Source organism: Candidatus Leptovillus gracilis (genome assembly GCA_016716065.1).
GTDB lineage: Bacteria > Chloroflexota > Anaerolineae > Promineifilales > Promineifilaceae > Leptovillus > Leptovillus gracilis.
The window spans coordinates 57,311-114,981 of sequence record JADJXA010000007.1 but is presented as its reverse complement, the minus strand read 5'-3'; the positions used below and the strand labels follow the sequence as shown (position 1 = coordinate 114,981).

At 57.4% G+C, this 57,671-nt stretch carries 48 protein-coding genes (2 of these 48 running past the window's edge); 23 read left to right on the top strand and 25 right to left on the bottom strand.

The window, feature by feature from the left end; genetic code table 11:
• Together efp and IPM39_18335 are read right to left on the bottom strand one after the other, a co-directional pair.
• Positions 1–54 carry the 5' portion of an elongation factor P gene (efp, locus tag IPM39_18340; GenBank protein ID MBK8988000.1) on the bottom strand. 504 nt of this gene lie to the left of the window's left edge, so the window shows 54 of its 558 coding nt (coding positions 1–54); the start codon lies at positions 52–54; its stop codon lies off the left edge, out of view.
• Positions 55–134: 80 nt separating this feature from the next.
• On the bottom strand, positions 135–299 hold the full coding sequence (locus IPM39_18335; GenBank protein ID MBK8987999.1) for a hypothetical protein: 165 nt from the start codon (positions 297–299) through the stop codon (positions 135–137).
• A gap of 104 nt (positions 300–403) precedes the next feature.
• Between IPM39_18335 and IPM39_18330 the strand changes: the two genes are divergently transcribed.
• The 4 genes from IPM39_18330 to IPM39_18315 all read left to right on the top strand — a co-directional run bounded on the left by IPM39_18330 (position 404) and on the right by IPM39_18315 (position 3,028).
• A complete protein-coding gene (locus IPM39_18330) occupies positions 404–790 on the top strand; it encodes a RidA family protein (GenBank protein MBK8987998.1) in 387 nt (128 codons plus the stop codon).
• A 9-nt stretch (positions 791–799) separates the two neighbouring features.
• Entirely contained in the window at positions 800–1,492 is a 693-nt protein-coding gene (locus tag IPM39_18325; protein ID MBK8987997.1) for a response regulator transcription factor, read from the top strand.
• A gap of 66 nt (positions 1,493–1,558) precedes the next feature.
• On the top strand, positions 1,559–2,155 hold the full coding sequence (locus tag IPM39_18320) for a hypothetical protein (protein MBK8987996.1): 597 nt from the start codon (positions 1,559–1,561) through the stop codon (positions 2,153–2,155).
• The gene (locus IPM39_18315) at positions 2,156–3,028 is read left to right on the top strand and encodes a HAMP domain-containing protein (protein ID MBK8987995.1); all 873 of its coding nucleotides are present in this window, start codon (positions 2,156–2,158) and stop codon (positions 3,026–3,028) included.
• A 3-nt stretch (positions 3,029–3,031) separates the two neighbouring features.
• Here the strand turns inward: IPM39_18315 and IPM39_18310 are convergent, their stop codons facing one another.
• The 3 genes from IPM39_18310 to IPM39_18300 form a co-directional block, all read right to left on the bottom strand.
• Positions 3,032–3,688: a CoA pyrophosphatase gene (locus tag IPM39_18310; GenBank protein MBK8987994.1), complete on the bottom strand. Its 657-nt coding sequence runs from the start codon at positions 3,686–3,688 to the stop codon at positions 3,032–3,034.
• 177 nt (positions 3,689–3,865) lie between these two features.
• Complete coding sequence (locus IPM39_18305) at positions 3,866–4,636, bottom strand: response regulator transcription factor (protein MBK8987993.1); 771 nt, start codon at positions 4,634–4,636, stop codon at positions 3,866–3,868.
• Between the two features lie 69 nt (positions 4,637–4,705).
• On the bottom strand, positions 4,706–5,419 hold the full coding sequence (locus tag IPM39_18300; protein MBK8987992.1) for a response regulator transcription factor: 714 nt from the start codon (positions 5,417–5,419) through the stop codon (positions 4,706–4,708).
• A 431-nt stretch (positions 5,420–5,850) separates the two neighbouring features.
• Between IPM39_18300 and IPM39_18295 the strand changes: the two genes are divergently transcribed.
• The 3 genes from IPM39_18295 to IPM39_18285 all read left to right on the top strand — a co-directional run bounded on the left by IPM39_18295 (position 5,851) and on the right by IPM39_18285 (position 10,450).
• A complete protein-coding gene (locus IPM39_18295) occupies positions 5,851–8,244 on the top strand; it encodes a DNA internalization-related competence protein ComEC/Rec2 (GenBank protein MBK8987991.1) in 2,394 nt (797 codons plus the stop codon).
• Between the two features lie 52 nt (positions 8,245–8,296).
• Complete coding sequence (locus IPM39_18290; protein MBK8987990.1) at positions 8,297–9,484, top strand: AMP-binding protein; 1,188 nt, start codon at positions 8,297–8,299, stop codon at positions 9,482–9,484.
• A gap of 321 nt (positions 9,485–9,805) precedes the next feature.
• On the top strand, positions 9,806–10,450 hold the full coding sequence (locus tag IPM39_18285) for a CBS domain-containing protein (protein ID MBK8987989.1): 645 nt from the start codon (positions 9,806–9,808) through the stop codon (positions 10,448–10,450).
• Between the two features lie 89 nt (positions 10,451–10,539).
• Here the strand turns inward: IPM39_18285 and IPM39_18280 are convergent, their stop codons facing one another.
• From IPM39_18280 to IPM39_18270, 3 genes are read right to left on the bottom strand one after another with little or no spacing between them, the layout of a single operon-like run.
• Complete coding sequence (locus IPM39_18280) at positions 10,540–11,676, bottom strand: PD40 domain-containing protein (protein ID MBK8987988.1); 1,137 nt, start codon at positions 11,674–11,676, stop codon at positions 10,540–10,542.
• A gap of 17 nt (positions 11,677–11,693) precedes the next feature.
• Positions 11,694–12,428, bottom strand: coding sequence for a TIGR03943 family protein (locus tag IPM39_18275; GenBank protein MBK8987987.1), 735 nt, complete (start codon positions 12,426–12,428; stop codon positions 11,694–11,696).
• A 17-nt stretch (positions 12,429–12,445) separates the two neighbouring features.
• Positions 12,446–13,519 (bottom strand): permease, encoded by a 1,074-nt coding sequence (locus IPM39_18270; protein ID MBK8987986.1) that lies wholly within the window; start codon positions 13,517–13,519, stop codon positions 12,446–12,448.
• A gap of 214 nt (positions 13,520–13,733) precedes the next feature.
• Here IPM39_18270 and IPM39_18265 point away from each other — a divergent pair, with 214 nt between their 5' ends.
• The gene (locus tag IPM39_18265) at positions 13,734–14,000 is read left to right on the top strand and encodes a hypothetical protein (GenBank protein ID MBK8987985.1); all 267 of its coding nucleotides are present in this window, start codon (positions 13,734–13,736) and stop codon (positions 13,998–14,000) included.
• Between the two features lie 373 nt (positions 14,001–14,373).
• On the top strand, positions 14,374–15,504 hold the full coding sequence (locus IPM39_18260) for a site-2 protease family protein (GenBank protein MBK8987984.1): 1,131 nt from the start codon (positions 14,374–14,376) through the stop codon (positions 15,502–15,504).
• A gap of 151 nt (positions 15,505–15,655) precedes the next feature.
• On the opposite strand, the gene IPM39_18255 is transcribed toward IPM39_18260, so the two are convergent.
• Complete coding sequence (locus tag IPM39_18255) at positions 15,656–17,383, bottom strand: dynamin family protein (GenBank protein ID MBK8987983.1); 1,728 nt, start codon at positions 17,381–17,383, stop codon at positions 15,656–15,658.
• Between the two features lie 156 nt (positions 17,384–17,539).
• Here IPM39_18255 and IPM39_18250 point away from each other — a divergent pair, with 156 nt between their 5' ends.
• On the top strand, positions 17,540–18,322 hold the full coding sequence (locus IPM39_18250; GenBank protein ID MBK8987982.1) for a hypothetical protein: 783 nt from the start codon (positions 17,540–17,542) through the stop codon (positions 18,320–18,322).
• A 54-nt stretch (positions 18,323–18,376) separates the two neighbouring features.
• On the opposite strand, the gene uvrB is transcribed toward IPM39_18250, so the two are convergent.
• Both uvrB and mtaB read right to left on the bottom strand, forming a co-directional pair.
• Positions 18,377–20,452, bottom strand: a complete 2,076-nt coding sequence (gene uvrB, locus IPM39_18245; protein ID MBK8987981.1) for an excinuclease ABC subunit UvrB — start codon at positions 20,450–20,452, stop codon at positions 18,377–18,379.
• A gap of 124 nt (positions 20,453–20,576) precedes the next feature.
• Positions 20,577–21,869: a tRNA (N(6)-L-threonylcarbamoyladenosine(37)-C(2))-methylthiotransferase MtaB gene (gene mtaB, locus IPM39_18240; protein ID MBK8987980.1), complete on the bottom strand. Its 1,293-nt coding sequence runs from the start codon at positions 21,867–21,869 to the stop codon at positions 20,577–20,579.
• 443 nt (positions 21,870–22,312) lie between these two features.
• On the opposite strand from mtaB, the gene IPM39_18235 reads away from it, so the two are divergent.
• The gene (locus tag IPM39_18235; GenBank protein MBK8987979.1) at positions 22,313–23,038 is read left to right on the top strand and encodes an LppX_LprAFG lipoprotein; all 726 of its coding nucleotides are present in this window, start codon (positions 22,313–22,315) and stop codon (positions 23,036–23,038) included.
• Positions 23,039–23,086: 48 nt separating this feature from the next.
• On the opposite strand, the gene IPM39_18230 is transcribed toward IPM39_18235, so the two are convergent.
• The 8 genes from IPM39_18230 to IPM39_18195 all read right to left on the bottom strand — a co-directional run bounded on the left by IPM39_18230 (position 23,087) and on the right by IPM39_18195 (position 33,286).
• Entirely contained in the window at positions 23,087–24,187 is a 1,101-nt protein-coding gene (locus IPM39_18230; protein ID MBK8987978.1) for a hypothetical protein, read from the bottom strand.
• 39 nt (positions 24,188–24,226) lie between these two features.
• The gene (der, locus tag IPM39_18225; GenBank protein ID MBK8987977.1) at positions 24,227–25,594 is read right to left on the bottom strand and encodes a ribosome biogenesis GTPase Der; all 1,368 of its coding nucleotides are present in this window, start codon (positions 25,592–25,594) and stop codon (positions 24,227–24,229) included.
• Complete coding sequence (locus IPM39_18220; protein ID MBK8987976.1) at positions 25,576–26,967, bottom strand: hypothetical protein; 1,392 nt, start codon at positions 26,965–26,967, stop codon at positions 25,576–25,578. Before IPM39_18220 ends, der begins: the two co-directional genes overlap by 19 nt.
• On the bottom strand, positions 26,964–27,878 hold the full coding sequence (locus IPM39_18215) for a TIGR00159 family protein (protein MBK8987975.1): 915 nt from the start codon (positions 27,876–27,878) through the stop codon (positions 26,964–26,966). The genes IPM39_18220 and IPM39_18215 overlap by 4 nt, the downstream gene beginning before the upstream one ends.
• The gene (locus IPM39_18210; GenBank protein ID MBK8987974.1) at positions 27,841–28,377 is read right to left on the bottom strand and encodes a hypothetical protein; all 537 of its coding nucleotides are present in this window, start codon (positions 28,375–28,377) and stop codon (positions 27,841–27,843) included. The genes IPM39_18215 and IPM39_18210 overlap by 38 nt, the downstream gene beginning before the upstream one ends.
• 119 nt (positions 28,378–28,496) lie before the next feature.
• Positions 28,497–29,366 carry an EamA family transporter gene (locus IPM39_18205; GenBank protein MBK8987973.1) on the bottom strand — a complete coding sequence of 290 codons (870 nt, stop codon included), beginning with the start codon at positions 29,364–29,366 and terminating at the stop codon, positions 28,497–28,499.
• 65 nt (positions 29,367–29,431) lie between these two features.
• The gene (locus IPM39_18200; protein MBK8987972.1) at positions 29,432–30,265 is read right to left on the bottom strand and encodes an alpha/beta hydrolase; all 834 of its coding nucleotides are present in this window, start codon (positions 30,263–30,265) and stop codon (positions 29,432–29,434) included.
• Between the two features lie 372 nt (positions 30,266–30,637).
• Positions 30,638–33,286, bottom strand: coding sequence for a sodium-translocating pyrophosphatase (locus tag IPM39_18195; protein MBK8987971.1), 2,649 nt, complete (start codon positions 33,284–33,286; stop codon positions 30,638–30,640).
• Between the two features lie 284 nt (positions 33,287–33,570).
• On the opposite strand from IPM39_18195, the gene IPM39_18190 reads away from it, so the two are divergent.
• On the top strand, positions 33,571–35,406 hold the full coding sequence (locus tag IPM39_18190; protein ID MBK8987970.1) for an ABC transporter ATP-binding protein: 1,836 nt from the start codon (positions 33,571–33,573) through the stop codon (positions 35,404–35,406).
• A gap of 99 nt (positions 35,407–35,505) precedes the next feature.
• Positions 35,506–35,784 carry a hypothetical protein gene (locus tag IPM39_18185; protein ID MBK8987969.1) on the top strand — a complete coding sequence of 93 codons (279 nt, stop codon included), beginning with the start codon at positions 35,506–35,508 and terminating at the stop codon, positions 35,782–35,784.
• Between the two features lie 625 nt (positions 35,785–36,409).
• Here IPM39_18185 and dnaA read toward each other — a convergent pair.
• The gene (dnaA, locus tag IPM39_18180; protein MBK8987968.1) at positions 36,410–37,819 is read right to left on the bottom strand and encodes a chromosomal replication initiator protein DnaA; all 1,410 of its coding nucleotides are present in this window, start codon (positions 37,817–37,819) and stop codon (positions 36,410–36,412) included.
• 765 nt (positions 37,820–38,584) lie between these two features.
• Here dnaA and IPM39_18175 point away from each other — a divergent pair.
• Positions 38,585–38,848 carry a stage V sporulation protein S gene (locus tag IPM39_18175; GenBank protein ID MBK8987967.1) on the top strand — a complete coding sequence of 88 codons (264 nt, stop codon included), beginning with the start codon at positions 38,585–38,587 and terminating at the stop codon, positions 38,846–38,848.
• A 127-nt stretch (positions 38,849–38,975) separates the two neighbouring features.
• Positions 38,976–41,252 (top strand): FG-GAP repeat protein, encoded by a 2,277-nt coding sequence (locus tag IPM39_18170; protein MBK8987966.1) that lies wholly within the window; start codon positions 38,976–38,978, stop codon positions 41,250–41,252.
• A 49-nt stretch (positions 41,253–41,301) separates the two neighbouring features.
• Here IPM39_18170 and IPM39_18165 read toward each other — a convergent pair whose 3' ends face one another.
• On the bottom strand, positions 41,302–44,808 hold the full coding sequence (locus IPM39_18165; GenBank protein MBK8987965.1) for a tetratricopeptide repeat protein: 3,507 nt from the start codon (positions 44,806–44,808) through the stop codon (positions 41,302–41,304).
• 197 nt (positions 44,809–45,005) lie between these two features.
• Between IPM39_18165 and IPM39_18160 the strand changes: the two genes are divergently transcribed.
• Positions 45,006–45,725: a glucose-1-phosphate thymidylyltransferase gene (locus tag IPM39_18160; GenBank protein MBK8987964.1), complete on the top strand. Its 720-nt coding sequence runs from the start codon at positions 45,006–45,008 to the stop codon at positions 45,723–45,725.
• Between the two features lie 208 nt (positions 45,726–45,933).
• Here IPM39_18160 and IPM39_18155 read toward each other — a convergent pair whose 3' ends face one another.
• Positions 45,934–47,103 carry a hypothetical protein gene (locus IPM39_18155; protein MBK8987963.1) on the bottom strand — a complete coding sequence of 390 codons (1,170 nt, stop codon included), beginning with the start codon at positions 47,101–47,103 and terminating at the stop codon, positions 45,934–45,936.
• 64 nt (positions 47,104–47,167) lie between these two features.
• On the opposite strand from IPM39_18155, the gene IPM39_18150 reads away from it, so the two are divergent.
• Together IPM39_18150 and IPM39_18145 are read left to right on the top strand one after the other, a co-directional pair.
• Entirely contained in the window at positions 47,168–49,423 is a 2,256-nt protein-coding gene (locus IPM39_18150; GenBank protein MBK8987962.1) for a glycosyltransferase family 39 protein, read from the top strand.
• Positions 49,416–51,887 (top strand): glycosyltransferase family 39 protein, encoded by a 2,472-nt coding sequence (locus IPM39_18145; GenBank protein ID MBK8987961.1) that lies wholly within the window; start codon positions 49,416–49,418, stop codon positions 51,885–51,887. Before IPM39_18150 ends, IPM39_18145 begins: the two co-directional genes overlap by 8 nt.
• 114 nt (positions 51,888–52,001) lie before the next feature.
• Here IPM39_18145 and IPM39_18140 read toward each other — a convergent pair whose 3' ends face one another.
• Complete coding sequence (locus IPM39_18140) at positions 52,002–52,166, bottom strand: hypothetical protein (GenBank protein MBK8987960.1); 165 nt, start codon at positions 52,164–52,166, stop codon at positions 52,002–52,004.
• Entirely contained in the window at positions 52,118–52,948 is an 831-nt protein-coding gene (locus IPM39_18135; protein MBK8987959.1) for an HD domain-containing protein, read from the bottom strand. Before IPM39_18135 ends, IPM39_18140 begins: the two co-directional genes overlap by 49 nt.
• A 126-nt stretch (positions 52,949–53,074) precedes the next feature.
• Here IPM39_18135 and IPM39_18130 point away from each other — a divergent pair, with 126 nt between their 5' ends.
• Together IPM39_18130 and IPM39_18125 are read left to right on the top strand one after the other, a co-directional pair.
• Positions 53,075–53,659 carry a UbiX family flavin prenyltransferase gene (locus IPM39_18130; GenBank protein ID MBK8987958.1) on the top strand — a complete coding sequence of 195 codons (585 nt, stop codon included), beginning with the start codon at positions 53,075–53,077 and terminating at the stop codon, positions 53,657–53,659.
• Positions 53,660–53,705: 46 nt separating this feature from the next.
• Complete coding sequence (locus IPM39_18125) at positions 53,706–54,101, top strand: pyridoxamine 5'-phosphate oxidase family protein (protein ID MBK8987957.1); 396 nt, start codon at positions 53,706–53,708, stop codon at positions 54,099–54,101.
• Between the two features lie 8 nt (positions 54,102–54,109).
• Here the strand turns inward: IPM39_18125 and IPM39_18120 are convergent, their stop codons facing one another.
• A complete protein-coding gene (locus IPM39_18120) occupies positions 54,110–55,291 on the bottom strand; it encodes an NYN domain-containing protein (GenBank protein ID MBK8987956.1) in 1,182 nt (393 codons plus the stop codon).
• Positions 55,292–55,468: 177 nt separating this feature from the next.
• On the opposite strand from IPM39_18120, the gene IPM39_18115 reads away from it, so the two are divergent.
• The 3 genes in view from IPM39_18115 to IPM39_18105 are tightly spaced (at most 10 nt apart) and all read left to right on the top strand, a layout consistent with a single transcriptional unit that may run on beyond the window.
• Entirely contained in the window at positions 55,469–56,161 is a 693-nt protein-coding gene (locus tag IPM39_18115; protein MBK8987955.1) for a hypothetical protein, read from the top strand.
• A gap of 10 nt (positions 56,162–56,171) precedes the next feature.
• Positions 56,172–57,068, top strand: coding sequence for a class I SAM-dependent methyltransferase (locus IPM39_18110; GenBank protein MBK8987954.1), 897 nt, complete (start codon positions 56,172–56,174; stop codon positions 57,066–57,068).
• 2 nt (positions 57,069–57,070) lie between these two features.
• A protein-coding gene (locus IPM39_18105; protein ID MBK8987953.1) for a Ppx/GppA family phosphatase crosses the window boundary here: on the top strand, positions 57,071–57,671 show its 5' end (the start). Its footprint extends 968 nt past the window's final position; only the first 601 of its 1,569 coding nucleotides appear in the window; the start codon lies at positions 57,071–57,073; the stop codon falls past the right edge of the window.

The following is a 57,671-nucleotide window of genomic DNA, read 5'->3' as shown; positions in this document are numbered from 1 at the left end:
ATTATCGTTGAGGGTGAAAGAGACCCCACGACGTAGTTGATTGACATCAATCATTTCGAAGCTCCTGTTAACAAATATAAATTATGGAAAAACTTGGGCTGATGCCCTGACCGGCAGGGACGCTGACCTGTGGTTTAAACGAAGGGATCGCGCCGCGCGCGACGATTCCACCACAAAACGGCCGCCGACGACCCCGCCAACAGAAACACCCCGGCAATGAACCACAACAATTCATTCAAAGGCGTTACGCTGGTCAGGGAAAAATTGCCTAACTCAATGACAAGCGGCCAACCATTCATGGCTCCAGTTTATCATATTTTGCAGCCATGTTAAAATAGGCTGATTGTAGGAGTTTAGGCGTGACGATTGACGATTAACGATTGGCTGGAAGGAGAACATAGTTATGGGCAAAGAAATAATTCACACCGATCAGGCGCCGGCGGCGTTGGGTCCTTATTCGCAGGCGGTGAAGGTGGGCAATGTGATTTTTACGGCCGGGCAGGTGGGCCTGGACCCGGCGACCGGCAAGTTGGTTGAAAACGACATCACGGTTCAGACGGAGCGGGTGCTGCAAAATCTGACGGCCGTTCTCGCCGCCGCCGGCGCCACCCTGGACGACGTGGTGAAATGCACTGTCTTTTTGCAAGACATGGGCGAATTTGCGGCGATGAACGCGGTGTACGGCCGTTACTTCACCCACCGCCACCCGGCCCGCTCGGCCGTGCAGGTGGCGGCGCTGCCGTTGGGGGCGCGCGTCGAAATCGAAGCCATTGCCCTGCTGCCCGGTTAGAGGCGCTTGATGAGCAAAGAGACGATTCTGGTGGTGGACGACGAGGCCAACATCCGCGACCTGGCGCGGCTGTATTTGCAGAAAGATGGCTACCGCGTGGACACCGTGAATAACGGCCGTGACGCCCTGGCCTACATCAAACAAACACCGCCTTCTCTGGTGGTGCTGGACCTGATGCTGCCAGAAGTAGACGGCTGGGAAGTGTGCCGCCGGGTACGCGCCGAAAGCACGCTGCCCATCCTGATGCTCACTGCCCGCGACGACGACATAGACAAAATTGTCGGCCTGGAGATGGGGGCGGACGATTACCTGACCAAGCCATTCAATCCACGGGAACTGGTGGCCCGCGTGCGCGCCATCCTGCGGCGGACCACTTCAGCCACAGACCCAACGGCCGGTAAAACACGCCAGGCCGGTAATGTCATTGTAGACCCATCCAGCCATCTGGTCACAGTGGGCGGCCGGCGGATTGACCTGCGCACCAAAGAGTTTGACCTGCTCGTCACCCTGATGGACCATTTGAACATGGTACTGTCGCGGGATCAGTTGTTGGATCTGGTGTGGGGTTATGAATTTTACGGCCGTACCCGCACCGTAGACGTCCACATCGCCAATCTGCGGGAAAAATTAACCGGCAGCAGCCTGACCATCGAGACGGTTTGGGGCAAAGGATATAAGCTGATCATAGTTGATAGTGGGTAGTGGATAGTTGATAGGTGTAAGCTAATCACCCAACTACCAACTACCAACTACCAACTACCAATTCCCATGTTTAACACTCTGCGCAGTCGTCTGCTGCTTTCTTATGTTGGCGTCATTGCCATGGCCCTGGTGGTGATTACGATGTCGCTGTTGTTTTTTGCCACGCGGCCGGGTGTGCGCTATCTGGCGGCCATGCAAAATCTGGCGGCCGTCAGCACCAGCAATCGTCAGGAGCTGCTGCGGCTGTTGGAAATGGGGGCAGCGACGCCAGCTTATGAACAATTGTTGCAGAAAACGGCCGTCGCCAACAACGTGCGCGTCCTCATCGCCGACATGACCTCCAAGCAAATCTTGTTCGACAGCGCCACTGAAGGGAGTTGGCAGGGGGACACCATCGAGGGGGTGCAAAATTTGCGCAGCCTGCTGCCCAATGTCGCCAGCAACGCCATCACCGGCATCTTTGAACATACCGACAGCACACGCTGGCTGGTGTATTCGCAGCCCATTTCCAGCCTCGGTTTCGGCCGTTTGCAAATCTTTTACGCCGCGCCAGAACCAACCACATTGGCCTTTTTTCGCCAATCATTTTTGCGGCCGATTGGCGTGGGCGCGGGGGTGGCCTTGCTGTTGGCAATTTTGTTGGCCGCCGCCATTGCCAATTGAGTGACACGGCCGTTGCGCACCATGGCCACCGCCGCCGAAGGCATCGCCCGCGGCGATTATGACCAACAGTTGTCGCTGCAAGGCCCAGACGAAGTGCAGCGGCTGGCGGCCAGTTTTAACAGCATGACCAGCCAGGTGAAAATGTCGCAGCAGGCGCAGCGCGACTTTGTCAGCAATGTTTCCCACGACCTCAAGACGCCGCTGACGGCGATTCGCGGCTGGAGCCAATCGCTGTTGGATGGCACGGCCGTTACCGACGCCGAGCGCCAGCAGGCAGCGGCCATCATCCACAACGAGACGGAACGGATGCAGCGTCTGGTGAGCCAACTACTGGACCTGGCGCGCATCGAATCCGGCCAGTTAAAATTGGCGCTGGAGCCGGTGGATTTGCGACAAGTATTGGCCGAGGTGCAAGACAACCTGGCCTGGCGCGCCCAGGAGCAGGGAATCTACCTGACCGATGAGTTGCAATCCACACCGCCGATTGGCGGCGATTATGATCGCCTGATGCAGTTGTTTACCAACCTGGTGGACAACGCGCTGGCCCACACGCCGGCCGGCGGGCGGGTGCATGTGAGCCTGAAACCGCATGGGGAAACGGCCGTAGACGTGTTGGTGCAAGATACCGGTTCCGGCATCGCCGCCGAGGATTTGCCGCGCATTTTTGAACGGTTTTATCAGGTGGATAAGTCGCGGGCACGGGGAAACGGCCGTCGCGGTTCTGGCCTGGGTTTAGCAATTGTGCGGGAATTGGTGGAAGCCCATCAGGGAACCATTCGGCCTTACAGCCAGGTGGGGCAGGGAACCGCCTTTTTGGTGCGGCTGCCCGTATACCAGGAAACGCCAACCAACAACGCCAACGCCATTACCTGACCGTTACGCGCGCCCGTTCTCCGCCCAGCCCACAAATCGCAGCCTCTCGACAAATTCGCTGAGCATAATGGCGGTGGCCCCCCACACTTTATGCCCCTGCACGGCAAAGTAAGGCACTTCCACCTGATGCCCACGAAAATCCCACGGTTCACGAACGGCCGTTGCCGGGTCCAACAACGTGGCTAAAGGAACTTCGATGATTTCTGCCACCTCCGTTGTCGCCGGCCGGAATGTTGGCCGCTGCGCCAACGTATACCAGGCAATAAACGGGTGAACCATGAAGCCGGAAGGGGGAATATAAATGGGGGTTAGCTGACCGATGGGAGTAACGGCCGTGCCGTCCACGCCAATTTCCTCTTCTGTTTCACGCAGGGCGGCGGCCAGCAGCGTTTCCGCCGCTTCCTGCTGGCCGCCGGGAAAGGAAATTTGCCCCGCGTGCGACGACAAATCATCCCGCCGCCGGGTTAACACCAGGTGCATCGCCTCGTCGCGCCAATACAGCAGCAGCAAAACCGCGCCGATCCGCGCCTGGCTCAAATCATCCGGCGGGCGTCGGCCGGCGCCGCCAAATGGCATCATTTTCTCCTGAGCAGCCAGCGTATCAAACTCCTCTAAGCCGAGCGCCTGGCGAATGTCATCTAGTTGACGCATTGGGTTCATAAAGCAATCATCCGTTATACCTGACAAGATGACAAAGTGACATCTGACAAGGTGACAAAAACGTCAGATTATGACATGGCGAGAATAACCAGCAGCGGTGTTATTGTTCGCTGTCAGTGTGGCGCGATGGGTCGGCATCATTGTCACAAACCCAGGTCTTTTCACCCCTTCACCCCATCACCCCGTCATCTCTTCGCCTGTCTGGATGCCCTGATTGTCAGCCACCGGGACCAGCAGCTTGCCATGAAACACATACCCTGTACCCCGTTCAGACACAATGTAACGTGGCCGGGAGGTGTCGGCCGCGTCTTCGATTTTGCGGCGCAGGCGGTGCATGTGGACATGCAGACGGTCCTCATAGGCCGGTTCCAGCGGCCACAGACGGCGCAGGATGTATTCGGTGGTGACGGTATGCCCGGCCTGGCGCATGAGAATGTATAACAATTTGGTCTCAGTCGGCGTCAGGGCTGTCGGCGCGTCGTAAATCAGCGCCCGGCGCTGCGGAAAATCCACCGTGAGCCGTTCGTCCACATGGGTCAGGGCGTCCAGATGAAAGGAAAGCCCGCCCAGACGGGACAACACGCGCCGGACGCGGGCTACCAATTCGCCGGGATTAAACGGTTTGATGATGTAATCTTCGGCGTATTTTTCCAGCCCTTCAATGACCGTTTCTTCTTCATTAACGGCCGTCAACAATATCACCGGCAAATCGCAAAACTGGTGAACCATGTGGCAGAACTCAAACCCACTCATGCCGGGCGGCATGTGGATATCTACAATTGCCAGATGCGGCAAACCCTGGGTGTGCATCAGCTTCAACGCCTCTTCGCCCGACGAGGTTGTAACAGCCTTAAACTCAGCATTTTCCAGCGCAAATTGCACAATGCGCTGGGTATATTGGTTGTCGTCAACAACAAGAATGACAGGTTTTTGCTCTAAGGTATCCATGTCTATGTGTCATGCCTCGGCAGATCTTTTGCCCATATCAGGCATCGGTTGATGGCGTCAGCGCCGGCGTTAATCGCTGAGCCAGAAAGTGTAACCAATGCCCCGCTGTGAGCGGATATAATGTGGTTTGGTAGGGTCTACTTCAATTTTGCTGCGCAGCCGATGAACGTATACGCGCAGCCGTTCTTCATGGCCCGATTCATGCGGCCACAGGCGTCGCAGTAAATAATTGCTGCTGACTGCTTTGCCAGCCGAACGCAAGAGAATGTACAGCAGCTTTGTTTCCGTAGGTGTCAACGTTGCCGGACGGCCGTTCACAATCACCTGACAGCCCACCAAATCAACGGTCAGCCGCTCATCCACCCGCGTCATGGGATCCAAAGGGTAGGCAAAGTGACCAATGCGCCGCAAAACCCGGCGGGCGCGGGCGATGAGTTCGCCCGGCAAGAAGGGTTTGGTCAGATAATCTTCCGCGCAGCGGTCAATCGCCTGGGCCTTCGTCTCCTCGTCTTCAATCCCCGTCAGCATCATGATTGGCACGTCGCTGAAAGTGTGGACCGTTTCACAAAATTCCAGGCCATCCATGCCAAACGGCATGTTGATGTCTACGACAGCCAGATGTGGCAGCCCATGCCGCTTCATCCAGCCCAGCGCATCTTCGCCCGAAGTGACGGCCGCAACCCGAAAACCGCCTCTGTTCAAGGACTCTTCTATCATTTCCAGCACAAACACGTCATCGTCAATTACCAGGATGCGGAAAGTTTTGGGATCAAATTCATTCATAAGCTGTCTTTATCGGCTAGAATTTAGGCTACGCTGCCTCATCTTACCAAACCTTGCTCTTGCCGGAACATCATCGCGCCGATGAGCGCTTGTTTTATGCCATTTGGCCTGGCAGCCAGCGACATTGCATCTGACAATGATGGTTCAAGCCGCAGGCAAGTATGTTGCTGTTATTGGCGGTTTTGCGTAGGTGTTGAATATGAATTGTAACAAAGCGTTGATACTCTCTCAACTTTATCACAATCCGGTCAACATTTCCCATTCCGTCTCTTTTTGACCAGCAATTTGCTCTTTTTGCTTTGCAGTTCGCCGAAATATTTTATACTTACGGCCGTCACCAGAAACACTCTGTAGTCGTACCTGTTAGCAGCTTGGTAAAAGTTTGGTTCTAACGCTGCTCGCCAATCCGTTGGAACCACCCCAAACCGATTATGACGATTGTTGTGGGCACAATTGCCTGGATGACCGGCATCTGGCTGGCCTCGTTGATGGGCTGGTCGTTGGCTGTCTGGTTGGCTGCGGCCGTTCTCGCCCTGGCTGCCGCTTTGTTTACCCGGCGCTGGGGCCAGCCGGCGCTGCTCTTGGCCGCGCTGGCGGCGCTGGCTTTGGGCGGTGCGCGTTACAGTCTGGCCGTGCCAGACATCAACGCCGGCCACATCGCCTATTACAACGATCTGGCTGCGGACGTGGGCGTGGTGGGCGTGGTGGTGCGCGAGCCAGACGTGCGCGACCGGTACACCAATTTGCAAATCGCCGCCGAACGCATCACCCTGGCCGATGGCGCAACCTATCCGGTGACGGGGCGCGTATTGGTACGCGCCAACCGTTTTCCAGAGGTCCCGTACGGGGTGCAGGTGGCGGTGAACGGCCGTCTACAAACCCCACCCGAAGACGAAAACTTCAGCTACAAAGATTATCTGGCCCGGCAGGGTGTTTACAGCAGCATCTCCCAGGGTCGCGTCAGGGTTCTCGGCGAAGGGGCCGGCCAACCGGCGCTGCACGCCATTCTATCCCTCAAACAGAAAGCCCAGAACGCCATCAACCGCCTGATCCCCGACCCCGAAGCGGCGCTGTTGAGCGGCATTTTGCTGGGCAACGACAACGGCATCCCGCCCGACCTGGCCGAAGATTTCCGCGTGACCGGCATGACCCACATCATCGCCATTTCCGGGTTCAACATTGCCCTGCTGATCGCCATTCTCATCAGCCTGGTGGACCCTTTTTTGCCGCGCAAAACGGCCGTTCTCGTCGCCGTCGTGGGGGTTATCCTCTACACCATCCTGGTGGGCGCGGAGGCCTCCGTAGTGCGGGCGGCCATCATGGGGTCGCTCTTTCTGTTCACCAGCCGTTGGCTCGGCCGGCGCAACTTCGCCTATGCCTCCCTCTTTTTCGCCGGTTTCCTGATGACATTGTTTCGGCCGCTGACGCTGTGGGACGTCGGCTTCCAGCTCAGTTTCACCGCCACTCTGGGACTGATGCTGTACGCCGACCCCTTCACCACCTGGACCCGCCGCCAACTTTACCACGTCGCTGACCGCCCGGTGAGCAATCAGGCGATGGGCATTCTGTCCGAGGCCGTGCTGCTGACCGTCGCCGCCCAAATTCTGACCCTGCCGCTGATGATCGGCTATTTTCGCCAGTTGTCGCTCATCAGCCTGCTGGCGAACGCTTTTGTGCTGCCCATTCAGCCCGGCGTGATGCTGTGGGGCGGCGCGGCGACGCTGGTGGGCATGGTCTGGGCGCCGTTAGGCCAACCGCTGGCCTGGGTGGCCTGGCTCTTTCTGACGGCGACAATTCGTCTGGTGCGGGCGTTTGCCGCTGTGCCCTTTGCCGCCGTGCCGCTGCACGTGCCCCTGACCGGTATATTGCTGATGTATGCCGTGATCGGGGCGGTCACCTGGTTTGTTAAAGCGACGCCGGAAAGGCGCACGGCCGTAAGCGACTTTTTGCGCCAAAATATTTCCCAACGTTTGGCGCTGGGCGGCAGCCTGGTTGTTCTGCTGTTGGTGGGCAGTTGGTGGGCGTCGCAGCCAGACGGCCGTTTGCACGTCGCCTTTTTAGATGTCGGCCAGGGCGACGCCATCTTCATTCAGACGCCCACCGGGCGACAAATTCTGGTGGATGGTGGCAATTTCCCCAGCGTCCTCACCGACCGGCTGGGCCGCCACATGCCCTTTTGGGACCGGGATATTGATATTCTGATCGCCACCCACCCCGACGCGGACCACGTGACTGGTCTGACCGCGCTGTTTGACCGGTATCAGGTGGGGCGGGTTATCACCAACGGGCAGGGGCTGGGCGAATCGGCCATCTACGACGCCGTTTTGCAGGCGGCAGCGGCGCAGGGGACGCCGGTGCATCGCGCCCTGGCGGGCGAAGTGATTGAAATTGGCGATGGCGTGCGGCTGGAGGTGCTGCATCCGGGAGCCGTGTTAACCGGCGACCGGAACGAAAACTCGGTGGTGCTGCGGCTGGTGTATGGCGATTTTTCCGCGCTGTTAACCGGCGATGCCGATGAGGCGTCCGAAGCGGTGATGTTGGCGAACGGCCGTTCCCTTGCCAGCCTGGTTCTCAAGGCCGGTCATCACGGCTCCCAAACCTCCAGTTCACCCCCTTTTCTGCAAGCTGTACAACCACAGGTGCTGATCATTTCCAGTGGGGCAGACAATAAATTCGGCCATCCCCACCCAGAGGTGCTAGAATGGGCGCAGAAATTGGGCACGGCCGTGCTGCGCACCGATGAATTGGGCACAATAGAAGTGAGTACCGACGGACAACAGATGTGGTGGCAGGCCGGTCCCAAAAACGGCAGCGCAGGTCGCTGACACCGGTTTGCGGGGTTAAAGTTTTGGAGGAAGTGTTAAATTGAGGATTCCCATGAACAATTTAGACCAACAACTGAACGAAACAATCACCTATCTTTACGACAACGCGCCAGGTTTTCAGAAACGGCTGCAAGCGGCCGGTCTGACCCCCCATGATTTGCAAGGCGTGGACGATCTGGCGCGGCTGCCCGTGCTGCGCAAAGACGATCTCATCGCCTTGCAGCAGGCTGATCCCCCTTTTGGCGGACTGCTGGCCGTGCCCATCAGCGAACTGCGTTACGTCTTTCAGTCGCCCGGTCCTATCAACGAACCTGGCGCCCAGCAGCGGGATTCCGGGCGATGGGCCGGGGCGCTGGCGGCCGCCGGTTTCCAGCGCGGCGACGTGGTGCTAAACGCTTTTAGTTACCACCTCACTCCGGCCGGCGCTTCATTCGACGACAGCCTGACGAGCATGGGCTGTGTGGTCATCCCCGGCGGCATCGGCGCGCAGGAGCAGCAAATTCAGGCCCTGGCCGCCTTTGGCGCGGTGGGTTACGTGGGGCTGCCCAGCTACCTGAAGGCGCTGCTGGATAAAGCGGTCGAATCAGGCGTCGAATTACCGTTGTGCAAAGCCTTTGTGCTGGCCGAACCGCTGCCGCCTTCGCTGCGCCAGGAGCTAAACGCGCGCGGCGTGGCTGTCTACCAGGGGTATGGCACGGCCGAATGCGGCAATTTGGGCTACGACGTGGCTGGCTACGCCGGCTGGCGCATCCCCGACCAGACCATCGTGCAAATTTGTGACATCAACAGCGGCCAACCGCTGCCTCATGGCCAAACAGGCGAAGTGGTCGTGACGCTGCTCAATCGCCACTACGCCGTCGTGCGTTTTGGCGTCGGCGATTTGTCGGCCATCCTCCCCGAATCGGCAGTGGATGGCGGCGGTCTGCGGCTGATGGGCTGGTTGGGGCGCGTCGGCGCGGCGACGAAGGTGCGTGGCATGTTCCTGCATCCAACGCAGTTAGCAAACATGATGGCTCGCTTCCCGGAAGTGGCGGCTTATCAAGCCGTTATCAGCCGCGTCGAGCATAAGGACCATCTGGCGCTGCTCGTGGTGACCATGCCAGATACCAACAGCGCCGAATTGGCGGAACGGCTGCAAAACACAGCCCGCGAAGCGATCAAGTTCCGTCTGGATGTGGACGTGGTAGCCGATCTGCCGCCCGACGCGCCGCCCATTCGGGATGAGCGAACCTGGGAATAGACGGTGGATTGGGTTAAACACCCTCTCAATGCACCCATGAAGCCCCTCTGGGATTTCACCACGGAGGCGCGGAGGCTTGTCCTGAGCGCCGTCGAAGGAACACAGGGTTCTTACAGGGTCAATCTCTGCGCCCTCCGTGTCTCTTTAGTCACTACTAGCCGCAAAGCGCGCAACGGTTTTGGGTTCTCTTTGCGTTCTTCGCGTTCTTTACAGAGGAACTGGCAAAAGGATTCAAATTGCCGCTTACGGTGTACGATTCGCCAGGCTTGCACTATAATGTGCCCATCTGAATCGTCGCTTTGAAAACAGAAGGAGTTTCCCATGCTTGTCAAAAATAGAATGTCTCAGCCTGTCATTACCGTGGAACCGGATTTGCCTATCATGGATGCCCTGAACCTGATGCGGTCTAAAAGTATTCGCCGTATGCCGGTGGTAGATAAGCAGGGCAAACTCATCGGGATTGTTTCCAATAAAGACCTGCTCAACGCCAGCCCATCGAGCGCAACTTCATTGAGCGTGTGGGAAATCAACTATCTCGTCGGCAAGATCAAAATCAAAGATGTGATGACAAAAGCCGTCCTCACCATCTCTGAGAACACGCCCATTGAAGAAGCGGCGCGTCTAATGGTGGACAATAAAGTCGGCGGACTGCCGGTGATGCGCGGGGATCAGCTTGTGGGTGTGATTACAGAATCGGACTTATTTAAGGTTTTGCTGGAGTTGATGGGGGCGCGGGAAACGGCCGTGCGCCTGACAGCCATCGTACCCGACGTGTTGGGTGAACTGGACAAACTAACCCACGCCATCGCCGAAGCCGGCGGCAGCTTCCTCTCTTTTGGTCAATTCAATGGCGAAGAGGACGACAACCGGATCGTAACCTTCAAGGTATCCGGCCTGGACGAAGCGCAAGCACGTGAACTCATTGCCCCGCTGGTCATCGAAATCAGTGATATTCGCACAATCTAAGAAACGAGATTTGAATAATTGGCACGTTTAGATTGGACAAATCTCAGAAGATTTGTCCAATCTTCCGTCAATCGCCCATGTCAACCATCTCAGGGCAGCCATCTGGGCTGGATGCCTGGTGAAGCTACTTCTCGCAGTTCGCCAGAAGCCACGTCTACCAACCACAATTTGGGTTCTGCCCCTGGTTCGGCCAGGTAATAGCCCTGCATCACAATGGCGGCGCCGTCTGGCGACCATGCCGGTTGGCCGTAATGGACCTCGCTGTTGGCGGTGACGGCCGTTGCCCCACTACCATCGGCCCGCATCAACCACAACTGTTTGCCCATCGGCGCGCGCGGCTTTTTGCGGCCGAAGGCAATCCATTCGCCATTCGGTGAAAAAACCGGCAGGCCGTCGTTGGTGTCCATTTCCACGCCGCTTAAGTTGGTAAGGTCCGCGTCGGCCAGATTGGCGCTGAACAGGTGGACATTAAAGCGCTCGTCCATGATCAACATTTCACTCACCAGCAAGCTGGCGCTGTCTGGACTCCAGGCGGCCGGTTCACCCGTCTTGCTGGGGATGATGAGGCTGTCGCCGGTTTCCAGGTTGTAGGCTTGAATCTCCTGATTGATGGGAGCGATGTAGCTGAGCCAACGGCCGTCGGGCGAAAAACGCGCGCCCAGACCCAACCATTGACTGTCCTGAAAGACGGCTAACGTTGCGCCTGTTTCGCTGTCCAGCCACCACAGACGGGGTGGTCCGGGCGGCGCGCCAGGCGCGGGAATGGTGCGCTGCTCATACACCAGACGACGGCCGTCTGGCGACCAGACGGCCTGGGTGCAGGCGGCTTCCGGGCAGGCCAGCAGTTGGCGACGGTTACGGCCAAATTCATCCATGATCCATAAATCGGCGCCGTTATTGGCGTTGCTGGCGCTGTAGACAATGCGCGTGCCATCGGGCGAGATGGCGTAATCCAACACGCCGCGCGGTTCGCTGGTCAGGGCGGCGCGGCCGCTGCCATCTGGGTGAACCACGTAAAGCTGATTGGCGTCGTTGGCCCCGGCCCAGCCGATGTAGAGGATGCGCGGCGTTGTGGAATTGGCGAAAGTAGGCAGAGCGTTACGGCCGTTCCACCAGGCGAGAACGGCCGTCAGCAGCAGCGCCGCGCCAATCGTTGCCCACACGGCCAAGTCAAAACGGCTAAATCGGCGCGTTGCCGGAGTTAAAGCAGCAGAATCAGAGACCATGATTGATAGGTAACAGCTTACAGATAGAGATAGGGCTGCGCTGGTGGGTCTGTAGGCACGATGCTGTCGGCGACGAGGATGGGGATTTGACGGCCGTCAAAAACGCCAACCGCAAAATGGCCGGTCACTTCAACCCACTGGTCGGCGGGGATTGCGGCGGCGTCCGGCCACTGCACAATCAGGCCGATAGGCGCGGCGTCGGCGACGCAGCAGCTTACAGTGAAGCGGGCCACCATGAAGGTATCGTCGGCAAAACGTGGGTCGCGGTAGACAAAGCCGATGATGTGGGCCTCCTGGCCGTTAAAAGCGGCCGGATCGCTCTGGCGCTGAAAATCGCTCAACCAATCGAGTATATTTTTTTCGCCGGCTGTCAGCCCCAATGCGCTGCCCGGCTGCGGTGGCGCAACCGAAGTCAGCGACCCCATCGTGCCCACGTTAATTTCCCGGTTGCCAATGGCCGCTGCGCCTAACGGCCGTGGCGGAACCAGCCAGCCCAACAGCAGCGGTAAGGACACAATCAACAAACCCGCCCACGTCAACACGCCATGATCATGGTCGTGGGCATGGGCATGGGCATGCTGGCCGGAAACAAGATAATAACTGGCCGCCACCAGCAAAAATCCCCCGGCCGCCAGCCAGGTCAGCAGCACAAAACGTTGATTGATGTAATACAACACCGTGCCATCCATTACGCGCATAAACAAAAACGCGCCCAGCAACAGCAAAATGCTTGTTTTAAGAAATCGGTCCATAGCTAAAAATCCTTGCGTTAGCCGGTGAGCAAATTAATGGCTACGCCCATAAGCAAACTCAGGGCCATCGGCAGAAAAATCAGATAAAGAACCGCGCGCTTGCGGAAGACCCCCAGGAACATGAGTGAACTTTTGATGTCTACCATGGGGCCAAATACCAGGAAAGACAGGATAGAGCCGGTGGTGAAGGTGTTGACGAAGGAAAGGGCCAGGAAGGCGTCCACGGTGGAGCAGATGGAGAGGACAAAGGCCAGCACCATCATGACGACCACGGAGATGACCGGGCCGCTGCCCAGGGCCAGCAGGGTAGATTGGGGAACCAGGGTTTGCATGGCCGCGGCCATCATAGAGCCGACAATGAGGTAGCGCACCATATCCATGAAGTCATCGCCGCCGACAGCCAGCGCTTGCCAGAAACGGCCGTGTCCCTTCCCGCCCTGTTCGCCAGATTCCACGTCACACACTTCACCGTCAGCGTGATGATGGTGATGGTCATCATCGTGGTCAAGAGTGGCCGGCAGCAGCACCTCTTGCGGCGCGGCCAGGGTAAACAGCAGTCCGGCAGCAAAGGCGATGAGTACACTGAACACCACCCTGCCAATCAACACCGGCCCCCAACCAAAAGCGGCATAAGTGCTGAGGATGACGATGGGGTTGACCACCGGCGCGGCCAGCAAAAAAGCCACGCCCACAGACAGCGGCAGCCCCTTTTGGTACAAGCGCCGAGTCACCGGCACGACGCCGCACTCGCACACTGGAAAGGCAAAACCCATGAGTGCGCCGGTCAGGGCGGCGGCGGCGGCGCGACGCGGAACCAGGCGGGTGAGCATGTCGCGGTCAATAAAAATTTCAATCAGGCCAGAGACGATGGACCCGGCCAGCAAAAAGGGCACCGCTTCAATGAAAATGCCCAGAAAGATGGTGGTAAACGTCTGAAAACGGTCATAGATGGGGCCAGTGGTGAAGCGCGTCAGGCCGATGACCACCGCGGTCAGAACCAGCAGCGCCACGAGGAGGCGGGTTTGTGAGCGTTTGGCGGGAACGGCCGTTTTTGTTTCCAGCCCGCCTGGTTCTGTCGTTTCTAGTTTCATCACCCTGGCAGTGTATAAGCGTCTGGCGTCAGCGTCAAGCCGCCGCAAAACCAGGCTGTGCAAGCCTCATAGACCACTCACCGACCGGGCCATTTATGAAGATTTGCGATGAAAAGGACATACGCGCCGTAAACTGATATACTATGTTGCGTTTATCCGTGAACAATCGTACCTGTTTATCTCGGCAAGTTTACCTATGACCGAAGGAAAAATTATGACTCTACACCCTCAAGGCAAAGCTGGCGTTCGTATTAGTCAGGCAAAATACGACGTGCTGCGCGCCGCCATTTTATCCGCTCTTACCGATGAAGGGGAGATTGCTTTTGGCGACCTGCCAACGGCCGTTGAAGCGCGTCTGCCCACTCCCTTCGATGGTTCGATTAACTGGTACGTCACCACCGTGAAGCTAGACCTGGAAGCCCGCAACGAAATCGAACGCATTCCCGACCGCAACCCACAGCATTTGCGGCTGGTGGGGTGACAGCCAGGTCTGTTTAAACAGAAAAGCCCCCAAATGGGGGCTTTCGCTGTGGAAGAGGAGAAGAAGAGGGAGGAGAAAAGGTTTTGTTTGTTGCTCATAGCATACGATAGACCGTCAGCGGGCACTGTATCCACCTATACACCCCATCTGTCTACTGCCTGGCAAAGCCCACGAGGGTCTCATAGTGAGCTTATGTGCCGCTAACGCGGTTCAAAGACACATCCATTACGCTGTTACTATTGAAATGAAATACATCGGGCTGCGTCATGGGCCGTCGTTTTTCCAGGCGGCAAACGCATGGCACAGCACATTTGGTGCAGTTGGCGCTGGTTCACCGACCAGTGGCAGCACACCGGTCAATAGGAAAAACACAATGGGACGTTCGTTGAAACTATTTTCTGTGCGTGGGATTGACATTCGTCTGCACTTCACATTCCCTCTAATTTTACTCTGGGCGGCGCTGCAATTTGGGTTGGCAGGCGGCGGCGGCGAAAGCGCTTTATTTGGCGTCATTGTCATCTCGCTGCTGTTTGTGTTGGTAACGCTGCATGAGTTGGGTCATAGTTTTGCAGCGCTGTATTACGGCGTGCCGGTGAAGCAGATTGTGCTGTCACCCATTGGCGGCGTGGCCCAATTGCAAGAAATGCCGGAAAAGCCCGTTCAGGAATTTGTCATTGCCGCGGCCGGTCCGGCGGTGAATCTGGTGGTGGCGCTGCTGATGGCCCTATTTATCCCGGTTTTGGGATTGGATCGGGCGGATTTTGTGGCGGCGCTGACGTTGAACGCGGGATTAACGGCAACGGCCGTATTCGCCTACCTCTTCGTCTATAACATCTTCCTGGCCCTGTTTAATCTCATCCCCGCCTTTCCGCTAGATGGTGGGCGCATCTTTCGTTCCTTGCTGGCGATGAAGTTGGACTACATCCAGGCTACCAACATCGCCGTCGGCGTGGGGCGGGCGACGGCCGTGATGCTGGGGATTTATGCCCTGTTCAACGGCGGCATCTTCCTCATTTTTATTGCCGTGTTTATTTACTCGGTGGGTGGGCAGGAGGCGGCGTTCGTGCGCACGCGCCACACGCTGCGCGGCTACGCCGTGCGCGACGCCTATTCGCCCCAGGCTTACACGTTGACGCCTTACACCACTTTGCAGCAGGCCGTTAATCTGATGATGGTAAGCGGGCAGGGCAATTTTCCGGTGGTGGATGGAGATAATGAAACATTGGCCGGATTTGTAACCCAGCAAGACCTGGGCCAGGCCATGCAAACGCGGGGCGGCCACGCCTGGGCCAATATGATCATGCGGCGCGTGGCTCCGGTGGCGTTGGGGACGCCGCTGTTAGACGTACAAAAACGACTGGAAACAGAGCAGTTGGGGGCGCTGCCGGTGGTGGATAACGGCCGTTACCTCGGCATCATCGGCCAGTGGCAAATCCGCCACTTCTTCACCCTGATCAGCCACAAATCCAACACCCACCCGCCGACCATCATTCAATCCGTCTGAAGAAAGGGGCTGTGTCGGGAATCAAGATCAGTGTTTACTGTTCAGTAATCAGTGTTCAGTGTGGACTAATCCCGGCAGATCCTCACTGAACACTAAACAACTGAACACTGAACACTGAACACTGGATACTGGATACTGAACACTGAATCCCTTACCCCATCTCTTGCTTCAACTGGCTTTGCAGGCCAACGATATGGGCTTCCAGGCTGGCTAACTGGTCGTGCTGCCTGGTAATTTTGTCTGTTTCGGCGCGGACGAAGCGGGCAAAGGGGGCCACAGTATCTTCGATGCGCTGCGTGCTGCGGCGCATTTCGCGTTCAAACTGCTCTGTCAGGCTGCCAACGAGCTTCTGGCGCAGTTCACTCAACTTGACTTCCAGTTCTTGTTTGCCTTTGCGCCGCCGCGCCGGCAAAATCAACAAGCCCAAGGCGGCGGCAATCACCGCCGCCGAAATGCCCGTCACGTCCAGCCAGACAACGTGGGCGGCGACGGCAATGGCGACGCCGATGCCCACGCCGACGCCTGCCAGACCGGTATTGACAACGGCCGTGCGCGCCGCTTCGGCCATGTCGGCCGCTTCACGCTCTTCATCGTAGGTTTCCACCGCCAGCCGGGTTGTCTTGCCGATGGAATCTATGAGGTGCTGGCGGTTGTAGGCCAGCGTGCCTTCACGGGGACCGGTCTGGCCGACAATGCGATCGCTTTGACCGTCTTTGCGTTTGGCTAAATGGTCGGCGACGGCCGTCCACTGGCGTAAATCCTGCTCTACCAGCCAATCAATCAATTCAGTCACACGGGCATCTATTTGACCCGGCACATCGGCCACCACCACTTCCTCGAATGCCGATTCCACCCGCTTGCTGCGGATCAGGTCTGGGATGCGGCCAAAACGCATCATCTCATCAAAAAATTCGTTGCCGCGCTTTTCCATAGCGAGCAAAATATTGTCAATTTCGCCCAAACGGGACTTAAAATTGCGCTGCATGTCCTCGTTGTAATAGAGCATTTGGCCGTCAATATCGGTCAGCAGATCGCGGTCTTCTTGCAGCGAGGCCAGGTCGGTTTCGGCGTCGGTGAGCTGTTTTCTGACCAGTTTGTGGGCCACGCCCAGCGGGTTGAGGAGTTTGAGGCGGAAACGGCCGTCATCGTCCAACGTCTCGCGGATATACGCTTCCAACGCTTCAAAGCCGCTGGGGGCCCAAAATTGGGGCTGGCCCGATTTGGCTTTTTGCGCCTGTTTGGCCGACACGGCAAACACCGCCTGCACTTCGCCCACCAGTTTATTGGCCGCGTCGGTGACAAAGGTGATCACCTGCGCCTTTTCCGCCGGGTCGTCGAGGATGTCTATTTTGTTCACCACCAGGATGACTTTTTTGCCCCAGGCGCGAATCTGCGCCAGGAAATTGCGCTCGCTTTCGGTGAAGGGGCGGTCAGCGGAGGTGATGAAGAGGACGAGGTCGCTGCGGGGGATAAATTCGGCCGTCAGCGCCTCGTGTTCACGCAGGATGGCGTTGGTTCCCGGCGTGTCTACAATGACAATTTCACGCAGGATGTCTACCGGGGCTGTTTGTTCCCACAGGCCAGAGGTTAACGGCCGTTTGCCCACCGCCTCGCCATATTTCAGCAAATAAATCTGGCTGGTGGTCGGCGTCACCCCTTCCGGCAGCAAATTTTGCCCCAGCAGGGCATTGATAAAGGCCGATTTGCCGGCGTTGAACTCGCCGGCGATCACCAGCAAGAACAAATCATCTAATTGGCGAATGGATTCGATGAGGGCGGCGCGGTCTTCTTTGGAGACGGCCGTTTGCCCCAATGTATCGCGCAGTTCGCCCAATACGTCCCGCGTGCGCCTCAGCAGCGCTTCCTGTTCCTGGCTCAAGATAGTATCCATAGTTGGGCAAAGTATAACATGGGCAACCGGCGGGGCAACTGGCTGAGCAATTGCCGCTTTTTGCGTCTGGCTGCATTTCAGAGATAATGATCCTTGTCTGTGCAATATTTCACAAAATGATTTGGTTTGAGGGAGGAAATCCACATGAAAAGCAGAAGTTTTGACACAATATGGTGGGTTGTGCTGGTGCTTGTTTTAGCTGCTTGCGGCCCTGGCGCAGCCGATCTGGCGCTGACGGTGGAAAGCCAGGTGGCCGCGGCCGTGCAGTCTACACAAGCGGCCTTGCCCACGCCGACGGCGCAAAGCACGTTTACGCCTTATCCAACTTATACGCCCCAGGCGACGTTTACCCCTTATCCCACACTAACGCCCTATCCTACGCAAACGCCGCTGCCAACGTACACGGCCGTCCCCACAGAAACGGCCGTGCCCACCGCTGAACCCACGGCAACGGCCGTGTCTTCGGCCACTCTCCCCACAAACCCGGCGGCGCCAACGGCCGTTAACAATACCACCTCCGACCGTGAACGGCTGGCGAACAGCATCGCCGCAGTCTTGAGACATATTGATTCATTTACGTATGAACTCCAGCCCCGGTGTACAAGCGTTTCGGCGTCTGGCAGTTGCCAGGCTGATTTCAAGGCCAACTGCGGCTCGCTGGTAAATGCTTATGATGGGGTTATCAACGGCCGTCCGCCCGGTTTCGCGCCGACCGATCCGCAGCTGCAGGGCATGTACGCCAGCTTTGGCGCAGAAATAGACAAATTTGCCGCCACAAACCAGGGTTGGGCCGATGGCTGCCGCGAAGCATTGGCCGCCGGACAAACGCAAAAAGAGGTGCCCCACCCGCAATTCGCTTTACTAATACCTACCATTACTGAAATAATCAACGCACTCAATCAATTGGCAAGCCAACTAAGCCAATAGAAAAAGCTCCCATACGCGCAGCGATGCGACATTCTCATTATCCACGAACATCTGCTAATCTCCCGGTTCGTAGGCAATGCCCGCCTCGTCCAGCAGGCGCATTCGCTCCCAGGCGGGTATGTCGTCATCGCCACCCGCCTCCTTCAGGGCCATGATCTGCCGCAGTTCCATAACCTGGTCGCGCAGCACGGCCGCTTTCTCAAACTCCAGGTTCTGCGCCGCCTGCTTCATCTGCTTCTCCAAGTCAATCACCATATGCGCCAGTTCCGCTTTGGGCAGCTCACGCACCGTCGTGTACTTGCCCTTGCCCTCGGCCAGGGCCATCTCCCGCTCCTGAGCGATGTCGTCAGTCAGGTCGCGCACCGCTTTCATGATGCTGCGCGGCTCGATGCCGTGCGCTTCGTTGTAGGCGCGCTGCACCGCCCGCCGCTCGTTGGTGGTGTTGAGCGCTTTCTGCATCGAGTCAGTCACACGGTCGGCGTACATGATCACACGGCCGTCCACGTGGCGCGCTGCCCGGCCAATGGTTTGTGTCAGCGACGTTTCCGAGCGCAAGAAGCCTTCTTTGTCGGCGTCCAGAATGGCGACCAGTGACACTTCCGGCAAATCCAACCCCTCGCGCAGCAGGTTGATGCCCACCACCACGTCATAGACACCCATGCGCAAGTCGCGCAAAATTTCGGTGCGTTCGATGGTGTGGACTTCAGAGTGCAGATAATGGACCTTGACGCCCATTTCCAAGAGGTAATCGCTGAGGTCTTCGGCCATGCGTTTGGTGAGGGTTGTAACCAGGACACGCTGACCAACGGCCGTGCGCTTTTTGATCTCGCCCAACAAATCGTCTACCTGCCCTTTCACCGGCCGCACCTCCACTTCCGGGTCTAAAACGCCCGTCGGCCGAATAACCTGATGCACCACGCTGCCAGAATGTTCAATTTCAAAGGCCGATGGCGTGGCGCTGGTGAAGATGGCCTGATTCACACGCTGTTCAAATTCGGCAAAGTTCAGCGGGCGGTTGTCCAGCGCGCTGGGCAGACGGAAACCATAATCTACCAATGTTTGTTTGCGGCTGCGGTCGCCCGCATACATGCCACGCACCTGTGGCAGCGTCATGTGGCTCTCGTCTACCACCAGGAGGTAGTCGGCCGGGAAATAATCCAGCAGGGACCAGGGCGGGTCGCCTTCACCGCGCTGGTCCATGTGGCGGCTGTAGTTTTCGATGCCGGAGGTGTAGCCCACTTCGCGCAGCATTTCCAGGTCGTACATGGTACGCTGTTCGATGCGCTGCGCTTCCAGCAGCATGTTATGCTCTTTGAAGAAGGCAATCCGCTCGCCCAGCTCCTTTTCTATGTCGTTAATGCCATCGGCCAACTTATCTTCATCGGTGACAAACTGGCGCGCCGGGAAAATCTGGATATTGGTCAGATCGCGCAGCACTTCGCCTGTGAGCTGTTCGAACTCGGTCAGACGCTCCACCTCATCGCCCCAAAATTCAACGGTGAAGGCTGTTTCGGCGTAAGCGGGGAATATTTGCAGCGTGTCGCCGAGCACGCGGAATGTGCCGCGCCGCAGTTCCAGGTCGTTGCGGTCGTATTGGATGTCTACCAGGCGGCGCAAGATGGTGTCGCGCCGGTACTGCTTGCCTCGTTCGATCTCGACGGTCACTTTGCCCCACGCCTGCGGGTTGCCAATGCCATAAATGCAGGAGACCGAGGCGACGATGATCACGTCTTCGCGGCTGAGGAGGTTGGCGGTGGCTAACAGGCGCAGCCGGTCTATTTCGTCGTTGATTTGCGTCTCCTTTTCGATGTAGAGGTCGTGGCGAGGGACGTAGGCTTCGGGTTGGTAATAATCGTAATAGCTGACGAAGTAGCTGACGGCGTTTGTGGGGAAGAATTCGCGGAATTCGCTGTAAAGCTGGGCGGCCAGGGTTTTGTTGTGGGCCAGGACCAGGGTGGCCTTCTGGGTTTGCTGAATGACATTGGCGATGGTGAAGGTTTTGCCGGTTCCGGTAGCGCCGAGCAAAGTCTGGTATTTGTGGCCGGCCTTGACGCTTTCGACCAGTTTTTCGATGGCGGCCGGTTGGTCGCCGGTAGGTTGAAAATCGGAAACAAGTTCAAATTTGGGCATGGAAACCTCGAAAATAGGACGCGGATTAACGCGGATGCACAGGGCTATTTAGCTGATTTTAATAGAACGTCAGTTCGCTATTTTAGCATAAATGTGGGGGATGGGAAACGGCCGTTAACCCAAATTATTCCAATTCAATCACCCCGGTCAGACCATCGGCTTGCGCTTCGGTCAGGCGGGTGGGGGTGACGCGGTTGAACAGATCGGCCGGGCCGTAGGCGTGAACGCGCATGTAGTTGTCGGTGTAGCCCACCCAGCGCAGCCCGGCGTTGTCGGCGCCAACGGCCGTTTCCCACAACACAGCGCGGGTATCACCCTGAAAGCGCTGGTGAAAAGCCAGACTCATCTCGTGTCCCAGGTCAATCAGGCGGCGGGCGCGTTCTTTTTTGATAGGACCGGGAACCTGACCCGACATTGCAGCGGCGGCCGTGCCGGGGCGCTGGCTGTAGGTGAAGACGTGCAGCCGCGAGAAGCCGATGGCGCGGGTATAGGCCAGACTTTCGTCAAAGTCTGCATCCGTCTCGCCGGGGAAGCCGACGATGAGATCGGTGCTAAGGTTAAGGTCGGGGATATGGGCGCGGGCGGTATCGGCCAGGTGGCCGAAGGCGGACTGACTGGTGCGGCGGGCCATGCGGCGCAGGGTTTTGTCGCTGCCAGCTTGCAGCGGCATGTGCAGGTGGGGCAGCAGACGAGGATTGTCCCATAGGGTGAAAAAGTCGGCGGGGATGTCCCAGGGTTCCAGCGAAGAGAGGCGCAGGCGAGGGATGTCGGTATGCTGCAAAATGGCGCGGACCAGTTCGCCCAGGCCGGTCTGGCTGCCGAAGTCGTGGCCGTAGCTGCCCAGATGGACGCCGGTGAGTACCGCTTCCTGGTAACCAACAGCGGCCAACGCCTGAATTTCGGCCACCACGTCACCCAGGTGGCGGCTTTGCCCGGCGCCGCGGGCGATGGTGGTGACGCAGAAGGTGCATTTGTTGTTGCAGCCATCCTGGACTTTGATGAAGGCGCGGGTATTGCCGGTGGTCCCGGCCAAAAATTCGCGCAGCACCGGCTCCTGGTCGAAGACGGGCAAATCCAGGCGCGCCTGCGGGTCTAGCAGGGTGACGAGTTGGGCTTTGTCCTGGTTGGCGACGATGCGCCCAGCGCCCTGGACGCGCCCCAATTCGGCCGGGGCAATGGTGGCGTAGCAGCCGGTGAGGATGATTTCGGCCGTGTCGTTTTGGCGGTGGATGCGGCGGGTGAGGGTACGGCCGTCGCGGGCGGCTTCGGCGGTGACGGCGCAGGTGTTGATGATGACTTTGTCGGCAACGGCCGTGTCGTCCACAATCTCATGCCCGGCGGCCAAGAGTTGGCGGGCCATCGTCTCGATCTCACTTTGGTTCAGACGGCAGCCGATGCTTTGTAGATATACTTTCATGGTCCGGCCATTTTAGCGCAGGGTGCAGCGTGGCGCACATCCGATGATACAATTGGCTAGATTGGACAAATCTCAGAAGATTTGTCCAATCTTCCGTAAAGGTCACGGTTTGGGCAAAGTCATTCCTTCGACAGACTCAGGACATGTCTGAGCGGAGTCTTCGGCCCTGAGCGAAGTCGAATGGGGAAGAATCCCTATTTGTCGGCAGCAAGGGGATTCTTCCTCGAAGACTCGTCAGAATGACAGTGTTTCTAACCAGATCGTGACCATTACAGTTTGTCCAATCTTCCGTACTGCGCAAGAAGTTGGTTCGTAAGGTACTGAACACTGGCGAAATCTGAATTTCAGTCGAGCGTAGAGGCGTTGCAATGCAGCGTCTCTACCAGAGGTGGAAACAAAAATCGCCAGACTCCAGTAAGGTATTCATGTGGAGGAAACAGAACATGAAACATACAGTTAGCCGAATAGCGTGGTTGTTGATTTTCGTTGGGCTTGTGGCGTCTGCCTGTCAGGAACCGCCGCCTTCGCCAACACCGACGCCCACGCCGCAAGACATCATCCAGCAGGCGGTGGCGCGGCTGACGGGCACAGCAGGCTTTCACTTTAACGTGGCGCTGAGCGGTGCGCCGGCGTATCTGGACCCCACCGGGAGCATTGCGTTCCGCACGGCCGTTGGCGATTTCGCCGCGCCAGACAAAGCACAGGCGGCCGTGCGCGCCGCCGCCTTTGGGCTGATCACCGACATCAACGTCATCAGCATTGGCCCCGACCAGTGGCAAACCAACCTGCTCAGCGGAAAATGGGAACAACTGCCGCCGAATTGGGGCTTTAACCCTGGCGCATTGTTTGATTCTGAGGGGCTGCCGACGATTTTGACGGCCGTGTTAACCAACGCCGCCTTCACCGGACGGGAAAAACTGGAAGGGGGACCAGACCAGGAGTTATACGTTATTACCGGGCAGGTGGATGGCGAACGGCTGGCGGCCATCAGCGGCGGCCTGATTGGGCCGCAGGCGGTGAACGTGACGCTGTGGATCGCCCCGGACAGTTACGAGATCATCCGCATCGTCGTCACCGAACCGGAACCGGGCAGCGAAGCGGGTTCGAGCGTGTGGCAGCTTGATTTTTCTAATTACGACCAGGAGTTGGCGATTGAACCACCGCTGTGAAGATGACAAGGTGAAGGGGTGACAAGGGAGTCTCTTGCCGTCACCATGTCACCCCGCCAGGCGTTTGATGATGTAGATGCGCCCCCACTGGGCGCCAACTTTGACGGAATAGCCGGTCTGGATTTCCAGGCCGGGGCGTTCGCGCAGGCTGCTTTTAACCAGGTCATATTCGCGGCTGAGGATGATGGCACGGCCGTCGGGCTTTAGCACGCGGCCAATTTCCTGGAATACGGCCGTATACAGCCGTTTCATCTCCCGTTCATTCCCCACCTGGGCGGCGTCAGGCAAAATGGTGGCTGCTTTGCCCACACTGCCCGTTTCCAGAGCCAGCCCATCTTCCGCCCAGGGCTGCAACGCGATGTTCTCCGGTAGTTGCCCTTTGCGGCGGGTGACCAGATTCTCGGCGGCGAGGGCCAGTTGTTCGGCGGACGGGTCTGCGCCCAGCAAACGGCCGTACCGCCCCAACAGACGCCGGGTATAGAGGAGACGGCCGTTGCCACACAAAGGGTCCAGGAACACGTCTTCGGCTTCCGGTTCAGTCAGGATAACCAGGGCGGCGGCCAGAGACGGCCGTATCACTTCCCCCCCCTTCTGCTGCAAAATTCGCGCCTTTCGCGCCGGCTTATCCGTGATGTTAAAGCCACACAGCAAATGCGACCCCAACAAATCTACGCCCAACTCCACCTGCGCGCCCTCTGTCACTGGCGTCCAGCGCGGGTAGCGCGTTTGCATCCCCTGCAAAACCGCCTTTTGCAGCTCCTTCAGCGGATATTCGTGCTGGCCGAATTTGCGGCTGACCACCCGGTAAGCCGGTGGGCGGCTGAACTGGCGGAAGCGCATCAATTGATTCCCGGCTCGTCCCAGACTCTCGGCTTTGGTCACCATCTCCCGAATCTGCGTCAGATCACGCTTGCCGCGAGACAGCTTGGGCACAGCCAACCCCAGCAGAAACACATCTTCCACCGCCTCCAACTGCTGCACGTCGGCCATGTCACCGGCATAGTCAAAGATGACAATGCCATTTTGCTCTTTGGCAAATAGATACTCGCCAAATTTCGCCCCCGGCAAACGCCACCGAATCTCCAACCAGGCTATTTCTTCTGCGCCCGGTACCGTTTGGGCGTAATAACTCACTGTTTGATTGCTCACAAGTTACCTTTTCAATCGTCAATCGTCAATCGCCAATCATCATTTGCCAAAGCGGTCTTCGCTGCGTGCGCGGTAGATCAGGCGCAGCGGCGTGCCTTCAAAGGGATACAGTTCGCGCAGGCGGTTTTCCAGATAGCGCTCATAACTAAAATGCACCCACTCCGGCTTGTTGACAAACAAAATAATGGTGGGCGGGGCCACGCTGGCCTGCGTCGTATAGAAAAACTTCACCCGCCGGCCACCGCTGCTGGGCGGCGGATGTTGGGTGGTTACTTCCCGCATCCACCGGTTTAAATCGGCCGTAGGGATGCGTTGATGGCGCATCTCGTGCACTTCCAACACTTTAGGCAAAATCTTGTTCACCCGCTGCCCGGTTTTGGCCGAAATATAGATGACCGGCGCGTAAGGGATAAACTTCAACTCTTCGCGCAGCACTTTTTCAAATTCGTAGATGGTATAGGCGTCTTTATCCAGGGCGTCCCATTTATTCACCAAAATGATCACGCCGTTCATTTCTTCCTTCAACATACCGGCAATATGGGTATCCTGAGAAGTGATGCCCGCTTCGGCGTCTATGAGCAGCAGGGCCACGTCGGCCCGTTTCAGCGCTTTGATGGAGCGCAGGACGCTGTATTTTTCTACGCCGGGTTCAATTTTGCCGCGCCGCCGGATGCCGGCCGTATCTATCAGGGTAAATGGCTGTCCCTGCCAGGTGAGATGGCTGTCTATGGCATCGCGGGTGGTGCCGGGAATAGGGCTGACAATGGACCGCTCTTCGCCGATCAACTTGTTTAACAAGGTAGATTTACCGGCATTGGGTTTGCCGAGGATGGCGATTTTGATGCTGTCGTCGTCCTCGTCTTCCTCTTCCAATTGGTTGGGCAGCGCGGCGACGATGGCGTCTAACAGATCGCCGGTCCCGGCGCCGTGCAGGGCCGACACGGCAAACACTTCGCCCAGGGCCAGTTCGTAGAATTCGTAGGCGTCATCCCACAGTTTGCTGGACTCTAGTTTGTTGGCGGCGATGATGATCGGCTTTTTCGATTGGCGCAGGATGTCGGCCACTTCGCGGTCGGCGGCGGTGATGCCGCTCTGGCCATCTACAACCTGGACAATCACATCGGCGTCTTGGATGGCAACGGCCGCTTGTTGGCGGATGAGGGGCAAGAATTGTTCAGAATCTTCGGAAAGGGGTTCCGTGTTCCAACCGTCGGTCACTTCAATGCCGCCGGTATCTATGACGGTGAAGTTGATGCCGGTCCATTCGGCATCGGCATAGAGCCGGTCGCGGGTGGTGCCGGGCACTTCAGAAACGACGGCCAGACGACGACCGACGATACGATTAAAGAGGGTAGACTTGCCCGCGTTGGGGCGGCCAACCAGGGCAACTAATGATTTATCAGGCATAGGTTTTCTTCTTTTGGCAGCAGGCAGAAATGGGGCACGGCCGTTGCCGACCAGACCAGACCACGCGCCGGGTATTGGGTAGATGGGGATAAGAGAGACGGCCGTATCGTCCTGGACGTTGACGGGGTAGGTTTGAAGCTGTTGGTCTGGGTATCGGTGATGTTAGCTGTAATGCTGACCGTGACGAGTGGCGGCTGCACCGACCGCAGTTCAATCCCGCGTTCTGGCAGGTCAACGTCTGGCTCCAGATTATATGTACCGGCCGTCAAACCAAAAACGTCAACAGTCACCCGAACCTCGTCTTCGGACAGAGAGTCTAACACCGGAAGAGGTCCAAACAAAACGACTCGCACCTGGTCTGGTTTTAACGCGGCCGTCAAGTCACGGCTCAACCCTATCACTTCTATCGGGCGATTGTACACGCTGGTGGTAAAGATAGGTTCAATTTCCACAACGACAGATACAACCTGCACTTCATCCAGGCTAATTCCCGCTGGCAGCGCCAGCGTGACTGTTTGGGTAAAGGTTCCCGTTAGCCCGGTAATATCAATCGGTTCGGTGCTGATTTGGGTGATTTGGCTGAGCCGGGTAGGGAGGCCTTGCACCAGGACGCTGGGCGGAAAGACGTTAATGCCCAACAGACGGTAGCCATCGGCCGGCGTGCCGCTCCAGTTGACTTCAATAAACTTTTCGGCAAAGTCGGCCGATTCTTCCACGGGAATGGTCACGCGGACTTCCTCATGACTGACGCTTTTCAGGGCGCTGGTGCCGGACACCCGCCCCTGACGATCATAAAAAATGGGTGAGGCTGAGGTGCTGACTGTTTCGACAACGTTGTTTAGAAATACGGTGACGCGGGCTGAGCCGAATCGTTCTACCTGCGCTTCTGTGCCAACAATGACAATGGTTTCCGGGTCTACCAACGGCGTGCCCTGGGTATGGCCGCGCGCCACGCTGCCGCGAATGTCTAAGACCACCGGCACATTACGGCTGACGAGCTGCTCCAACCGCACACTGATTTGGCCGGGCGACGAGGAGGTGATGGTGCTGCCGCGTCCCCTAGGCTGCACTTCGACCTCAACGGATGTGTCTTCCCCCAGATCAATCTGGCTCAGGTCTACAACGGCCGTAAAATCGGCTGCCGTTAACTGGTTCAATACCGAGGAGCGCGCTTCGACAATGATTACCACATTTTCATCCGACGACGTGAGCGTGCTGTTCTCTAACTGACCGATAAACTCAATAGGAATTTGAAAAGAGCGCAGGCGTAGGGGGTCGTTGGCCTGGGAGGCGTTCAGCCAGATGAGTACAGCCAACATCAGCGAGAGCAAGAAGGTGAGAAAATTGGAGAAGAGGTTGCGGATGATGCTCACAAAGCGCTCCCTCGTCCTTGTTTTTGGCGGTTTTGCAAAAAGGCATTCAGGATTTCATCCAAACGGGAAGGATCCTGGCGACGAATGATACGGCCGTTATGGGCAATAGACACCTGTCCTGTTTCTTCAGACACCACCAGGGCCACCGCGTCACTCACCTCGCTGATACCCAGCGCCGCCCGATGGCGCAGCCCCATTTGCCTGTCCGACAGGCTGCTGGTAGACAAGGGCATCACGCAGGCCGCCGCCGCCAACCGGTCACCACGGATGATCACCGCGCCATCATGCAGCTCGGTGTTTTTATTAAAAATGGTCAATAGGAGTTCCGGCGAGGCTTCCGAATCGAGCAATATACCCGTGTCAATATATTCTTGCAACCCGGTATCCCGTTCAAACACGATCAACGCGCCATGACGGCGCTGTGAAAGACGCAAACAGGCGTCCTTCACGGCAATGACAATCGGGTTTGCCTCGTTACGGCGCAGCAAACGCAGCACACTGCCGCTGCGCCCCACCTGTTCCAGAGCGCGGCGAATCTCCGGCTGAAAAATAACCGGGATAGAAACGAGCAGCAGGGGCAACGTGGTATTGGTGATCAGGGAACTAAAAGCGGGCAGTTCAACCGTGCGCGCCAACAACCAAAATACAAGCGCCAAGACGACAAACCCACGCAGCACCTGAACGGCGCGCGTGCCACGTATCAGCATAAAAATGCTGTAGATCATAAACGTCACCAACAAGATGTCGAGTACGTCCAGCCAGGTAATGGCGCTTTGATAGTTGAAGAGGTTGTTGAACACCGCATTCTCCCTATTGATGCCCCAAATTATACCCCAATCCCTCTCTGGCGTCTGTCTGTGTTTGGCCTGGAGCCTACTTCTTACTGTTGGTAAAAAAGCGCGACAGAGCATTCAGGCGCATTTCATCCAGGGAAATAAGCATCCCGATCAGATTGTCCAGCGAATCAACAAATGTTTTCATGGTCTGCAACCGTGTTTCATACAATGCGGCCAATTCGTCGGTGGGGTTGGTTGTTTTTACGGCCGTTACCGCTGCCAAACTTTCGCCAACCGCGTGCAGGGCCTGCCCCAGCTCGTTGTGCTCGCGCTCTTTGAGCAGCGTGCGGACCACTTTCCAAAAATCAGTCTCCGGCAGGTAACGGGTACGGCCGTCGTCATCTTGTATTTGCCCGTGAATCATGCCCAGGTGTTCCAGCAGCTCCACGTTGGCGCGCAGCAAATCTGGGCTGCCCCCAACCTGCTGCGCCAGTTGATCTAGTGAAATCGGCTCTGGGGCGAGATAAACAACGCCGTACATTCTCCCCATCCCTTCGGGAAACCCCCAAAATTGTGTTAGACGCCCCATCCCCTGGACAAAATGCTCTCTGGCTTCGGTCAATGGTTCACTCATGCAAGCCATCCTTTGCTTGTAAAGCTGATGTGAATGATACGCAGTGTACAGTGTACACTGTTCACTGTTCAGTGATGGTTATTTCTGGAAACCATCTTTGGGCAACGGCTCACGGCCGTTCACCTTCCCTGCCATGTCAGCACCAGCAGCCCGGCAAGCAGCACACCCATACCCAACCAGGCAGCCGGCCCCAACTGCTCGCCCACCACAAAAATGCCTGCCAGCCCGGCGGTAAGTGGTTCAGCCAGGGTCAGGCTGACGGCCGTTGCCGCCGACACCCGCCGCAGCCCGTGAGTAAACAGCAGATAAGCCACAGCCATGGTCACCACGCCCAGGTGCAATCCTACCAGGATGCCGCGTGGCTCGGCCAACCAGCCCATGTCCAGCCGCCACCATAAGGGCAGCAGCAGCAGCGCCCCCAGGCCAAACACAACCCCGGTTACGCTGTGTGACGGCCGTTCTGCCAGCAAAATTTTGCCCGCCATCGTAAAAATCGCATAAGACAACCCGGCCCCCAGCGCCAGGCATATGCCCCAGACGTTCACCTGTACATTGCCTCCACCGGACAAAACCAGCAGCGTGCAGCCGAGGAGCGCCAGCCCGGTGGCCGCCAACCAACGCGCCCCCGGCCACTGCCGCCAGATTAGCCAGGTCAGCAGACCGGACAGGATGGGCGAACTGCCAATGCCCACAATCGTTCCCACGGCCACGCCGGTGCGGGCGACGCCGGCAAAAAACAACAGTTGATACGCGGCCACACCGAGCGTTGCCAGGAGCGTAGGCAAAACGGGCCAGCGCGGGCCGCCGCGCCAGCCACCCTTCACCAGCGCCCACAAAACCAGCGCCAAACCGCCAATCACCATGCGGGCGGCTCCAACAGCCATTGGCGACACGCCAGGCGGAGCAAAGGTTTGCGCCGTGCCGGTTGTGCCCCACAAAACGGAGGCAGTCAGCACCAGCAGTGCGCCGGAAGTGGGTTTGGCAGGCATAGGTGAGGCACAAGGCGGTTGCTTTGATAGTTGGTTGGTGGTGAGAAGATCAACCCACCAACCAACTAACCAACTTCCCCAGAAAGCCAATTCAAGATAGTTTCGGCGACGAGAGACGGCCGTTCCATCGTCAACAGATGCCCCACCTCTTCAAGCTGCACAAAGGTGGCCTGGGGCTGTCTTTCTTGCCACAATTGCCACGTTTCCGGGGTGATGGTATCCGTCTCGGCGGCGCGCAGACCCAGAGTGGGCTGCTGTATCTGGGGTAGGGCGTCCCAGACGGCTTGCGGCGGTGTGGCGTAAATGCGCGCCTCCCACTCCGGTGGAAAAATCAGCGACACGGCATCCTCATTTTGCCGCAGCGCAAAATTTACATAATCCCACAAAGCCTCATCAGACCAGCGGGCAAAGATGCTTTTGCTGCGGAAGCGGTCGAAGGCGTCCTGGCGGTTGGGCCAACGGCGGCGGCGGTGAACAGCGCTTTGCACCAACGGCATAAGGGCAGACTGTTCCGGGTGCGCGGCGGCAAGCTGCAAAATGTGGGGCGGCAAAAAGACCGGTTCGATGAGAATGAGGGCGCGGAAGAGCGACGGCCGTTTCACCGCCGCGTACAGCGTGGCCACCGCCCCCAGCGAATGCCCCACGCCCACCACATCTTCCAACCCTTGTTGGTCAAAAAAATCAATCAGGTCATCGGCAATGATCTGCCAATCGCCCTGTAGATCGGCCGGGTCGCTGCCGGGCCACAACGGGCGATGCTGAACAGCTTGCACGTGGTAATGGCGCAGAAAAGGGGCGATAAACTGCTGGTAACTGGCCGGCGGGTAGGCGTTCGCGTGGGCAAAATGCAGAATTGGCCCATCGCCGCCAAAATCATGAAATGGAATGATATGTGCCACAAGTTGATCCCTTAAGAATGTAGTGGGCTTTACCAAAGGATGCGTTTCATTATCCCGTATTGCGTAAACCGTAATTCGTAATTCGTAATCCGTATGCCGTAGGCTGCTAACTCTGGCAAATGCCAACGGAAAACGGTATACGGACTGCGGTGTACGGCCGTTAGCTTCTGCCCCTGTATCTCTGAAAGTCTAGCGGACAAACAAGCGCATCGCAACTCCGCGCTCGGCAATTTTCGCGCTGCCGCCGCAAAATCTTTTTCACGCTCTCGCCCCCCGCAATGGGTGTGTTTCACAAGTAAACCAATTAGCCAAATAAAAAAGCCGGGCAGCGCCATTGAAGCGCTGCCCGGCTTTTCATTTACCGGAAAGTTTTTACTTGATCGTTGGCGCTTGCGAAACGGCCGTTTGCAAACCTGGCTCATCGCTGGCCGATTCCTGCCGGTCACTACGGCGCACCGACCAGACAATCAGCACAATGCAGGTGACAATAATAATTATAATCGGCAGCGACAGGCCCGTGTACTGCACCACAATTGGGGCCAAAATCAACGCGACCAAATTCATCACCTTGATCATTGGGTTCAGAGCGGGGCCGGCCGTATCCTTCAACGGATCACCCACCGTATCGCCCACTACCGACGCCTTGTGGTTTTCGCTGCCTTTGCCGTTAAAGTTACCATCTTCCACAAACTTCTTGGCATTGTCCCAGGCGCCGCCGGCATTGGCCATAAACACTGCCAACAACTGCCCAGAAACGATGACACCGGCCAGGAAACCGCCCAGCGCCTGCTCCTTCAGCAGCAAACCCACCACAATCGGCGAAAGAATCGCAATCAGGCCCAACGGAACCAGTTCCGACTGTGCCGCTTTGGTGGAAATTGTCACCGCGTTGGCGTAATCAGGCGTCCGTTCGCCGCTCATAATTTCCGGGATGCGCAGCTGCCGCCGCACTTCGGCCATAATGTAACCGGCCGCCCGATTCACCGCTTTGATCAACAGCCCACCAAATAACAAGGGCAGTGCGCCACCCAACAACAAGCCCACAAACACTGTCGGGTCGGCCAGGTTAATCACCCGCTCAAACGAATCCATGCGCTCCACCGGAATTACCCGCTCGATGTCGGTGAAAAACGCGCCAAACAGGGAAACGGCGGCAATCACCGCCGAACCAATCGCAATGCCTTTGGTGATCGCTTTGGTCGTGTTGCCCGCCGCATCCAGGTCCGCCAGAATTTGCCGCGATTCAGGCGTAAAATCTTCATGGGACAGCTCGGCGATGCCGTTGGCATTGTCGGAGATAGGGCCAAAGGTGTCCATGCTGACGTTGTTGCCGGTATGCGACAGCATCCCCACGCCGATCAGCGAAACACCAAACAAGATATAAATGAAGGGATCGCCATTCGCCACGCCCTCGCCTTGCATACTGATGAGGAACAACACCGCCACCATCGTCCACATGGCAAAAAACAGGCCGCTAATGGCGTCCTTTTTCATAAAGCCGCGCACAATAAAGCCCACCGCGATGATGGCCCCAACTACCAGAGCCGGTATATATAACGACGCGGGGAAGACGACTGTATACACCAAAATAGAGGCGGAAATGCTGGCGACAATCACCAACACCGACCAGACGCTGGACAAATACCCCAGCGACAACCCTTCCAGAATGACCAACGCCGGGCCAAAAGCCGTCGCTTTGGCAATATTCTGCACGCGCGGACTGTGGGCGCTGGTTGCCAATGAAGTGAGCGGATTAAAGACCACCGCTAACGCCACGCCAACAGCCACCAACGCGCCCAAAGACAAATGAGAAATCATCCCACCGGCGGGGTCCTGGGCGCTGGCGTAAAAGACGGAAAGCAAGAAAGTGGCGATGATGGTGATGCCGCTGGAAAGCTCATAGCTTTTGTACATCGCCTCTTCGGCGTCATCCACATTCCAAATGGAAACGGCATACGTGCCCACAATGGAACTAACTACGCCGATGCCGCGCACCAACAGCGGCAGCACAATCCAGAACAACTGTCCGGTCAGAGCCGTGAGCGCCAAACCTAAGATCAGGCTGGAGACGATGGTCACTTCGTAAGACTCGAAGATGTCGGCGGCCATGCCGGCGCAGTCACCAACGTTGTCGCCCACCAGGTCGGCAATAACGGCCGCATTGCGCGGATCATCTTCTTCCATGCCAGCTTCCACTTTACCCACCAGGTCTGCGCCCACATCGGCCGCTTTGGTGTAGATGCCGCCGCCGACACGCATAAACAGCGCCAGCAGCGTGCCGCCAAAGCCAAAGCCCAGCAGCACATCTGGCGCAGCCTTGCCAAACATGATAAAGATAAGCGTGCCACCCAATAACCCCAGGCCATCGGTAAGCATTCCGGTGATAGTGCCGGAGCGATAGGCGATGGTCAAGGCTTTTTTGAAGCTGACCCGTGAGGCGGCGGCGACGCGCACGTTGCCTTGCACCGCCATATTCATGCCAATAAAGCCAACGGCCGCGGAGAACGTCGCGCCCATCACAAAAGCCACCGCCCGGCCGGTGGCAATCCACCACGTCGCTGGGGTGCAGGAAACTGCCGCGCTGACCCGTTCCGGCTTAAAGTCGGCATAGCCATAGGTTAAGGCCACATCTTTGGCTGTTTGCTGTTCTAGGAGGGGTAAAATCTGGGCTTCGGTGAGAGAGGTATTGGCGGCAATGTCTTGGGCAAAGGCTGCTTCCACGGCGCTGCCACAGAATAGTTCATTGGCCTCTCCGGTGGGCTTCACCAGGGCCACACTCAGGAACATCGCCACCGTTAAGACGGCTATCAGGATGACGATGGTGCGTAGTTGGGTACGCAGATAGGCATTAGCGCCATCCCGGATAAATCCCCAGATACGCTGCATCGCTTCGCTGCCTTTGTCAGCGGCAAAGGTTTGCCGGGCGAGCCAATAAGCGTATCCCAACGCAATGAAGGCCGTCGCTAAAACCACGTAAATCATGGTCTGTTCAAACGGCGAGATCCCATGCATCGCAGTCATATGTAACCTCCTGGGAAGAACTACGGCATTTGTCGCAGCCCTGCTTGCCCCCACAGATATATTTTTGTATGCGTGGAGGTATTGTAAATCGCCAAATCGCGGGCATTGTCTCATATTCGCCAGGACTAAAGAAAGGATAAATGTCACATCTATACTTGCCGTCTGTCACCAATCGTAACCGCCTGAATGAACGCTGTCGGGTAAGGGCTGGCAAGTAAATATGTTTGCTGTATGATCGCCGCAAATTCATTGGTGGCTCCCGGCCACCCCTCTGGAAGATAACCATGACAAATAGGCAACACCACCCCTTACGCCGCTTATGGCAGTACACCCATAATTACCATCGCACCGTTGTTCTGGCGACCGTTTTCTCTACGCTCAACAAGGTTTTTGATCTGGCCCCGCCCATCCTGATCGGCATGGCAGTGGATGTGGTGGTGGCGCGGCAAGATTCTTTTCTGGCGCGGGCCGGCATCCCGAATGTGATGACTCAGTTGGTGGTATTGGGGGTGTTAACGGCCGTTATCTGGGCCTTAGAATCGCTTTTCCAATACCTCTACGCCGTGCAGTGGCGCAATCTGGCGCAAACCATCCAACACGACCTGCGCCTGGACGCCTACGACCACGTACAACGCCTGGATATGGCTTTCTTTGAAGAGCGCAGCAGCGGTGGCCTCATGTCTATCCTTAACGACGATGTCAATCAACTGGAGCGCTTTTTGGACATCGGGGCCAACGAGATCATTCAGCTCATCACCACCATTTTGGTCATCGGCGGCATCTTCATGGCGACGGCCCCTTCGGTGGCCTGGATGACTGTGCTGCCCATGCCGGTGATCATCTGGGGATCGGTGCGTTTTCAGGGCTGGCTGGCGCCCCGTTACATGCGCGTGCGCGAGCAGGTGAGTGTGCTCAATGGGCAGCTTGCCAACAATTTAGGCGGCATCGCCACCATCAAGAGCTTCACCGCCGAAACTTATGAACTGGAGCACGTGCGGCAGGAGAGCAACGAATACCGCCAGCGCAACCGAGACGCCATCAGCCTAAGCGCGGCCTTTGTGCCCCTGATTCGTATGGTCATTGTGCTCGGTTTCATCGCCATTATGGTCTTTGGCGGCCGGCTGGTGCTGGAGGGGGCGCTGGCAGTGGGCACGTACAGCGTGTTGGTGTTTATGACCCAACGGCTGCTGTGGCCGCTGACGCGGCTGGGCGAGACCCTGGACCTGTACCAGCGGGCGATGGCCTCCACTACGCGGGTGATGGATTTGTTGGATACGCCTTCTACCATCAACAGCGGGCCGCAGTCGCTGCCCCGGTCGGAGGTGAGCGGCGAAATTGTGCTGGCGGACGTCTCTTTTTCTTATGGCGATGTCGGCAACGGCCGTGTACCCACCAACTATCCCACCGTCATCAAAAATCTCTCCCTGCACATCCGGGCCGGCGAAACGGCGGCCATCGTCGGGGCCACCGGCGCTGGCAAAAGCACCCTCATGAAGCTGCTGCTGCGCTTTTACGACGTGACCGGCGGCCACATTTTGCTGGATGGGCATGACCTGCGCGATTTGCAGTTGACCGACCTGCGCCAGACCATCGGCTTTGTCAGCCAGGACGTCTTTTTGTTCCATGGGACTGTGCGCGAAAACATCGCATACGGCACGTTCGACGCGCCGCTGGAACAGATAATCGCCGCCGCCAAACTGGCCGAAGCCCACGACTTTATCATGGCCCTGCCGCTAGGCTACGACACCATTGTCGGCGAGCGGGGTCAAAAGCTGTCGGGCGGCCAACGGCAGCGCGTTTCCATCGCCCGCGCCATTCTCAAAGACCCCCCGGTGCTGGTGCTGGATGAAGCCACTTCATCCGTAGACAATGAAACCGAAGCCGCCATCCAACGTTCGCTGGAACGGATCGCCGTGGGGCGCACAACCATTGTTATTGCCCACCGCCTGTCTACGGTGCGGAATGCCGATGTGATCTTTGTGTTGGCAGACGGCCGTCTGCGGGAGCAAGGCCGCCACGACGAACTGGTGGGGCAAAAAGATGGCATTTACGCTGGCTTGTGGCGCGTTCAAACCGGGCAGGCGTCCCACCGTACCCCCCATGTGGCAAATCTTAACTAATAAAGTAAGGTTGGCCGCCTAGAGTACTATTTGTAATGTGTGAAAATAACGTTTATACTGTTTGCAGCTTGAACGCTGACCCAAGGTAGTCACCGAAAAATGAATAAATCTTTATCTTCCGCGCTTGACGTATACGATTCCAAAAAGAACCACCTGGTGGCTAAAATTGCCTTGAATGGCTACGACATTAAAGCCGGTGGGCTGCTGCCTTCCACCGGAGCCATGCGCAGCTTCGTTATTTTACAGGGCGACTTGTGGGACCAATGGAATGCCGTTGCGCCGCTGCGTCTGCGCCATGAAACCGGTATTGAGGTTGCCGTTCGTGTGGCGGCGCTGCCGGTTGAAGATGATGGGTACGGACTCATTGAGTTTTTGTAAGCGCTGCGGCAACAATAGTTGATTCATAAAAAGCTCTGACCTCCCAGAGCTTTTTTATTGCCTGCGGGGATTTGGCGCGGCGCTGCCGTCTTTCCTATTACCGGTTATACAAAAACTTTCCCCCCTCATATGATCTTTGTAGTTGTAGATAGTAGGGCCTGTGAATATGTGGAAAGAAAGAGCGCCCCCCTTTATGTGGCTGTGCGCGTTAGGAGAGGGCTGCATATACGGCCGTTTAACTGCACCGTTGTTTTGTGAGTTGTGGAGGATTTCACGGCCGTTGTGGGTGAATAGAAATCCTTGCTTTTGTGGTCTCAGCCCACGCCCTCCCATATGCAGCCCTTCCGTTGCTTTTGTCCCCATATCTGGCTTTTGGCCGCCGGACCAGCCTGACTTTCCCGGCCACCTTTTCCACAGTAAACCCCAGTTCTCCACAGTTATGAGTGACTTATCCACAGAAACGGCCGTTTTCCTCTTGACAAAGAGCCGTTTGTCGGGTAAGTAACAAAAAAGCCAGTCCTTACGAGGACTGGCTCAAAACACGACTCCGTGCGGATTTTTGGGGTCTATAACTCGCAAAGGTCATCATCGGACATTGCTGTCACTTTGTCAGATATAGGCAACTTCACCCGAACACTTTGTCCGAGGCTGGCGATACCTGACGGCCGTTGGCCTCATAAAGCGCGGCTTTGATTTCTAGCATATCTCGCCGCGCTGTCGCATCTACGTCTAACAACGTCGCAATTTTTTCATACCCATACAAAATCGTCGTATGGTCCCGGTTGCCCAGGCGCGCGCCAATTTGCGGCAGCGAACTGTCCGTCTCTGTGCGCGCCAGATACATCACCATCTGGCGCGGGAAGGCGATGGTGCGGCTGCGGCTGGTGCTGCCCAACGCCTCTGGCGTGACATTATAATACGCGCACACCGCTTCTATCACTTGCGCCATCGTCACCTTTTCCGGCCGGCGTACCAAATCAGCCAAAGCCATGTTCACCAATTCCCTATCCACCGTCCCCGTGCCCGAAAGCTGCGCATACGCGATCACTTTGTTCAGCGCGCCTTCAAGCTCGCGGATGTTGTTGCGCACATGATGGGCAATGAGATCAATAACATGATTCGGAACCGCCACCCCGTGATCTTCGGCTTTGGCCTGCAAAATAGCTTTGCGCGTCTCTGTGTCAGGCAGTTGAATATCCGCCATCAATCCCCACTCAAAGCGAGATTGCAGCCGTTCTTCCAAAGTCGCCATCGCCTTTGGCGGACGGTCGCTGGACAGGACAACTTGCTTGCCCTGACTATGCAAATCATTAAATGTATGGAACAACTCTTCCTGCGTACTCTCTTTACCGGCAATAAACTGGATGTCGTCAATCAACAGCACGTCTGGGGTGCGGTAACGTTCGCGGAACTGGGCCATTTGTTTGTTGCGAATGGACTGCACCAGATCATTCGTAAATGTCTCGGAAGAAATGTAACAAATGGACAAACCATCGCTAATACATTTATGCCCGATAGCATGAAGCAAATGCGTTTTGCCCAGGCCCACGCCGCCATAAATAAAGAGCGGGTTATACGTCTGCCCCGGATTTTCAGACACAGACAAAGCGGCCGCATGAGCCAGCCGATTGCTCGTTCCCACAACAAACGAGGCAAATGTAAACCTCTGATTGAGCGCCAGGCTGATGGAATCTTCACTTTGATAGGCAGGGGACGGACGGCGTAGCGGTTTAGCCCCATTCACGGGACTGCTGCCATTCATAACCGGCGGGGGGGGCGCAATGATCTCATCAGACCAAACAACAAACCGGACACTCACCGGTTGATTGAGAATCGCGGATAGCGTGCGTAAGATGGTGTCTTGCAGACGGTTTTCCAACCAATCTTTGGCATAATCATTACGGACGCCAATAACATATTCGTCGTTTTCGCAGGCGAGGAGCCGCGCATCCTTCAACCATGTGTTGAAGGTTGCTTTGGTCATTTGTAACTCTAACTCGCCCAGAGCAGCTTTCCACGCAATTTCTGGAGACATGGGCTTAGACCTGTTCGATGAATGCTCGGCCTGCAAAATAGGCAGGCGCGACTAACTTGTGGGCAACAGCCACACATACATAACTTACTTGAAGTAGTGGGGATTTCAGGCCGTCAAGTCAGATAGCTTTTATTGAGACCCTCAACTCAATAAAAATCTGCCGCACTGTAGATTGGCTCCCTCTTGCGGTTCGTTACGACCCATAACAAACACATACGCAAATTCGAGCAGTTGTGATTGGTGACGACGGTTCAATCATTTTAACAAATGGGGTAGCGCTGCGCAATGAGATCAGTCCTAAATTGCCTTAAAAGGTTTAAAGTTTTTAGGAAGGTAAAACCTTAAAAAGAGCCATATTTTAAGATGGATTGCTTGACAAACACGCCGTCTACCTAAGTTTAGGTATTAAATTTCCTCACCCCCTAAATGTTGGGGTACTATGTTGTTTATTATGAAAAGTTAAAGAGATGATTCTGTTTTGTGTCTGTGGCAGTCACGTCTTTTTCACGGTCCGATCAATACGCCATCATGAATTTAGGGCTTGGGCAAATACAGCTTCCCGAAAACCTGCCTACTTAAACGGATTCATGAGTTTATCCTTCTTATTGGTCGCCTTGATAGGTGAAAATAAGGCGTATCTCCGTAAAATGGCATATGCTTGACAAGGTTGGCGCAAATTGGCTAGAATTTTAATGTCCCAAGATATGAGTAAGCTCAGCCTTAACGCTTGGAACCCGACACAATGAACGTACATGGAGGCTCTTTATGAATGTAATCAAAGTTTCTGCTCGTTCCCGAACGGCTGCGGTAGCGGGAGCTATCGCCGGTGTGATGCGCGAAGTAAACCGGGCAGAAGTACAGGCTATTGGGGCTGGCGCCGTCAATCAGGCGCTTAAGGCAATTGTTATTGCCAAAGGGTATCTGGCAGAGGAAGGTGTGGAAATTGTCTGTGTGCCATCATTTGTAGAGGTGAGCATTGATGAACAGGAGCGCACAGCGATCCGTATCGTTGTTGAACCGCGCAGTTAATAGAACTGGTATTCAGTTGAATTTTGGACACGGCGTGAGCCGTGTCCTTTTTGTTTCAGTCGGCATTGTGATTGGGTGAAGTTTCTGAGGCATCAGATTCTTGAATCTGTCGCTGTGGAGAAGTGCTATGAAGTTATCTGGTAGATTAGGCGCTGTAGGCTTGTTGGCTGGCTTGTTTTGTTTGCTGGTTATGACGGGTTGGCAAAACGCAGCAGGATTGTTTGTGCCATTGCCCGCACCGCCTGTTGTTGCCAATTCTGCGGCTAATCCTGATGGTCTGCTGGTGGTAGACGCCTTTGTCCTGACGCCCCATGCCGATTGGACCTCTTTTATCCCCCAAGATGCCAATTATGGTTTTTCGCTGAACACGGCCGGCGACGTGAATGGCGACGGTTTCGCGGACGTGATTATTGGGGCAAACTGGTTTGATGGGGGTGAGGTGGATGAAGGGGCCGTGTTTGTCTTTAGCGGCGGACCAGACGGCTTGCAGCTGCCGTTTAGTTGGCGGGTGGAGAGCAACAATGAGAACGAGGAACTCGGCATTGCCGTCGCCGCGGCTGGCGATGTGAATGGCGATGGCTTTGCTGATGTGATTATTGGGGCAAATTCGCCGCTGCCAAACGTGGGAGGGAAGGCTTATCTCTTTTTGGGTTCGCTCACCGGTTTGTCGCTTACGCCGGATTGGGTGGTGGCTGGCGAACAGCTGGATGATCTATTTGGCACGGCCGTTGCCGCGGCCGGCGACGTGAATGGCGATGGTTACGATGACGTGATCGTGGGTGCGCCCAATTACCGGAGTGGGGCGGTTCCGTTAGGGCGCGCCTATGTTTATTATGGTGGACCTGATGGCCTGTCACCGTCGCCCGATTGGATCGCCGAGAGTGACCTGCCGTTGGCCCGGTTTGGCGTTGCGGTGGGCACGGCCGGCGACGTAAATGGGGATGGGTATGACGACGTGGTCATCGGCGCCAGTGAATATGCGCCGGATGGCGAGACGGGTATGGCCGCTGTTTTTCTGGGCAGCGTCAGCGGTTTACCGGCCGGTCTGCCGGTGGCTACGCCGGCTGATGCCATTAGCGTTGTGTATGGCAGCTATACGATAGGCAGCCAGTTTGGCTTCTCTGCCGGCGCTGCCGGGGATGTCAATGACGATGGTTTTGCCGATGTGATTGTCGGCGCGCCGGGTTATGGCGACCAGCTTGTCGTATATGGCGCGGCTTTTCTCTATTACGGTACTGAACTGGGATTGGATTTTTCGCCTACGTTTCTGAGCGAATATCGGCCTGATTCGATGTTTGGGCGCGTGGTGGGCATGGCCGGCGACGTGAATAATGATGGCTACGACGATGTGATTATCGGCGCGCCGGGCTATGAAGTGGCCTTGCGTGATGGCCCGGATAGAGGGCCAACGGCCGTTGGCGGTGGTGGCGCGTTTGTCTATTTGGGTTCCTCCGCCGGTGTGGACAGCGCGCCTGTCTGGTCGGGTGGCAGTCTGGTCGTGGATGCCCGGTATGGCACGGCGGCCGCCACCGCCGGCGACGTGAACGGTGATGGCTTTGCCGATCTGCTGGTCGGCGCGCCCCTGCTGCCCAACCCTGCCGGTTTTACGGGGCAGGCGTTCGCTTATTATGGTTCAGGTCTTATTCCGTCGCTGACGGCCGTCAACAGCAGCCCCACCGCCGTCGGCCAGCCGACCTTTTTCCAGGCATTGGCCCCAGCGGCCGGGTTTTTGCAGTACGAGTGGGCCTTTGGTGATGGCGGTACGGCCGTTGGGCAGAATGTGACGCATGATTACAACGTGCCAGGAGCGTATACGGCCGTAGTCACCGCCACCAGCCTGACACACATACTCACCGCCACCACACCGGTCACAATTACCGTAGACGCCGCTATCACGCCGGGTGACGGTGGGGAACTGATCTTCACGAATCCGCAGACCGGCCTGGGACTGCGCGTCAATGTGCCGCCAGGCGCGGTGGCGGAGTTGATTAAACTCGCCTACACCCCGCTGGCGATGATTCCCCAGCCTTCGCCCACCAACACGATTCGCTATTACTTTGACCTGGACGCCGTCGCGCCGGAACGGCTGTATTTGCCGCTGGTGGTGAAGGATGCGGGTGATGGGGGAACGGCCGTGCTCCCCACCAATCTTCCCTTTAGTCCGGCCGCCAGCTATCCCTTTTTACTGCCGGTCAGCGTCACCATCTTTTACAACGAAACCACGCTGCCGCCGGGAACCGATGAAAATGCCATGCAGCTTCAGTTCTGGGACAAGGCCAGCCAGACCTGGATAGACGCGGCCACCACCTGCATCCCTACCTCTACCTACACCTACAACCCGGCCGAAAACTGGTTCCGCGTAGACATCTGCCACCTCACCCGGTTTGCGGTTGTTGGCGGTTGATCCAGATTCGCAGCGGCCTGTTACAGGTGCTAAGGCGAGGTATCAGGCGCTACCTCGCCTTTTTTTGTTCGAATTGGGCGATGATTTGACGTTGGGCTAAAACGTTGTGGAGAAAGGCATGACGTATATCGGGGTCACTGATCTTTTGGGCTTGCTCGATGAGGGAATGATATGTCTGGTTAAGTAATATGTTGGCACGTTCATGCGCGCCCACCGTTTCCAGAACGGTGATACAAATGAGGTAGGTTTTCCAGAGGTATTCAATGCCGTCGGTTCCGTTGGCTTCAATCCAGATCAAAATGGCATCTACATAGTGTTGCGCACCGGATAAATCATTCTGACGCACGGCAATGGCCGCCAAAGCAGCCAGATTATCTATGCAGGTGGCATCTTGTTTTAAATCCCGTCGGATTTTGATGGCTTCCTGATGAAACTGACTGGCTGCCGTTAATTCGCCCAATCCTTCCAATGCCCTCGCCAGAGACGTGAGGCTGTAACCTTGTCCGATGCGGTCGCCAATCTGCTGGTCAATTTGCAAGGCTCTTTGCGACAAGAAGCTCGCTTGTTGGTAGTCACCCAAATCGGCAAGCACCATCGCCAAATTACTGGCAGCCAAAGATTCTCCGAGGCGATCTTTTAAGGTTTCAGAAATGAGCAAGGCTTGTTTGTGATGTTCTTTAGCAGCGCCAAAATTGCCCAATCCGTAGTAAATAGCGCCGATATTGTTCAAAATGGCTGCTTCTTTGGCGCGGTCGCCAATCGTCTGCACAATTTGCAAGGCATCCTGGCAGGCGATTCGCGCCTGAGAAATATCACCTAACGCATGGTAAACGCCGACCAGGTTTGTCAGGCAGGCAGATTGCAGCTTTAAATCTTTTAGCCCACGCGCCCGATTCAGGGCGTTTTCATATTGTTCACGGGCCAGCAGATTTTCGCCCTGGAAATAGTAGACAATGCCTGAACGCAGCAGCGAGACGGTCTGGTTCAGAACATCGCTGGCGGTTATGGCGAGTTGATGGGCTTGTTGCAGCAGGTCGCGGGCCTGTTCCAGGTTCCCCTGGCGCAGTAGGGCGAAGGCCCAATCGTTAAGTCCCTCGGCTTTTTGGCGTGGGTTGTTGGCTTTTTCGGCGTGGGTTACGGCCGTTTTTGCCTGCATCACGGCCGTTGGAAAATCACTGATCGCCTGATAGTACGCCGCAAACTTCAGCGCCACGTCGGCGCGACGGCCGTCCGAATCGGCCAGCGCTTGCAGGGCGTCCAGGTCTGCTTTTTGCGCGTCGCGGCGGCCTGTCAGGTGGTAGACCTCAGCTCGATTGCGCAGCAGGTGGTAGCGGTGGGTATGTTGTACGGCCGTTAACGGTTCCACTTCTGCCAATCCGTCCAACAGCCCCAGCGCCCGGTTGAAATAACCAAGCGCCTCCTCATTGGCAAACTGCCCCGCCGCCTGCTCCCCTGCCCGGCTCAAATAAACAATCGCCTTATCGGGCGTGTCCCCTTCCTCAAAATGATAGGCGATCAGCGGCAGCAAAAAGTCGGTATGTTCGTCCAACTGCGCTTCCAGCGCGGCGGCTACCTGCCGATGGATGTGCCGTCGCGTCTGCTTGGGCACAGTGGCATAAGCCACTTCCTGGATGAGGATGTGGCGGAATACCCATTCCCAATCCTCAGCAATTTGTGATTCGCTCAATCGGTCGGCCAACTGACGGGTTTCCAGCAGCAGCAGCGTCGGCTCCACCGAATCAAACTGGGTGATTTGGGCCAACAACTGCTGCCAAAAGGTGCGGCCGATGATCGCCGCGTGCTGCGTAACGCGCTTGTTTTGCGGCGGCAGCCGGTCCAGGCGGGCGGCGATGATGTCTTGTACCGAGCCGGGCACGCGCACGTCGGAAACGGCGCGGCTGGCGCGCCAGCGGCCGGTGGCCCCCTCTTGCAGCGTGCCATCTTCAACAAATGAGCGGATCATCTCTTCCACGAAAAACGGGTTGCCCTGGGCGTGGTGGGTGATCAGCGCCGACAAATCCGCGGGCAGCGATTGGTCCAACAAACCAGCGATAAGCGCGGCCGATTGGCTTTCGTCCAGGGCGGTGAGTTGCAGGCGGCGATGGGGCGGTTGGGCCAATTCTTGCAATAACTGCCCCATCGCCGACAAGGGGTCTTCGGCCGGGCGGCTGAGGATGAGCAGCATGGCGGCCTGATCGTTGAACACCTGGCGGGCGATCAGGTTCAAGAAGCGTTCCAGGAAGGCCAGCGACAGAACGTCGGCCCAGTGCAGGTCATCGAGGATGAGCAGCAGAGGGGCTGCGGCGGCCGTCGCCAGGAGGATGCGTTCCAGAGAGAGGAACGTGCGGTCGCGGCGTTGTTCGGGGTCCAGTTCTTGCAGTGGGCTGCCGACAAGCGGCAGGCCGAGGACGCCGGCCAGCGAACCCAGCTGGTAGCGAAATTCGGTGTCGTCGAGGGTGGGCTGCAAGTTATGCAGATGGCTGGAGAGTTGGGTAACGGCCGTATCCACGCCCACGTCTCGCCCCACCGTAAACAACGAACGCATCACCTCCGCCAGCAAGGAGTAGGGTGTGGTGCGCGTATGGGGATAGCCCGTGCCGCTGAGGATGCGCGTTTGCGGCTGGGTTTCGGCCATCCAGGCGACAAATTCACGCCGGATACGGGACTTGCCAATGCCGGCTTCGCCGACGACGGCCGTAGCCCGCCAGACCCGGTCGGCCAGCACCGCCGCAAATGTCGTTTGCAGCGCGGCAAACTCTGCCTCGCGCCCCACCATCGGCGCATACAGCCCGGCCAGCCCGCGCACCCGCCCCCGTTCCGCCTTCTCGCCTACCACCAGATACACGGTAATCGGCTCTGTCTTGCCCTTTACCCTAATTTGCTGCGGCGGCTCAAAATCAAAAATAGCGCGAATCCGCCGCGCTGTCGCCGCGCTGATCAGAATCCGACTCGCCGGCGCGGCGTGTTCCAGCCGCGAGGCCAGGTTCACCGTATCGCCCATCACCGTATAGCTGCGCGCCTTCAGGCCGCCCACCAGCCCGGCCAATACCTCGCCGGTGTTCAGGCCGATGCGCATCCGCAGGCTAAAACCGCGCTCCTGTTCCAGAGCGGCGCTAAAATTGGTGATGACAGTTTGCATCGCCAGGGCGGCGCGCGCGGCCATCTCTTCGTGGTTTTCCAGCGCTTGCGGTGCGCCAAACAGCGCCATCACGGCGTCACCGCTGTATTTGTCTATCGTGCCGCCAAAACGGTGGATTTCGGCCGTCACCGCCTCGAACAACTGGTTCATGATCGCCGCCACGTCTTCTGGGTCCAGGTTTTCGCTGAGGGCGGTATAGCCAGACATATCGGCAAACAACACGGTCACGCGCTTGCGTTCGTCAGGAGCTTGATCTGGCTGGACAAGGGTTGCCAGCCGTTCGCGCAGCAGTCCCAGGGCGGTGTCTACCACCAGATCGCCCAGAGCCACACGCTGCGCCTCCAAAGCGACGATGGTCGTTTCGATGTTATTGATTTCGCGCTGAAAAGCGTCGGTAGATGTTCGCTGCTCAGACATGATAATTGACGATTGCTCCCGAGCTTGCCGAAGGACTTGTCCTGAGCTTGCTGAGGATTGAAATCGAGTATATCAGATTGTAGGCGTGGCGGGTTTTTGCCGGTAAACAGTGGCTCACTTCACCTGTTCTTGATATAACCAATCGGCGTGGTTTTAGCGCCAAGGTGCAAAGAAACAAAGGCGCGAAGGAAGGTAAGATGTTAGCCCCGACGGATTTTTTTGACCTGAAAGATGCGTTTGTGACGTCTTTTTTTGCTGATTGCGAGTATGTTTGGCAGGCGCTCCCCCTCATCGAAACCCATGTGGCCCGGTTGACAGGGGATGGGCAGACGATTTTGGGTGAGGTGATGCCAGGGGCGTATCTCAGTGACCGGCCCATTTACATTGCCGAAGGCGCGCGCATTGAGCCAGGCGCCTATGTGCATGGTCCGGCCTATATTGGGCCGGGGGCGGTGGTGCGGCACGGCGCGTTTGTGCGCGAGAATGTCATTTTGCTGGCCGGGGCGATTTTAGGCCACGCCAGCGAAGCGAAAAACAGCCTCTTTTTGCCCCATGCGGCCGCGCCCCATTTCAGCTATGTCGGCGATTCCATTTTGGGGCAGCACGTGAACCTGGGCGCCGGCACGAAACTGAGCAATTTGGGCATTCTCAGCGAGAAGGACGCGGCTACCGGTAAACGGCCGTCCATCAAATTGTTGATTGAAAACGTGGAATACGACACAGGGCTGAGCAAATTAGGGGCCATTCTGGGCGATGGGGCGCAGACGGGCTGCAATTCGGTGTTGAATCCTGGCTGTCTGGTGGGGCGCAATACGCTGGTTTATGCCAATGTCAGTTTGCGCAAAGGCTACCACCCGCCGGACAGCATCATCAAGCTGCGCCAGACCGTGCGCCGCATTGACAAAATTATGTCATAAATGGGACGATTGACGGAAAAATCCTGTTTTTAAGGGCCGCAGAACACAGATTCCCAGGATTTGCCGATAAGGGCAGTCGAGGAAAATCCGTAAATCTTGCCAATCCGTTGTCAATTGGGCTGAATGTGAGTTTTGTCAGTCAACCAGTATAAGGTGTCCTACGGCCGTTCCCACCCCACTTCGCTTCATCTCTCCCAATCTCAAACCGTTACCGGCTTCCTTTTGCGCCGCGCTGGCGCAGCTCCGTGGAGGAAATGTCCTCGCGGAATTGTTCCGGCGGCAGAGGTTGAAACATCTCGGCGTAACCGTCAGGGATGTCCATGTCGGCGGCGTGGTGAAATTGTTGGTCATCGTGCAGACGGCCGGCCACCAGGAAGCGGCAGCCTTGTTCGCGGATGGTTTCCAGGGCGGCGCACAGATTGGCCTGGCTGTGGCCGTAGAAGCGGGGTTGGAGGATGCGCACGGCCGTATCAAAACCCACCACAAACGTCGCCCCCGGATACAATTGCGCTTTTTCCACAAACGTCGGCGCCTGGCTGACATACACCGGGTAACGGCCGGCGAACTGGCCCAAACGGTATAAGACGGTTGGCACTGGCAGCGGTGGTTTGTCGGCGTTACGGGCCGATAGTTCAAAGGCCACCGGTTTGCCCAGAAGCTGCGCGGCGGCGCGAGACATGCCCAGATGCCCGTCGTGCAGTGGGTTGAAGGAGCCAGAGAGCAAAACCTGGGGATGGGCGTCGGTGGTGCGGATACGGCCGTTATCATGCACGCCAAAATAAGGAACCTCGCCGCGCTGGAGTCGTTTGGTTATCTGCTCATAATCATAAGCCGACCGCTTTAGGTCATCATTTTCCGTCAGCGGCAGCAGCAGGCGGCTTTCCAGACCACACGCTTCGGCCAGGCAGTTCAGGATCAGGCGGCTGACGACGTTTTCTTCCCCTTCGCGGTCGCGCGCCCCTTTGTCCAGGCGCAGTGTGTGCCACACCAGCCGGGCGGGCTGCCAGGCGGCGATGTGGGCGCGGTGTTCGCCTCGTTTGGGCCGGTCGGTGATGATGGTAGCCGTGCAGGCCAGGCCGAGCATCGGCCCTTCGCTTTCCAGCCAGCGGGCGCGGGTATAGGCGCGGCCGGCCATCAGGCGGGCGGTGTCGTCGGCGACATATTGGCGCGGGCGCTGGTCGAGGAAGTCATTGAAGCTGGCCTGGCCGTAGGGGACCAGGGCTTCCAACAGGGTGCGCGTCGCCCCGGCCACGCTTAACAGGTCGGATAGAGCCTGGGTTCCGGCGCCGGCCGTTACAAACACCAGGCGCATCGGCCCGTCGTGAATGGCTTGCACCAGTTGGCGCACATCGTCGTTCATGGCGAGAAATTGTAACATGGGTTATCAGTTTATGTCACCTTTGTTATAATCGGGCCAACCAAATCATGGACGATGGCGTGGTATGAAACGACAGGACGATCCGGAAAACAAGAAACTGGAAGCTGTTTACCGGGATGGAACCATTCATCCGCTGGAACCACTCGCCCTGCCGGAGGAGACGCCGTTGTGGGTGACGGTGGATTTGCGCGTGGATACGGCCATTCCCGCCAACACAGCACCGCCGCAGTTGCATACGGCCGTTACCTGGTTGGGCCAACTACTGCGCCAGCCGGCATGGATTCTCTTCGCGCTCTCCCTCCTTGTCTACGCTTTCACCCGCTTCTGGCGCATCGCCGACTACCCCATCTACTTTTTTTCTGATGAAGCCATCCAATCCCTCAGCGCCAGCGACCTGATCAACAATGGGTTTCGTGATGCCGATGGGCAGCTGCTGCCCGCTTATTTCAAGAATTTTCAGGTCTACAACCTCAGCCTGTCCGTTTATCTGCAACTGCTGCCAGTGACTTTGTTTGGCCTGTCGGTGACGGCGACGCGGGCTGTTTCCGCGCTAATCAGCCTGTTGGGCGTAACGGCCGTTGCCCTGACGCTCAAACAGATATTCCAGACGCGCTATTGGTGGACGGCCGTTTTGCTGTTGGCCGCCATGCCCGCCTGGTTCCTGCACAGCCGCACCGCCTTCGAGACCGTGCTGATGGTCTCGTTTTACGCCCTGTTTCTCTACTTTTACCTGCTCTATCGTTATCGTCATCCCGCCTATATCTACGCCGCCATGTTCTTTGCCGCCGCTTCGTTTTACGCCTACAGCAATGGGCAGGCAATCATCGCCCTGCTGGTCTTGCTGCTGGCGCTGTCTGATGGGCGCTATCATTGGCAGCAGGCGCGGGATATGATTGCCCGACGGCGGTGGGTGACGGCCGTTAGCCTCATCGCCTTCGCCCTCTTGTTGCTGGCCCCCTACCTCCGTTTTCGCCTCACCTATCCCACCGACCTGGCCTATCACCTGCGCTCGCTAAACTCTTACTGGTTCCAGCAAGACCTGACTCTGGGGCAAAAAATGGGCCTGTTTGCCCAACGTTATGTCTACGGATTAAGTCCTGGCTATTGGTTCTGGCCCAACACCCATGATCTGGAACGCCATCGCATGTTGGGCTACTTCGGCCACTTGCGCCCGGAAACGCTGCCCCTGCTCTTGATTGGCCTGGTCATTTGCCTGAGGCAGTGGCGCGCTTCAAGCCACCGGGCAGTGCTGCTGGCGCTGCTCGCCGTGCCGGTCGGGGCTGCCAATGTAGACATCGCCATTACCCGCGTGCTGGCGCTGGTGGCCCCAGCCGCCATCCTGATGGCCCTGGGGCTGGACTGGCTGTTGACCCGGTTCAAGGCAAAATGGCAGCCGGCGCTGGCGCTGGCCACATTCCTCACCTTGTCTTGGGTGAGCGTTGGCCTGTTGGCGGACGCCTTAAACCGGGGACCGTTGTGGTTTCCTAACTATGGCATGTTTGGGATGCAGTACGGCGCGACGCAGCTATTTGACATCATTCCCGAAATCCTGGCCGAGAACCCACAAACCATCGTCCTCTTAACCCCCACCTGGGCTAACGGGACCGATTTGTTCCCCCGTTTTTTTCTGCCGCCAGAACAGTTGTTCCGCGTGCAGACCCTCAACGTGGATGGTTTTATCCTGAACAAACAGGGTCTAACCGACGACATGTTGTTTATCATGACGCCAGAGGAGTATGGCCGGGCGCAGCAGAGCGGTAAATTTAAGGAGATCGCCATTGAGCGGGAGTTTTCTTACCCGGATGGCAGCCCTGGCTTTTATTTTGCCCGGCTGGCATATGTGGCTGACGTGGACGCGATTTTTGCCGCTGAACGCGCCGAACGGCAGAAGCCGGTCGAGGACATGGTGCTGATCAACGGGCAGATGGTGGCGGCGCGCCATTCGCGGCTGGATTCTGGCAGCTTGCCCAGCATGTTCGACAACGACACCTTCACTCTGGGGCGGGTGATGGAGGCCAATCCGGCGTTTGTGGAACTGACGTTTCCGCAGCCGTGGGCGCTGCGCGGGCTGGCCGGCGATTTTGGCACAATGGATTTTGCCCTGACGGTGACGCTGTATGCCGATGACACGGCCGTTCCGGTGGTCTATCGCCAGGAATATCGCGGTCTGGAAGCCGACCCGCACATTGAACTGCCGTTCCCCCAGGGACCGCCGCAGGTGGTGCGGATGCACATCGAGGTGCAGGATTTAAATGGCGGCGAGACGACCAAAATCCACATCCGCGAGTTAACGCCGCTGCTGGCGACGGAAGGTGGTTGAGTTGACGCTGGCGATGGTGACGCTGCTAACGGCCGTCAGTCTGGCCATCCTCACTGCACTGCTGTTGGGGGCGCTGCGCCGACAGCGGTTGATGGCGGCTGCGGCCCCAGCCGCCGATACCCGCTGGCTGCGCCTGTTGGGGGCGCTGGCCTGGGTAGGCTACGGCCATTATTTGCTGGCGCGGCGCGAGGCGGTGTTTGGGCCATTCTTGTGGGCCGAACCACTGAACAGCCGTCTGCGTTTGGACCTGGTGAACCTGGATAACGTGGTGGTCGGCGTACCGCTGCTGCTGGCTGGGGCGCTGCTGTTTGCCAGCGCGGCGCGTTATGCGCCCTGGTTCGTAAAAGACCCGCCCCTGGCCGATTGGCCGCCCGGTGGCGGTTGGCCGCCTGGCGGCGGTTGGCAGGCGTGGGAATGGGCGACGGCCGTTTTGTTGCTGCTGGGTACGGCCGTTTTGTTGTTGGCGCGGCAAACCGGCTGGCTGCCAGTCGGCTTGTGGTTGGTGGCGCTGCTGCTGCTGACCCGCCAATTCTGGCTGCACGATCGGCAGGCCGGCTTAGACCTGTCGCTGCGTCTGGCGCGGGCGGATAAAGTGTGGCTGCTCTGGCTGCTGCTGGTTGGCCTCATCGTAGGCGCGGCCTATTTGCAGGACATTCCGGCGCGGATGATCGGCGACGAGGGTTCCTTTTGGGAGGCAGCGCGGGCCATTGCCATAGGGCAGCATCGGCCGTCGTTTTTCGATTTAGGCGTCTATACGTTCCCCATGGCCGGGACGTATTGGCAGGCGGCCGTGCTGCGCTTGTTTGGCCTGAGCGTGTGGAGTTGGCGTTTTGCCTCGGTGCTGGCCGGGGTGTTGGCAGTTGTGCCGCTGTATGTGTTGGGGCGGGAGTGGTTTGGCCGGGCAACGGCCGTTGTCGCCAGCCTTGTCATGTTGTTCAGTCCCTATTTCCTGGCCTTTGCCCGTCTGGGTTACAACAATTCCCAGGCGCTGCTGCCGGTGACTTTGGCGCTGTGCTTCGCCTCGTTGGGCATTCGGCGCGCCAGCCTGTTTTATTTTTACCTGGCGGGCGTGGCCGCCGGACTGGGCTTTTACACTTACACGGCGGCACGGTTGGGACTTATTGTATTGGTCGGTTTGGTCTTGTTTTTATGGGCGCGGCGGGACATCTCCTGGCGGCGCGGCCTGATTATCCTGGCGACGGTGGGGCTGGCTTTTGCGGTGATGGTGCTGCCCTATTGGCTGTTCGGGACGACCAACCCCAACAAGGCGGAACCGTATAAGCTGTGGGAAAGCCTGTTCTTTAATGTGTTTTACGGCCGTACCTTTTTCACCGATGAGGAACTGTTTCGTTTTGCCGGGCCGCTGCAAATTGGCTATCAGGAGTTGTTTTTCCAACCGCTCATTTACGCCAGACTGCTGCTGCGGGGCATGGTGCGCTCGCTGCTGGCGTTTAACTCCCCCTTTTTGGGTGGCGAAGAGCATTTTGTCGAAACGGGGTTAGCCGGTGGTCTGCTGTCTGGCGCGTTTTTGGTGTTGGGCAGCGCGTTGGCGCTGCGTGGTTGGCGGCGGCGGCGATTTGCGCTGCCGCTGCTGTGGTTTGCTGCCGGGCTGTTCTTTTTGAGCGCAGCCAACACCCTGCCGCCACGTCATACCCATCTGGTGTCGATCATTCCGGTGGTGGCTTTGTTGGTGGCGGTGGGGCTGGTGGCGTGGACGGCCGTATTTGCCGAATCGCTGGCCCGTTATTTTGTGGTGGTCAACGAGGCCTGGTGGCGGCGCGGGGCGCTGACGCTGTGCCTGGTTGTCATCATCGTGGCCGGTTGGGGGCACTACGTTGCTGAATTGGCGCGTAAGTATCCGGCCAATTGGGAGCAGGCGGTGGCCTGGACGGCCGTGCGCCTGCAAGATACACCTGATCTGAGCCTGGTTTATGTGGAAACCACGCCGCAGCATCACGACATCGCCTATATGGTATGGTCCAACATGGTGACGCTGAGGTATGAGAATATCCCCAGTACGGCCGTATGGTCCGAACCGCCTTTCTTGTTGCGCGCAGGGCGCGTGTTGGCCTTTATCCCGGCGCAAGAAGGTCAGGCGCAGGCGTTGGCCGCGCAAACCGCCAGGTTTGTGCCAGAAGCCCTGCCGGTGGTGGCAGTAACCGGAGAGCATGGCGACGTGTGGGGCTATGTGGTGGGTAATGTGCCCCTGCCTGTCCCGCCGGAAGTGACGCTCTGTGGGGCGCTGCGCTCTGTGTGGGCTTCCCCGGCGGGCGGTGTGGCGCTGTTTTTGGCATTGCTGCTGCTGTGGCAGCTTGTCCGGCTGGCCCAAGAAGTGGGGCCGGTGCGCTGGCGTTTTTCCCGTCACGCGCGCCCGTCCGACAAAAAAGCCGACGCGGCGGCGGGCATCGCCCGTTACCACATCGGCTTTGATTTAGAGATTGAAGTGCGACGGTGGCGGGAGTGAGGCAATGTTCAGTGTTCAGTCGGCAGCATCTTCTAGCGAATAGACTCTGGCTGACAGAAATAGAGAGAATTCCCCTCAACCGACCAACATCTCCGTGCCTCCGTAGTGAATTCTTTATAGAGTAGACGGCCGTTTTAATTCCGTCCTAAACATTGGGCTGGGTTTGATGGTCCAGCCGTTGGCGTCGCTGTCGGTGGCTGCGTGTTCCAGGAAGCCCTGGACACGGCTGTCTAGCAAATCAATCTGGTGCAGCAGGGTGGCTTCCAGCGTTTTTGGCACAACCGGCGACCCCATTCCAAATTGCCGTGATGGGCGGCAACCAGATGGACAAGTTGGCGCAAATCGTCAGGTGGGATGCTGCCCAACGCGGCCGCCGCCTTTTCGATCATGATGATGGCGCGGACGATGTGACCAACGAGACGGCCGTCTTCCGTAAAAGCAAACGAATTATTGGCGTCATACTCCAGCGGTTTACCCATGTCGTGCAGCAGCACACCCGCCAGCAGCAGGTCCCGGTTGACGTGCGGGTAATGGGCAGCCAGGTAGTCGGCAATGGTCGCCATGCTGAGGGTGTGTTCCAGCAGCCCGCCGATAGCCGCGTGGTGCATGTTGCGGGCGGCCGGGGCGGCAGCAAACTGTGGCAAAAAGGTCTCATCCAGCAGTAAATGGCTTACCAGACTTTGCCATGGTTCGGCCAGGCGTTGAATGGTCTGGCGCAGTTCGCCGACCATCTCTTCTGCCGGGCGGCTGCTGGTGGGCAACAAGTCGGCCATCTCTTCGGTGAAGCTGGGGTTGAGATCGGTGGCGCTGATTTGCAGCGATTCTTTGTAGAGGTTAACACGGCCGCTGACCAGCACCGGCTGGCCGGGACGCAGCCAGTCCAGAATGGAAGCGGGCACATCCCAAAACACGCCGGATAGGGTTCCGGTTTTGTCGCGCAGGGTGAAGAGGACGAAGGGACGGCCGTCTTTGGTGGTGCGTTCGGCCATTTCTTGCAACAAAAATGGTTCGTTGAGTAGATCGGTTTTGGGACGTAAATCCGCAATAAAAATTGACTTCACGATGCCCCCTTAGGTGTGTAGATATGAAGGGATTGTAAGGTGATTTTGGGATTCTGCCCAGGTGATTTAGAATCTGCTGGTGAGAATTTATGGCAAAGTGTCAAAGAGACAAAGGCGCTAAGACGGATGAAAAAGCTAATCGTCGGCATTTCGGGGGCCAGTGGGGTGATTTACGGCATTCGCCTGTTATCGATCTTGCGCGATCTGGCCGATGTGGAGACCCATCTGGTTATCAGCCGGGCAGGGGCCATTACCATGGGCCTGGAGACAGATTACACGCCGGAGCAGGTGATAAACTTGGCCGACGTGGTGTACCGCGAGCAAGATATCGCCGCGCGAATCTCATCTGGCTCGTTTAAGACCGATGGCATGGTTGTGATTCCCTGTTCGATGAAGACGCTGGCGGGGATCGCCCATTCCTTCAGCGACAATTTACTGCTGCGCGCGGCCGACGTGGTATTGAAGGATCGGCGGCGCTTGATTTTGGTTCCCCGGGAAACGCCGCTGCACCTGGGACATTTGCGGCTGTTGACCCAGGTGACAGAAATGGGAGCGATTGTGGCCCCGCCCATGCCCGCTTTTTACCACAAACCACAAACGATTGACGACATTATCAACCAGACGGTGAACCGGGTGCTGGACCTGTTGGATATTGAGCTGCCGCAGGATTTGTTCACGCGCTGGGAGGGCGGGCAGGCGAGCCGTGGCTGAGGCGGCGCGCCAGGCGGCGCTGGCTTACCTGGCGACCCACCAGGTGATGACGTTGGCGACGGTGGGGGAGAATGGGGTGTGGGCAACGGCCGTATTTTATGCCAGCGACGCCTTCGACCTCTATTTCCTCTCGGCCGGGCACACGCGCCACGCGCAAAATTTCCGCTATCAATCCCACATCGCGGCCGCCATTCAAGAAGATTATAAAGATTGGCCGGCTATCCAGGGCATTCAATTAGAAGGGGATGTGGTGCAGCTTCAGGGGCTGGAACAAGAAACGGCCGCAGCCCTTTATCTGGCTAAATATCCATTCCTGGCGCAAGACGCGCCGCCGATACAGACGGCTTTAACAAAAGTCAATTGGTATCGGCTGCGGCCGATGCGCCTGTACTTTATTGACAACAGCCAGGGTCTCGGCCACCGCGATGACGTACCGCTGTAGGACGTCGGCTACTCGCCCATCCATTTTTTCATCACTATATCCAGATACGCGGCATACTTCGGCGAATCGTACAGCGCGATGGCGGCTTCCTGGATGTCAAACGGTTCTGGTAGTTCCAGAATGATGCGCAGGTAGGCGGCATCGCAGCGGACCACCGCTTCTTGAAAGCGTTTGGGGCCTTCCACCAGCAGCAAGATTGGGGCGGTTGCCAAAGATTTACCTTTGAGGGTGCGGATGATTTGTCCCTGGCGCGCCACCAGCATCACGGCATTGATCATATTTTTGGAGATGTCTTTGCCTTGCTGCTGGTAGCCGTTGGCTAAGATGTCTATGGCCTGCCGCCAGCGCAGTTCACTTTGCTGATCCAGAAGCTGCACCAGGTCTTTGAGGATGATCAGTCGTTCGCTGGCGGGGATGATGCGCGAGCGTTGTTTTTTTAGGCCGCTGCGATAGAGTTCATGAAGAACGGCCGTTTCCTCTTCTTGTTTGTGGCGGCGGATGTAAGTAGTTGTGTCTTCGCGCTCAATCACAATCAAATGGGGGTAACGAGCCAGGAACTTGCTAAAGCTGCCATTGCCAAAATGCGTGCGGTCGAACGCTCCATTGCTCAATTCCACCATGCGCTGCTTTAGCACACTGGCGCGGGTGCGTTGTTGGTCGCTTTGCAGCAGTTGGTCCATCGCCTGCACAAGCAGGGCCTCCACCTGAGCTTCTGTCAAATTGGGCGAGGGCAGCAGATCTTCATAAAACAGATAATTATCGCATAGGGCCACGAAGCTGCGGCTGGCCGTATGTTTTACGCCAACGCCGATGACCCGTTTGCCCCGCTTGCGCAGCGACTGAACCAGCGGCGTAAAATCGCGGTCGCCGGTCATCAGGACGTAGGTGCTGTACAGGTGGCCGTCTATCAGCGTGTCCATCGTGTCCACGACAATCTGCATGTCGGCCAGGTTTTTGCTGAAATTGTTGATACGCACGGTGGATTGGGTATTGAAACCGGCGGTGGTCAGTTGTTCCAGGAGCTTTTGATTTTGTCGCCAGTCGCCATAAGAACGCCGTAGGACGATACGGCCGTTGGTCATCTCGCGGACCTTTTCCAATACCAGGTTTACGTCGAAGCTAATGTTGGCCTGCTTGGCGCCAATCACCAAGTTGTCCAGGTCTAAAAAGATGGCGACATCGTTGCTCATGATCTATTCCTAACGTGATTCAATTGGTCATTCCCCAGTTACATTGTTTCCCGGGAAACAGCATCGTCGGCGGCTGAATGTTTCCCGGGAAACAACCAGTCCTTGCTATTTACCCAAAGCATGTTACCATAACGTAAGTATAATATGTCAACCTGTTTTAAGCCAAGGAGGTAGGCAGTGGCTGAGAACAATAACGCCCAAACTGAAAATGAGGCCAACGAAGCGGCCGGCGCGACACGTAAAACGGGCTGGTTTTGGGACAGTAAACCCTGGCAGGCATTTAAAACATTTGCCATTATCTTCTCGTTTGCCCTGAATGTTGTTGTCCTCATTCTTTTGTTAGCGATCCTTCCCCTGGTTCTGCCACTGGTGGATTCGGTGGTCAAGCCATTGGTTGGTGGGCTGAATGATAGCTTTGTTGATATGAGTGAGGCAACTATTTCCCGGACCATCGAAGTCAACGACCAAATTGACATCGCTTTTACCCTGCCTCTGGACGCGGAAACGGTGGTGCGGGTAACGAACGACGTACCCCTAAACGCCATCCCGGCGCAATTTGTGCTGCCCGGTGGTGGTGGGCAAATCAACGGCTGGGTGACGCTGAATTTGCCAACAGGTCTGGAACTGCCGGTGGCGTTGAAGCTGGATGTGCCCGTGCAGCAGACCATCCCCGTGAACCTGGTTGTTGGCGTAGACATCCCCCTCAGTGAGACTGAATTAGGCAAGCCGTTTAATACGCTGGTGGGTCTGTTTTCACCGCTCAACCGCCTGATCGAGAATTTGCCAGATAGCAACGAAGAACTGCGGAACCGTGTGCTGCCGTCACCCCAACCAACCCCAACTCCCGCCGCCGGTTATCCCGGCCCATAAGCCATCGGTTATGCCTGTAACGCCGCCAGTTTGTGATTACGAAGGGTCTGACTACCGGGAGCGCTTTTGGCAAGGGCAAGGGCGCGATTATGAAGACCAGGTGGAGCGTATTGCCCTGCGCCGCCTGCTGCCGCCTACCGGCAGCACTCTGATCGAGATAGGCGCCGGCTTTGGCCGCCTGGCCGACGAGTATCGCGGCTACGAAACCGTCGTTCTGTTTGATTATTCGCGCTCGCTGCTGCGTCAGGCGCAGGCCCACCTGGGCGGTGATCCTCGCTTCCGTTACGTGGCCGGCAACTGGTACAACATGCCTTTTGTAAATGGCCTGTTTGCGGCCATGGTGCAAATTCGTACCCTGCACCACGCCGCCGATGCCCCGGCGCTGTTTGCCCAACTGGCGCGCATTGCCCAACCGGGCGGCGATTACGTGCTGGAATTTGCCAGTAAACGCAATTTAAAAGCCATCGCCCGGTATGCCGCCAGACGGCAGAATTGGTCGCCGTTTGCGCCGGAACCGGTGGAATTTGTGGCACTGAATTTTGATTTTCATCCGGCCTGGATTCGGCAACGGTTACAAGAAGCCGGGTTCCAACCAGGGCGGACATTGACCGTTTCCCATTTTCGCCTGGAATTTTTGAAGAAGGTTGTGCCTACATCCTGGTTGGTGTCGTTGGATGCCGGGGCGCAGCGAACGGGGAATTGGTGGCAGCTTTCGCCTAGTGTGTTTGTGCATAATCGCCATCCGTCGTGGGGCGAAACGGCCGTTCCCGGCACATTTTTCGCCTGTCCCGCCTGCCAGACGCCATTGGGACAGGTAGTGGACGGCCTTCTCCCCTGTGCCAATCCCGCCTGCCAACTCGTCTGGCGCGTTGAAGATGGATTATACGACTTCAAAGAGCCTGTCTAGCTGTGGCAACCCTGGCTGAATCAACCACGCAGCGCATCGCCATCATTGACCTGGGGTCCAATACGGCCCGCATGGTCGTGATGAGCGCCATCCCCGGCTTTGCTTACCACCTGGACGATGAAATCCGCGAGGTGGTGCGGCTGCGCGAAGGCATGACGGCGCAAGGGTTGAGCGATACGGCCGTTGCCCGCGCCCTTTTCACCCTCCGCCTCTTCAAACGCTTTTGTGACAGTTCCAGAGTAGACTTGATCATCCCCACGGCCACCAGCGCCGTGCGCGAAGCCGAGAATGGCCCCCGTTTTGTCGAGCAGGTGGAACGCGAAATTGGCCTGTCGCTGCGCATTTTAGACGGCCAGCAGGAGGCTTATTACGGCGTGTTGGGCGTGTTGAACGAAGTCCCGCTCAACAAAGGCTACGTCGTGGACATCGGCGGCGGCAGCGCCCAGGTCAGCGAAGTCCGCGAACGGCGCTTTAAACAGGGGCAATCTTTCCCGTTGGGCGCCCTCGCCCTGACCGAGCGCTTTGTCAGTGACCCGGAAGCGCCGATGAAACCGGCCGAATTAACGGCCGTGCGCGCCGAAATTCAAACCCACCTGGACACCT

Excerpts from the sequence above, each read along its gene's own strand:
- IPM39_18335 (MBK8987999.1), bottom strand. The coding sequence starts at position 299 with ATGAATGGTTGGCCGCTTGTCATTGAGTTAGGCAATTTTTCCCTGACC.
- IPM39_18330 (MBK8987998.1), top strand. The coding sequence starts at position 404 with ATGGGCAAAGAAATAATTCACACCGATCAGGCGCCGGCGGCGTTGGGT.
- IPM39_18325 (MBK8987997.1), top strand. The coding sequence starts at position 800 with ATGAGCAAAGAGACGATTCTGGTGGTGGACGACGAGGCCAACATCCGC.
- IPM39_18320 (MBK8987996.1), top strand. The coding sequence starts at position 1,559 with ATGTTTAACACTCTGCGCAGTCGTCTGCTGCTTTCTTATGTTGGCGTC.
- IPM39_18310 (MBK8987994.1), bottom strand. The coding sequence starts at position 3,688 with ATGAACCCAATGCGTCAACTAGATGACATTCGCCAGGCGCTCGGCTTA.
- IPM39_18305 (MBK8987993.1), bottom strand. The coding sequence starts at position 4,636 with ATGGATACCTTAGAGCAAAAACCTGTCATTCTTGTTGTTGACGACAAC.
- IPM39_18300 (MBK8987992.1), bottom strand. The coding sequence starts at position 5,419 with ATGAATGAATTTGATCCCAAAACTTTCCGCATCCTGGTAATTGACGAT.
- IPM39_18295 (MBK8987991.1), top strand. The coding sequence starts at position 5,851 with ATGACGATTGTTGTGGGCACAATTGCCTGGATGACCGGCATCTGGCTG.
- IPM39_18290 (MBK8987990.1), top strand. The coding sequence starts at position 8,297 with ATGAACAATTTAGACCAACAACTGAACGAAACAATCACCTATCTTTAC.
- IPM39_18285 (MBK8987989.1), top strand. The coding sequence starts at position 9,806 with ATGCTTGTCAAAAATAGAATGTCTCAGCCTGTCATTACCGTGGAACCG.
- IPM39_18280 (MBK8987988.1), bottom strand. The coding sequence starts at position 11,676 with ATGGTCTCTGATTCTGCTGCTTTAACTCCGGCAACGCGCCGATTTAGC.
- IPM39_18275 (MBK8987987.1), bottom strand. The coding sequence starts at position 12,428 with ATGGACCGATTTCTTAAAACAAGCATTTTGCTGTTGCTGGGCGCGTTT.
- IPM39_18270 (MBK8987986.1), bottom strand. The coding sequence starts at position 13,519 with ATGAAACTAGAAACGACAGAACCAGGCGGGCTGGAAACAAAAACGGCC.
- IPM39_18265 (MBK8987985.1), top strand. The coding sequence starts at position 13,734 with ATGACTCTACACCCTCAAGGCAAAGCTGGCGTTCGTATTAGTCAGGCA.
- IPM39_18260 (MBK8987984.1), top strand. The coding sequence starts at position 14,374 with ATGGGACGTTCGTTGAAACTATTTTCTGTGCGTGGGATTGACATTCGT.
- IPM39_18250 (MBK8987982.1), top strand. The coding sequence starts at position 17,540 with ATGAAAAGCAGAAGTTTTGACACAATATGGTGGGTTGTGCTGGTGCTT.
- uvrB (MBK8987981.1), bottom strand. The coding sequence starts at position 20,452 with ATGCCCAAATTTGAACTTGTTTCCGATTTTCAACCTACCGGCGACCAA.
- mtaB (MBK8987980.1), bottom strand. The coding sequence starts at position 21,869 with ATGAAAGTATATCTACAAAGCATCGGCTGCCGTCTGAACCAAAGTGAG.
- IPM39_18235 (MBK8987979.1), top strand. The coding sequence starts at position 22,313 with ATGAAACATACAGTTAGCCGAATAGCGTGGTTGTTGATTTTCGTTGGG.
- der (MBK8987977.1), bottom strand. The coding sequence starts at position 25,594 with ATGCCTGATAAATCATTAGTTGCCCTGGTTGGCCGCCCCAACGCGGGC.
- IPM39_18215 (MBK8987975.1), bottom strand. The coding sequence starts at position 27,878 with ATGCTCTGTCGCGCTTTTTTACCAACAGTAAGAAGTAGGCTCCAGGCC.
- IPM39_18210 (MBK8987974.1), bottom strand. The coding sequence starts at position 28,377 with ATGAGTGAACCATTGACCGAAGCCAGAGAGCATTTTGTCCAGGGGATG.
- IPM39_18205 (MBK8987973.1), bottom strand. The coding sequence starts at position 29,366 with ATGCCTGCCAAACCCACTTCCGGCGCACTGCTGGTGCTGACTGCCTCC.
- IPM39_18195 (MBK8987971.1), bottom strand. The coding sequence starts at position 33,286 with ATGACTGCGATGCATGGGATCTCGCCGTTTGAACAGACCATGATTTAC.
- IPM39_18190 (MBK8987970.1), top strand. The coding sequence starts at position 33,571 with ATGACAAATAGGCAACACCACCCCTTACGCCGCTTATGGCAGTACACC.
- IPM39_18185 (MBK8987969.1), top strand. The coding sequence starts at position 35,506 with ATGAATAAATCTTTATCTTCCGCGCTTGACGTATACGATTCCAAAAAG.
- dnaA (MBK8987968.1), bottom strand. The coding sequence starts at position 37,819 with ATGTCTCCAGAAATTGCGTGGAAAGCTGCTCTGGGCGAGTTAGAGTTA.
- IPM39_18175 (MBK8987967.1), top strand. The coding sequence starts at position 38,585 with ATGAATGTAATCAAAGTTTCTGCTCGTTCCCGAACGGCTGCGGTAGCG.
- IPM39_18170 (MBK8987966.1), top strand. The coding sequence starts at position 38,976 with ATGAAGTTATCTGGTAGATTAGGCGCTGTAGGCTTGTTGGCTGGCTTG.
- IPM39_18165 (MBK8987965.1), bottom strand. The coding sequence starts at position 44,808 with ATGTCTGAGCAGCGAACATCTACCGACGCTTTTCAGCGCGAAATCAAT.
- IPM39_18160 (MBK8987964.1), top strand. The coding sequence starts at position 45,006 with ATGTTAGCCCCGACGGATTTTTTTGACCTGAAAGATGCGTTTGTGACG.
- IPM39_18155 (MBK8987963.1), bottom strand. The coding sequence starts at position 47,103 with ATGTTACAATTTCTCGCCATGAACGACGATGTGCGCCAACTGGTGCAA.
- IPM39_18150 (MBK8987962.1), top strand. The coding sequence starts at position 47,168 with ATGAAACGACAGGACGATCCGGAAAACAAGAAACTGGAAGCTGTTTAC.
- IPM39_18130 (MBK8987958.1), top strand. The coding sequence starts at position 53,075 with ATGAAAAAGCTAATCGTCGGCATTTCGGGGGCCAGTGGGGTGATTTAC.
- IPM39_18125 (MBK8987957.1), top strand. The coding sequence starts at position 53,706 with ATGACGTTGGCGACGGTGGGGGAGAATGGGGTGTGGGCAACGGCCGTA.
- IPM39_18120 (MBK8987956.1), bottom strand. The coding sequence starts at position 55,291 with ATGAGCAACGATGTCGCCATCTTTTTAGACCTGGACAACTTGGTGATT.
- IPM39_18110 (MBK8987954.1), top strand. The coding sequence starts at position 56,172 with ATGCCTGTAACGCCGCCAGTTTGTGATTACGAAGGGTCTGACTACCGG.